Here is a 56,455-nt window from a genome sequence, read left to right as displayed (position 1 = left end):
AGCAGGTGGTGCAGCGGCTGGTCGACCCGATGCTCGGCGGCGTCTACGCCGGCCGGGCCGACGACCTGTCCCTGGTCACCACCATGCCGGCGCTGGCCCGCGCGGCGCGGGTGGAACACACCCTGGTCGGCGCGGTCCGGGCCGCGCAGGCCGCCGCGCCCCGCGCCCCCGGCGCACCGGTCTTCGGCACCCTGACCGGCGGGCTGGGCACCCTGGTCGAGGCGGCGGCCACGGCCAGCGGCGCGACGATCCGCCGCAACGCGGCGGTCCGTGAGCTGACCCCGGTCGGCGACGGCTGGCGGCTCACCGTCGGCCCGACCCGCGACCCGGAGTCGGTCGGGGCGGACGCGGTGCTGCTCACCGTGCCGGCCCGGCCCACCGCCCGGCTGCTCGCCGGGTTCGCAGCGGCGCAGGCGGCGACCGTCGGCGGGCTGGACTACGCCAGCGTCGCGCTGGTCACCCTGGCGCTGCCCGCGCCGGACCTGCCCCGGCTCTCCGGTTTCCTGGTGCCGGCGACCGAGGGGCTGCTGATCAAGGCGTCCACGTTCTTCACCACCAAGTGGGGCCACCTGGCCGCACCGGACGGGCTGGCCCTGGTCCGCGCCTCCGTCGGCCGGTACGGCGAGGAGACCTCGCTCCAGGTCACCGACGACGACCTGCTCGCCACCGTGCACCGGGAGCTGACCCGGGTGCTCGGGGTGGCGCTGCCCACGCCGGTCGCCGGTCACGTGCAGCGTTGGGGCGGCGCGCTGCCCCAGTACGCTCCCGGTCACACCGGGCGGGTGGCCGCCGTCCGGGCGGCGTTGCGCGCCGCGCACCCCACCCTGGCGGTGGCCGGCGCGGGTTTCGACGGGGTCGGCATCCCGGTCTGCGTCCGCTCCGGCGAGAACGCGGCCGAGGAGATCATCGAAGCACTGGAAGGATCGGGTCCATGACCGAGCAGAGCACCGAGCAGTCCAACGCGGCCCGGATCAGGGAACTCAACGCCACCGTGCGCTACACCATGTGGTCGGTGTACCGGGCCACCGGTGGGCTGCCGGCGCTGCGGGAGAACGTCACCGGCGAGGTGGAGTCGCTCTTCGAGGAGCTGGCCGGCAAGGACGTCGTGGTCCGGGGCATGTACGACGTGGCCGGGCTGCGCGCCGACGCGGACGTGATGATCTGGTGGCACTCGTCGTCCAGCGACGCCCTCCAGGACGCCTACCTGCGGTTGCGTCGGACCACCCTGGGGCGGGCGTTGACCCCGGTGTGGTCGCAGCTGGCGCTGCACCGGCCGGCGGAGTTCAACAAGAGCCACATCCCGGCCTTCCTCGCCGACGAGGAGCCCCGGCCGTACCTGTGCGTCTACCCGTTCGTCAGGTCCTACGAGTGGTACCTGCTGCCGGACGCCGAGCGGCGGGAGCTGCTGGCCGAACACGGGAAGATGGCGCGCGGCTACCCGGACGTGCGGGCCAACACGGTCGCCTCGTTCGCCCTCGGCGACTACGAGTGGATGCTCGCCTTCGAGGCCGACGAGCTGCACCGGATCGTCGACCTGATGCGGGACCTGCGGGCCTCCGGGGCCCGGCGGCACGTCCGCGAGGAGGTCCCGTTCTACACCGGCCGGCGTCGCTCGGTCGCCGACATCGTCAACTGCCTGGTCTGACCTCGACCCGCCCCGGCGGCGGGCCGGACCGTGCCCGACCACGGACGTGGTGGCCTCCGCGTGACGGGAGACCACCACGTCCGTGTGGTGTCCGGACCGGTCAGAGGGTCGCGGTGCAGACCGGGGTCGGGCTGGTGCCGCTGCCCGAGGCGAGGAAACCGAAGGTGGTCTTCCCGCCGGCGGCCAACGCGCCGTTGTAGTTGACGTTGCGGGCGGTCACCGTCGACCCGCTGCTGGTCAGCGTGGCGTTCCACGCCTGGCTGACCTGCTGGCCCCCGGAGTACGTCCAGTTCACCGTCCAGCCCTTGATCGCCGAGGCGCCGGCGGTCACGTCCACCTCACCCTGGAACCCGCCGCTCCAGGTGGAGGTCACCCGGTAGGTCGCGGTGCAGCCACCGGTCGCCGGCGGGGTGGTCGGCGGGGCCGTGGTGGGCGGGGCCGTGGTCGGCGGCGCGGTGGTGGGCGGCGCGGTGGTCGGCGGAGCCGTGGTGGGCGGCGCGGTGGTGGGCGGCGTGGTCGGGTTGGTGCCGCCACCGAAGTCCACGTCACTGCACAGGTAGTACGACTGGTCCAGGTGGCTGGCCTGCCACACGGTGTAGACGATGTGCCGGCCGGTACGACCCGGCGCGTTCACCGGGATCTGGATCGACACGCCACCGGTGTCCCTGTCCCACTGGGAGGCCGGGGTGTTGCCGATCTGGCCGGCGAGTTCCAGGTTGCCCCAGCCCAGCGGGGTGGTCAGCGAATTGAAGCCCTGCTTGGTGACGTACACCCGGATGTAGTCGGCCCCGTGGCTGGCCTGGTCGAAGAACTTCAGCCGGAAGCTGTTCGCCACCGACGTGGTCTTCCACGCGCCGACGGTGTCGAGGGCGTTGTAGCGGCCGTTCTGGGTGCGCCCGCCGCTGCAGAGCTGGCCGTCCGGGATGGCACCCTGGTGGTTGCCGGCGACACCCTCGCGGAACAGGCCGTTCCAGTTCCACATGGCCTGCGGGTCGGCCTGCCAGGCCTGCCAGCACATCGGGTCCTCGGTGGCCATTCTCGGGTTCTGGAACTCGGCACCCCAGCGCTCCCAGCAGCTGTAGGCGCGGAATCCCGGGTTCACCACCGCGCCGTGCGCGGACGCCGAGTTGGCCAGGGCGGTGGTGAGCAGCAGCGCGATGATCGCGCCGATGGTGAGCAGCGACCCCGCGAGCGCGGTGGGCCGTCTGCGTAGGACGGTGGACATGGAGCCTCCGAGGTGAAGGGGTCTGTCGATCGACGCCCGGACGGCCGGGAGTTGCCCCTCCCGTGCCTGCTGTGCGGCTCCCACTGCCCCCGCAGGCTTGCATAGGAAAGCGGTGTCCGTCAATCTTTCGGGCTGTCCGCCCCGCCGCGGCGCATCGGCAGGTGGGGGATGCCGTCCTCGACGTACTCCGGGCCGGTCACCGTGAAGCCGTGCCCGGCGTAGAAGCCGGCCAGGTGGGCCTGCGCCTCCAACACGCACGGCCGGTCGCCGACCAGTCGCAACGCCTCGGTCATCAGCCGGCCGGCGAGCCCGCCGCCCCGGGCCGCCGGGGCCACCACCACCCGGCCGATCCGCACCACCCCGCCCGGGTCGGCGAGCAGCCGCAGGTAGGCCAGCACGACGCCGTCGTGGGCCAGCCAGAGGTGCCGGGTGCCGGGTTCGACGTCCCGCCCGTCCAGCTCCGGGTACGGGCAGCGCTGCTCCACCACGAACACGTCGATGCGCAGCCGCAGCAGGTCGTGGAAGGTGCGCGTGTCCAGTTCGGTGAACGGGGCGACGTGGACGTCGAGAGTCTGCGGTGCCATCCCGCGATGGTAGGCGGCCCGCCGCGCCGCCCTGCGGGGCTGCCTCGTGGGTGGGTCGATCCGCCGTCGCGCTGCCGCCTGCTCTGCTGCCCTGGAGGCGTCGGGCCGGGGGCGGGTCAGACCGGGCGGGCGGGTCAGGCCGGGCGGGCGCCGACCGCGTCGCGGATCTCGGCACCCAGGGCCTCCACCGCGCGGGCGCAGTGCGCGCAGCAGAAGAACCGGCCGCCGACCTCCACCCCGTGCCCGATGATCTTCACCTGGCAGTGCTCGCAGATCGGCGCGAGCTTGTGCGCCGCGCACTCGAAGGAGTCGAAGGTGTGCACGTCACCGCTGACCGTACGCACCTCGAACGCCATCCAGTAGTCGTTGCCGCAGACCTCGCAGGTAGCCACCTGTCACACCCCTCCGAATCGGACATCTGCCCCCAGGGTGCGACAGGGTGCGGGTCGTGCAGGGCGAAATGCCCCGGATCGATCGGGTCGGACGGCGTTTCGCCCCGGCGTGTCGGGCGTTTGACCCGGTAGGACGCCCCGACCCCCGGAGGTTCACGTGATCAAGCGCAGCAGACTCTTCGGCACCCGGACCCGGGTCACCTTCTGCCTGCCCCGGGACACCCCGCCCGGCACGGTCAGCGTGGTCGGCTGCTTCAACGGCTGGCAGCCGGGCCGGCACGAGCTGGTGCCGCGCCGGGACGGCACGCGGACGGTGACCGTCCGGCTCGGCCCCGGCGTACACCGGTTCCGCTACCTCGCCACCGGGGGTGTCTGGCTCGACGACTCCGGCGCCGACCGGGTGGACGACGAGGGCAGCCTGCTCCTGCTCTGACCGGTCCCGGCCGGGCCGGCATCGGTTCAGCCCCGGCCCTCGGCCCGGCGTCGGCCGGGACCGGCCCTCGCTCCGCGTCGGTTCAGCCCGGCTTCGGCTCCAGCCGGATCGACACCGAGTTCACGCAGTGCCGGGTGTCCTTCGGGGTGAAGCCCTCACCGTGGAAGACGTGCCCGAGGTGGCTGTCGCAGCGGGCGCAGCGGATCTCGGTACGCACCATGCCGAGGCTGGTGTCCTGGATCTCCCGGACCCGGCCCGGGATGGCGTCGTCGAAGCTCGGCCAGCCGCAGTGCGAGTCGAACTTGGTGTCGCTGGAGAACAGTTCGAGCCCGCAGGCCCGGCAGTGGTAGACGCCGGGGGTCTTCGTGTCGACGTACTCGCCGGTGAAGGGGCGTTCGGTGCCGGCCTCGCGCAGCACCCGGAACTCCTCCGGGGTCAGCCGGACCCGCCACTCGTCCTCGGTGCGGGGCAGTTCGCTCTCGTCAAGACTCACCGGTCAACCGTACGTCGGATGTCGGGGGCATCGCATATGGTCGCGCCATGGCGGGCAGCGGGAAGACGGCGGCGACCGAGGTCGAGGTGGCCGGGCGCAGTGTCCGGCTGAGCAGCCCGGACCGGGTGATCTTCCCGGAGCGCGGGTTCACCAAGGCCGACGTCTTCCACTACTACGTCGCGGTGGGCGAGGGCATCATGCGCGCCCTGGCCGACCGGCCGACCACCCTGCAACGCTTCCCCGACGGCATCGCGGGGGAGGCGTTCTTCTCCAAGCGGGTGCCCACCCGGGGGGTGCCGCCGTGGGTGCGGACGGTCGGCATCACCTTCCCCAGCGGCCGGGGGGCCGACGAGCTGCGCCCCACCGACCTCGCCCACGTCGCCTGGGCCGCGCAGATGGGCACGGTGGTGTTCCACCCGTGGCCGGTCCGGGCCGCCGCCGTCGACCATCCCGACGAGCTGCGGGTGGATCTCGATCCGCAGCCCGGCACCGACTTCGCCGACGCGGCGACGGCCGCCGCCGAGCTGCGGGGCATCCTCACCGAGTTGGGCGTCACCGGCTGGCCGAAGACCTCCGGTGGCCGGGGCCTGCACGTCTACCTGCGCATCGTCCCGCGCTGGACGTTCACCGAGGTGCGCCGGGCCACCATCGCGCTGGCCCGGGAGCTGGAACGGCGTCGGCCCGACCTGGTCACCACCGCCTGGTGGAAGGAGGAGCGCGGGCAGCGGGTCTTCGTCGACTACAACCAGATGGCCCGGGACCGCACCATCGCCTGCGCGTACTCGCTGCGGGCCAACGCGCGGGCCACCGTCTCCACCCCGGTCACCTGGGACGAGCTGCCCGACGTCGATCCCGACGATTTCGACCTGCGGACGGTGCCGGCCAGGTTGGCCGAGCGGGGCGACCCGCACGCGGGCATCGACGACGACCCCGTCGACATCACGCCCCTGCTCGACTGGGCCGAGCGGGACGCCGGGCAGGGCCTGGGCGACCTGCCCTATCCACCGGACCATCCGAAGATGCCCGGCGAACCGAAACGGGTGCAGCCGAGCCGGGCGAAGCGCCCCGCCGACGACGCCACCGCCTGACGGCCGGCGACACCACCGGTGGAAATCGGAATTCCGGCGGCGGTGCCGGTACCCGGTGTCCGCCGGTAATCCGAAATCAGTTGCGCGGCATGCCACTCCCACGTGTGAAAATGGCTTTCCTCCGCACTCTTTCCGGTACTGATGATTGCGCTCGACTGGTCGTCACGCCTACGGTCGAATATGAAAGGTAGGATGCGCGGAAGTCGGCTGCACTCGTGTGACCAGGGATTATGCCCTCGCTGTGGAGTGTCCGGTCGGCTGCTGCCCGGCGGTGACAGTCGATTCGCCGGTCAGCGGCTCCGATTCATCCGACCGGACGCGGGCACCGGACAGGGGAATCACCATGGCGGCCACGACGAGAAGAACGCAGCGGATCGGTGGGGTGCCGGGCAGGCATTCCGTGATCCTCGAATACCTCAAGATCCTGCCGGCCGTGCTCACCGGGGTGGCCGCGGTCCTCGTCGCGCTCACCGGACTGCTGACCCTGCTCGTCAGATAGTTTCCGGCAGTCGGCCGGCAGGCCGTTCCGCATTCGGCTGCGGGGTCGCGTCCCCGGGCCGGCACCCGTCGCCCGGCGTGGAGGCGTCCGTACGGGTGGATGGCCGGGCGGTCCAGGCGAGGAAACGGTCGAACAGTTCCGCCGGGGACGGGGCCGGGTGCGGATTGAGTCGCACCAGGTCGGCGGTGGCCTCGAACAACTGGCTGGACATGTAGATCGACAGCGCCACCCGGTCCCGGCGGTACTCCCTGGTCAGGAGCAGGCGGGCGGGTTGGCACGGCCAGGGTGCGGCACACGTCCGGCAGCGCCACAGCGGACGCATCGGTGGATGCCCACCCACGGGCCGCCGCTGCCGATCATGAACAGGCGAAACGTTCTTTGGCATACCCGATACAGTGACCGGTATGTTGACCCGGGTCAAGAGTCCGGGGCAACTGTTTAGCGTCCGCCGTATGGAGCTGGTGGGTGCGCACGAGATCCGCGTGATGCTGGGCGGCATCAGCAAGCAGCGGGTCTACGTGATCACCAGTCACCGGAACTTCCCTGATCCGGTGGCCGACCTGATGCAGGGCAAGGTGTGGCGGAAGGCCGACGTCGAGGCGTGGATCCGCGAGCACCGGCCGGAGCTGACCACGGGCTGACTAGGCTCGGGCCGATGACCAGCCAGATCCGCCGGGCCGCCGCCCAGGACCTGCCCCGCGCCGCGCGTACGCTCGCCGTCGCCTTCCACGACTACCCGTGGACGCGGTGGTCGATCCCGGCCGACGACTACCCGCGTCGACTCGAGGAGCTGCAGGCCCTCTACCTGGGGCACGCCCTGGCGCACGGCCTCGTCCTCGTCGCTGACGACGCTCAGGCGGTGGCCGCGTTCCTGCCGGGCGACGCGCCCGCGCCGGGGGAGGACCTCCGGGCGCGGATCGCGGACCTGCACGGTGACCGGCTGGCGGCGCTCATGGCCGTCGAGTTGCCGGCGCGGCCACCCGGCGCGTGGGAACTCGCGACGTTGGGCGTCCACCCGGACCGGCGCGGCGTCGGTCTCGGCTCCGCCGTCGCCGCCGCGGGGGTGACCCTCGTCGAGGAGTCCGGCGACCCGGGCGGCATCGCGCTGGAAACCTCCGACGAGCGCAACGTCCGCCTCTACGAACGCCTCGGCTTCACGGTCACGGCGCGGACCACGATCGAGGGTGGCCCGCTGGTCTGCTCCATGTACCGGCCGGCCCGGCGGACGTCGGTCCCGGGCTGACCCTGGCCGGGCCGCAAGACTGCCCGGTCGGGCCTGGACGCCGACCCCATGATCGACGCCGGGCCGGCGCGCGCTGCGATCGCCGGCGTGATCGACTCAATGTCGCTGATGTTGCGGTATGTAAGCCGCTGTGACCGCGCAACATCGGCCCACTTGAGTCGATCTCGGGTTCCGTGGCTGCTGTGACCGCGCACTATCGGCCTACTTGAGTCGATCTTGGGCTCGGTGACCGCTGTGGCCGCGTGACGTCGGCCCAGTTGAGTCGATCTTGGGGTCAGTGGCCGGTGTGTCCGCGCAACGTCGGCCCAACTGCGTCGATCTTGGGGTCAGCGTCCGGTGGCGATCGCCTCGACCGCCTCCTTGGCGGTGCGCAGGTCCGTCCCGGTCGCCTCCCGGTACGCCTTGATCGCCCGGATCTTGTCGCCCCGGGCCAGGTGCTCCCGCACCCCGGGCAGGGCCGGGCCCCGGTCCACGACGCCCAGGTGCTCCATGATCAGCCGCTGGCGGCGCTCGATCTCCACCAGCCGGAACGACACGTCGTCGCGGCGGTTGCGCAGCGGGAACTGCATCACCAGCGCCAGCACGAGGGCGAGAGTCGACAGCATCAGCGCGGTTTCCATGCCGCCGATCACACCAGATCCACGCCTGCGGGCCAACCGGCGGGGCCGGGTAACGATCAAGTAACGGGTGCGAACCTTTCCCGCCGGGTCACCGCTCTTGCTCTCCGTCGGCCCGACCCCGGGCCCCGGGGAGGCAACGGATGAAGCTGGTGTGGAGGCGGGCCCGCGAGGCGCGGGGACTGCTGCTCGCGGCGGTCGCCGCCGCAGTGGTCGCGACCGCACTGGTCACCGGGCTGGCCGACTACAACCGGCGGGCCGTCGACGCCGGGCAGCGCGCCCTGATCACCGCCGCGCCCGTCGAGGAACGCAGCCTGCTGGTCAGCGGCTCCGGTGGCCGCGACCGCACCGAGTACGCCATCCGCGACCGGGCCGTCCGGGACGGCTTCGCCACCGCCCTCGAAGGCACCCCGATCCGGGTCTCCGCCGCCCGCTACGGCACCGGACGGGAACTCACCGGCACCCTCGCCCCGGGCATCCGGACCGGAAAGGAACCGGTCTTCGCCACCCTCGCCACCCTGGACGACCTGGCCGGGCACGCCGACCTCGTCGACGGCGACTGGCCGACCGCCGGGGCCGGCCCGCTCCAGGCCACCCTGCCCGAGAAGGTCGCCGGCGCGCTGGGCCTGCGCACCGGCGACCGGGTGCCGATGCGCGACCGCAGCGCCGACCGGCGTACCGAGGTGGTGCTCGCCGGCACGTGGCGGCCCCGCGACCCGGCCGACCCGTACTGGCGGCTCGCCCCCGGACTGGGCACCGACGCGGACGGCGACGCCACGCACGGGCCGTTCGTGCTCGACCCGGCCGACTTCGCGGCCGCCTTCCCCGGCCCGGTCTCCGCCGCCTGGGTGGTCGCCCCCGACCTGACCGCCGTCGGGGCGGACCGGCTGCCCGCGCTGCGCCGGGCCGTCGCCACCGCTGCGACCGGGGTGCCCGAGACGGCCGGACTCGGCTCGTCTGCCCAGGCGGTGACCACCCTCGACCGGCTCATCGACCGGATCAGCCGGGCCGACCTGGCCGGCCGCTCGGCCCTGGCCACCCCGCTGCTGCTGATCGTGGTCCTCGGCGGGTACGCGCTGGTGCTGATCGCCGCCCTGCTGCACGAGGACCGGCGTGCGCAGACCGCCCTGCTGCGGGCCCGGGGCGCGGCCCGCCGGCAACTCGCCGGCCTGGCCGCCCGGGAGGCGACCCTGGTGGTCGTACCCGCCGCCCTGCTCGGGCCCCTGCTCGCCGGTGGGGCGCTGCGCCGGGTCGCCGCCGACGGGCCGGTCGACCTCGGCGGTGCCGTCGGCGGCGGCCGGTGGGTCTGGGCGGCGGCCCTGGCCACCGCCCTCGGCTGCCTCGCCGCGATGGTCGCCCCCACCCTGCGCGGGGCGGGCACCTACGTGGCCGACCTGGCCGCCCGGTCCCGCCCCGACCGGGTCACCACCGTCAGCCGGGCCGGACTCGACCTGGCCCTGGTCGCCTTCGCCGCCCTCGCCTGGGTGCAGCTGCGCCGCTACTCCTCACCGCTGGCCGGGGCCGGCAACGACCTCGGCGTCGACCCGCTGCTGGTGGCCGCCCCGACCCTGGGGGTGCTGGCCGGGGCGGTGGTGGCGTTGCGGCTGCTCCCGCCGGCCACCCGGTTCGCCGAACGGTTCGTCGACAGGCGGCCGTGGACCGCGACCATCTTCGGGATGTGGCAGGCCGGCCGGCGGCCACACGCCGGGCCGGTGCTGCTGCTCGCCCTCGCCGTCGGCGGCAGCACCCTGGCCTGGTCGCTGGTCGCCACCGGGGAACGGTCCCAGGTCGACCAGGCCGACCACCGTATCGGCGCGGACCTGCGGCTGGTCGAACGCACCGGCGTCGCCCCCGTCGACCGGGCCGCCGCGCTCGCCGCGCTGCCCGGCGTCGACCGGGCGCTGCCGGCCTGGCGTGACGACATCCGGGTCGGCCGGGACGACCGGCAGGCCACCGTGCTCGGCCTGGACACCGCCCAGGCCGCCGAGGTGGCGAAGCTCAGCGACCGGCTCGCCGACCGGTCCGCGCGGGAACTGTTCGCGCGGTTGACCGCCGCCCGGGGACCGGCCCTCGGGCTGCCGCTGCCGGCCGACGCCCGCAGCCTCACCGGCACCGTGCTCACCCCCGTCGACCAGGCCGTCGCCCCGCACCGGATCACCGTTTCGGTGCTGCTCACCCGCGCCGACGGGCTCGCCTACCGGCTGCGCGTGGCGAGCACCGGCAGCGACGGGCGGGCCACCGCGTTCCGGGTCGACCTGCCCGCCGTCGCGGGACTGCGGCTGGCCGGGTTCGAGGCCGACGGCGGGGACGTCGCCGGCACCGCGTACGCGCTGAAGGTGCGGGACCTGCGCACCGTCGGCCCGGACGCCCGGTCCACCACGCTCCCGCTCACCGGCCGGTGGCGGGTGGCCGCCGCCGAGTCCGCCAAGAGCAGCACCGCCACCGCCGACGAGGCCGGACTGACCGCCACCCACCCCGTCGGGTTCCTCGACGGCGGCCGGTACGCCTACCAGCCGGCGTCCCGCTTCGCGGTGGTGCCGGACGGCCCGGAAACCGCCGTGCCGGCCGTGATGACCCCGGCCGTGCGGGCCGCGCTCAACGTCCGGCCCGGGGAGACCGTGCAGCTGACCCTGTCCGGGGTCTCCCTGCCGGTGCGCCTGGTCGGGGAGGTGACCGCGCTGCCCGCCACCGCCGGGGACGGGGTGCTGATCGACCTGCCCGCCGCCACCGACTGGCTGATCCGCAACTCGGGCACCGTCCGGGCGGTACCCGAGTGGTGGCTGCGGACCGACCCCGCCGCCCACGCCGAGGCGACCCGGGCCGCCGCCGCGCTGCCCGGCACGACCCTGCTGGACCGCCGGCAGGCCGCCGCCGTGGCCGCCGACGACCCGTACTGGCAGGGGGCCAGGACCGGGTTGTTGGCCGCCGCCCTCGGCTCGGTGCTGCTCGCCCTGGTCGGTCTGGTGGTCGACGTGTGGGCCACCGCCCGGCACCGGATCGGTGAGTTCTCGGTGCTGCACACCCTCGGCGCGTCCCCTCGGCTGCTGGCCCGCGCGCTGCTCGCCGAGCAGACCTTCCTGGCCGGGATCGGCGTCGGCGTCGGCCTGCTGCTCGGCGCGGTCGTCGGGGCCACCATGGCACCCCTGGTGATCCTCACCCCGGCCGCCGGGCGACCCGTGCCAGCCCCGGCGTTCGCCCTGGCCTGGACCCCGATCGGGTGGACCGTGGCGGGGCTGCTGCTGGCCGCGCTGGCCGGCAGCGCGGCGATGGCCGCCGGGCTGCGGCAGCGGGTCGCCGCCGCCCGGCTGCACACCGGGGGAGACCGGTGAGAACCACGACGACCGGACCGCTGCACCACGGGGAGGACCAGCGATGAACATCGGCGTCGTGATCCGTCGGGTACGCGCCCACAGCGGCCAGTTCCTGCTGCTGGCCGCGTTGACCCTGGTGATCGCCCTGCTGGTCGCCGGGGTGCCGAGGGTGGCCAACCGGCTGGCCGACCAGGGGCTGCGGGAACACCTCGCCGCCGAGCCCGGTGCCCGCCGCGACCTGACCTACACCACCCGTCCCACGGTCGGCGCGCCACCGGCCAGCGGCCGGGCCGCCGACCTCGACACGTTCCAGCAGCGGATGCCCGCCGACGTGCGCGCCGCCGTGGCGCACCGCTGGTACGCCGCGCAGACCCCCGGTGACCTGGTCACCGGCCCCGACCTGGCCCGGGGCAACTACCTGGTGCAGTTGGGCCTGCGGGCCACCCCCGGCATCGAGACGACCGGCACCCTGGTCGAGGGGCGCTGGCCGGCCGTCCCACCCGACGACGACGCCCCGGTGCAGGTCGCCCTCGCCGCCGACGTCGCCGGCCGGTTCGGGCTGCGCGTCGGCAGCCGGCTCCGGCTCGCCGCCCCCGACCCGCAGCACCCGTCCACCCCGCTGACCGTGGTCGGGACGTTCCGCCCCGTCGACCCCGCCGACGGAAGCTGGGACACCCTGCCGTCGGTGCTCCAGGTCGGCGAGCCGGAGGGCGACGGGCAACCGTTCATCCTGGTCGGGGCGGTCGCCGTCGCCGCCCTGGACCGGCTGGCCGGGCAGGGGCGACCGATCTCCTTCACCTGGCGCTACCGGCTCGGCGCCGACGGCATCGACGTGCGGCGCATCGACCAACTCGTCGACGGGGTGCAACGGCTGGTCCGCGCCAGCACCGCCACCGACACCGAGCTGACCCAGGGCGTCGACGTGCCGCTGCGCGAATTCAGCCAAGCGGTCACCTCGGCGCGTACCCTGCTCGCCGTCATCGCCGCCGGGGTGCTGGCGACGCTGGCCGGGCTGGTCGTGCTGGCCGCCGCGCTGGCCGTACGCCGCCGCCGCGCCGAGTTCGTGCTGATCCGCGCCCGGGGCGGCGGGGCCACCACCGGACTGCGGCGCAGCCTCGCCGAGTCGCTGCTGGTCGTCCCGCCCGCCGCCGGGCTCGGCTGGCTGCTCGGTGGCCTGCTGCCCGGTGCGCCCGGCGGCACCGGGCCGCTCGCCGTCGGCGCGACAGTCCTGGTCACCCTGGCGCTGCCGGTGGCGACGCTGGCCGTACCGTCCGGGGTGGTCGGGCGGCGGGACCTGGGCCGGCTGCGGCCGTCCGCCCGCCGGGCCACCACCGAGGCGGCGCTGGTGCTGCTGGCCGGGCTGGCGGTGGTGCTGCTGCGGCGGCGCGGCCTCACCCCCGGCTCGGTGGACCCGCTGCTGGTGTCGGTGCCGGCGCTGGTCGCGGTCGCCGCGTCGGTGCTGGCGCTGCGGCTGTACCCGTGGCCGGTGCGGCTGGCCGGCCGGCTCGCCGCGCGTACCCGGGGAAGTGTCGCCTTCCTGGGCACGGCCCGCGCCGGCCGGGCGGCGGCGGCCACCCCACTGGTCGTGGTGGTGCTCGCGGTCGCCACCGCCGCGTTCTGCGCGGTGGTCGCCACCGGCATCGAGGACACCCGCGACGACGTCGCCACCCGCGCGGTGCCGGCGGACGCGCTGATCCGGGGCGACCGGCTCGCCCCCGACACCGGGCCGGCGCTGGAGCGGCTGCCCGGGGTGCGGGCCGCCACCGGACTGGTCGACGAGTCGGCGCAGCGGCTGGCCACCGACGCCGCCGGCACCGACGCCCGGCTGCGTGACACCAGCGTGCTGCTGGTCGACGGTCCCGGCCTGGCCCGCACGGCGCGGGCCGCCGGCCGGGACGTCCCGGTGCCCGGCCCGCTACGCGACGCCCGGCCGGGCGACGGCCCGCTGCCGGCGGTGGTCTCCCCGGCGGTCGCCGCCGACCTCGCCGACGCCGGCCTGCGGTCCGCCTTCGTCACCGTGCAGGGCCAGCGGTACGAGTTCACCCCCGCCGACACCGTCGCCGACTTCCCGCTGGCCCGGCCGAACACCAGCCGGTACGTGGTGCTGCCCTGGCAGGCGCTGCCCCGGCGGGACGGTCCGCCGGTGCCCACCGGGTTCCTGGTGGCCGGCGACCGGCTCGACGCCGGGGCGCTGCGTCAGGCCGGGGACGAGGGTCAACAGCGCTACCAGACCGGCGGCGCGGTGACCGGCCGGGAACGGCCCCGGGGCGTGGCGGTGCAGACCTGGTCACAGACCCGGCTGCGGCTGGGTGGCGGGGGCGCCAACGGGCTGCTGGCGTTCGGGTTCACCGCCGGTGCGGTGGCCGGTGGGGTGCTGGCGCTGCTCGCGGTCGCCTTCACCGTGCTGGCCGGGGCCCGCGCCCGGGGGGAGGTGCTGTCCCGGCTGCGCACCCTCGGGCTGTCCCGCCGGCAGTGGCGGGGGCTGCTGCTGGTGGAGCTGGCCCCGCTGGTCGGGGTGGCGGTGCTGACCGGCGCACTGGTCGGGGTGCTGCTGCCGCTGCTGCTCACCCCGCTGCTCGGTCTCGCCGCGTTCACCAACGGCACGCCGGTGCGGGTGGGGTTCGCCCCCGGTCCGGTCGCCGCCACGGTCGGGCTCGGCGCGGTCGCGCTGGGCTTCGCCCTGGCGGTGGAGGCCCTGAACAACCGTCGGATGCGCCTCGGCGAGGTGCTCCGGCTCGGAGAGGAGAGCTGAGATGACCACGACCGCCCCGAACCCCGTCGTCCCGGACCTGGCCGACCTGCAACGCCGGGCGGCGCAGCGGGCGGCCGAACGGGCCGGCGGGCAGGACCGGCTGCGCGGGCACATCGTCTGCGACGGGCTGGTCCGGATCTTCAAGACCGAGGGGGTCGAGGTGGTCGCCCTCCAGGGACTCGACCTGGTGATCGACCGGGGTGAGCTGGTGGCGATCGTCGGGGCCTCCGGCTCGGGCAAGTCGACCCTGCTCAACATCCTCTCCGGGCTGGACACCCCGACCGCCGGCATCGCCCGGGTCGCCGAGTACGACCTGCTGTCGATGTCGGCCCGCCGCCGGCTGGCCTACCGGCGACGCACCGTCGGGTTCGTCTGGCAGCAGACCGGCCGGAACCTGCTGCCGTACCTGACCGCGCGGGAGAACGTGGAACTGCCGATGCGGCTGGCCCGGCGCGGCGGTGGCGCACGGGCCCGCCGGCGGCGCGCCGACGAACTGCTGGACCTGGTCGGGGTGGGGTACTGCGCGGACCGGCGGCCCGGCCAGCTCAGCGGCGGCGAACAGCAGCGCTGCGCGGTCGCGGTGGCGGTCGCCAACGACCCGGAGGTGTTGTTCGCCGACGAGCCGACCGGGGAACTGGACGAGGCGACCGGCGCGGAGGTCTTCGCGGCGCTGCGCACCATCAACGCCGAACTGGGGGTGACCGTGGTGGTGGTCACCCACGACCACGCCGTCGCCGACCAGGTCCGCCGCACCGTCGCGATCCGCGACGGCCGGACCGCCTCCGAGGTACGCCGCACCGCCCGGATCGGCGTCGACGGCAGCACCGAACTGGTCAGCGAGGAGTACGCGGTGCTGGACCGGACCGGCCGGATGCAGCTACCGACGCCGTTCGTGGAGGCGCTGGCCCTGCGCGACCGGGTCCGCCTCGACCTCGCCCCGGACCACGTGCAGGTCCGCCCCGGTGACCGGACGCCGCAACCGAACGGGAGTGACGCATGAGCGAGCAGGTTTCCGTCCCGGCCGTCGACCCGGTCACCGACGAGGTGGTCCGGGTCGAGCAGGTGAGCCGGACGTTCGGCCGGGGACGGCACGCCGTGCACGCCGTCCGGGAGGTCTCCTTCACCGCCGCCCGGGGCGAACTGGTGGCGGTGCGGGGGCGTTCCGGGGCCGGCAAGACCACCCTGCTCAACCTGGTCGGCGGGCTGGACCGGCCGGACGCCGGCCGGGTGCGGGTGGCCGGGCACGACGTCACCGCCGCCGGTGAGGCCGAGCTGCTGCGGCTGCGCCGGGGCACCGTCGGTTTCGTGTTCCAGACCTTCGGGCTGGTGCCGATCCTGTCGGCGGCGGAGAACGTCGGGGTGCCACTACGGCTGGCCCGGGTCCCGGCGGCGGAGCGCGAGGAACGGGTGGCGGTGCTGCTGGAACTGGTGGGTCTGGGCGACCACGCCCGACAGCGCCCGTACGAGCTGTCCGGCGGTCAGCAGCAGCGGGTCGCGGTGGCCCGCGCCCTGGCCAACGAACCCGACCTGCTGATCGCCGACGAGCCGACCGGCCAGCTCGACTCCGAGACCGGCCGGGCGATCATGGACCTGCTCCGCGCGGTGGTGCACGCCCGGGGGATGACCGCACTGGTCGCCACCCACGACCCGGCGCTGATCGAGGTGGCCGACCGGACGCTGACCCTGCGCGACGGCCGCCTGGCCGACGACTGACCCCGTCAGAGGGGGAGTTTCATGCCCTCGTGGCTGGCGACGAAGCCGAGGCGTCGGTAGAACCGGTGCGCGTCGGTGCGGGACTTGTCGGTGGTGAGCTGCACCAGCCCGCAGCCGCGCCGCCGGGCCTGGTCGATCGCCCAGGTCATCATCGCCTCACCCACCCCCTGCCCGCGCAGGTCGGCGCGGACCCGGACCGCCTCGACCAGCGCCCGTTGCGCGCCGTGCCGGCCCAGCCCCGGGATGTAGGTGAGCTGGAAGCAGCCGACGACCTCCCCGTCGCGTTCGGCCACCACCTGCTGGTTGCGCGGGTCGGCGGTGATGTCGGCGAAGGCCCGCTCGTACGCCTCGTCCACCGTGGCGTGCTCGCGCGTACGGCCGAGCACGTCGTCGGCGAGCAGGGTCAGGATGGCGGGCAGGTCGGCCCGGACCGCCTCGCGCAGGGTCACCTCGGTCACGCCGGGCAGCCTGCCACAGCGACCCTGGTCGATCGACGGGCGGAGGTGGCGGACGGGGTGCAGCATGGTGCGACATGGAGCCGTTGCTGCTGCCGTTCCGGTGGGTCTACCGGGGCCTGGTGTACTTCGCCAACTCGCCCCGGACGCTGATCACGTCGTACCTGCTGATGATCGTGGTGGCCGGGGTGATCTACGGGCAGGTGGAGCACCGCAGCGCCGCCGATGCCGTCTGGTGGGCGGTGGTCACCGCCTCCACCGTCGGGTACGGCGACATCTCGCCGACCACCTGGCCGGGGCGGGCCCTCGCCGCGTTGCTGATCTCCACCATGGTGCTGCTGGTCATCCCCCTGATCACCGCACACTTCGCCAGTCGGCTCATCGTCGACGACGACGCGTTCGAGCACGTCGAGCAGGAGGAGTTGAAGAACGACGTGCGGCGGATGCGGGCGCTGCTGGAGGAACTGGCCGCCCGGCAGGGCATCGCACTGCCGGAACTGCCACCGCCGCCGGCCCCACCGGACCACGCCACCCTCGTCCGGCAACGCCTGCGCGGACGCCGCAACCGCCGCTGACCCGTCGCCCGCTGTCTGGCCCGTCGCCGGTCAGCGGGCGGGGCAGCGCAGCCCCTCCCGGGGCACGGTGAGCGAGATCAGGTAGGCGTCCACCGCCTCGGTGATGCAGGAGGTCTGCGGGTAGGCGGTGTGCCCCTCGCCCTCCCAGGTGAGCACCCGCCCGACCCCCAGCATGTCGGCCAGCCGGGCGGTCTGCTCGTACGGGGTGGCCGGGTCACCTGTGGTGCCCACCACCACGATCGGCGGCGCGCCGTCGGCCCGGCCGGTCGGGTACGGGTCCCGCCCGCCCGGCCACTCGACACAACCGAACATGCCCACCGCCAGGGCCGGCCCGAACAGCGGATACTTCTGCCGCCACTCGGACTGCAACCGGCGGATCTGGTCGACGCTGGGCTTCTCGGTCTCGTCGGCGCAGTTCACCGCCAGGTTGGCGTCGAAGAGGTTGGAGTAGTGCCCGTCCTCGCCCCGCCCGGCGTACGAGTCGGCGAGCTTGAACACGTCGGTCGGGTCACCCTCGTCGAGGCGGTCGATCGCGCGGGCCAGCTCCTCCCAGCCCGACTCCGTGTACAGCGAGGAGATCACCGCGTAGAAGACCCACCCGGAGGTGGCCTCCCGCCCGTCGGCGCCGCGTACCGGGGAGACCTTCGCCTTGTCGATCGCCGAGGTCACCGCGCCCCGGGCGTCCGGGGCGAGCGGGCAGCGGCCGGCGTTCGCCGCGCACCACCTGTCGAAGTTGTCGAAGGCCCGCTCGAAGCCCCGGGCCTGGCTCTCCGAACCGGCCACCAACTGTTGCCGGGGGTCGACCGCGCCGTCGAGCACCAGCGCCCGGACCCGCTGCGGGTAGAGCTGCGCGTAGGTCGCGCCGAGCAGGGTGCCGTAGGAGTAGCCGAGGTAGGTGAGCTTGTCGTCGCCGACGGCGGCCCGGACCGCGTCCATGTCCCGGGCGGCCTGCTCGGTGCCGTAGAGCGGGAGCTGGTCGCCGTACCGGTCGCCGCAGCCCCGGCCGATCCGCCGGTTGAGCGCCTGGTAGGCGTCGAACGACTGCTGGCTGCGCGGATCGGGGTCGTAGCCGAAGCTGGCGTCGAGGTCGGCGTCGGAGATGCACTTCACCGGGCTGGACCGGGACACCCCGCGCGGGTCGAAACCGACGATGTCGAACCGGTCGGTCACCGCCGTGGGCAGCCCCCCGAACGACGGCCCGAACGACAGGTAGACGGCGGTGTCCACGCCGGACCCGCCCGGCCCGCCCGGGTTGATCACCAGGGAGCCGATCCGGTCCCGCTGCTTGGAGGAGCGGACCCGCAACAGCGCGATCTCGAAGGTCTCGCCGCTGCCCGGCCCGGCGGTCGCCCCCGTGCCGGTGCCCCAGTTGCGTGGCACGGCGATCCGGGCGCACTCGTAGCGCATGCCCGGCGCACCCCGGCCGACCAGATCCTGGGCGACCTCCGGGCAGGCCCGCCAGGTGGGCCCGGCACCGGTCACCGCCGCCGACGAGTCCTCGGTACGCGGGGCGAACGCCGGCATCGTGCACCCGGTGACGAGCAGCGCGCCCGCGACGAACCCGGCCAGGGCGAGCCGGAACCGGCGGTTGCGGCGGGCGGTGCTGGTCACCGGCGAACCTCCATGATCGGGTAGCAGTCAGGCTACGCCGGGGTGTCGACGGACGGCGGCACGGTCGCCGCCGGATCACCCCGGAGCACCTGGTCGACGTCGAAGCGCACCGGACGGTCGAGCTGGTCGTACCGGCAGGACCGGGGATCGCGGTCCGGCCGCCAGCGGACGAACCGGGCGGTGTGCCGGAACCGGTCGCCCTCCATCGCGTCGTAGCCGACCTCCATCACCAGCTCGGGCCGCAGCGGCACCCAGTCGAGGTTCTTGCCGCCCGTCCACCGGCTGACCCCGCCCGGGATGCGCTGGCCGCGCTCGTGGTCGCCGTGCACCCACGGGTGCTCGCCGTCGCCCTCCCGGTAGGGGGCCAGCTCGTCGAGCAGCTCCTGCCGGCGGGCCATGGTGAACGAGGCGCTCACCCCGACGTGGTGCAGCACCCCGGCGTCGTCGTAGAGGCCGAGCAGCAGGGAGCCGACCACCGGGCCCGACTTGTGCCAGCGGAACCCGGCCACCACCACGTCGGCCGTCCGGGCGTGCTTGACCTTGGCCATCAGCCGCTTGCCCGGCTGGTAGGGCAGGTCGGCCGGCTTGACGATCAACCCGTCCAGCCCGGCGCCCTCGAACACCTCGAACCAGCGCCGGGCGGTCTCCGGGTCGGTGGTGACCTGGGTGACGTGCACCGGCGGCCGGACCCCGGCCAGCGCCTGCACCAGGCGCTCCCGCCGGGCCGGGTAGGGCTGGTCGACCAGCAGCTCGTCGTCGAGGGCGAGCAGGTCGAAGGCGACGAAGTCGGCCGGGGTCGTCTCGGCGAGCAGGGCCACCCGGGAGGCGGCCGGATGGATCCGCTGGGCGAGCTGTTCGAAGTCGAGCCGGGGCTGACCGCCCGGACCGTCGCGCCGGATCACGATCAGCTCGCCGTCGACCGCGCACCGGGCGGGCAACTGCGCCCGGACCTGCGCCACCACCTCGGGAAAATAGCGGGTCATCGACTTGCCGCCCCGGCTGGCCAGCTCGACCTCGTCGCCGTCGCGGAAGACGATGCAGCGGAAGCCGTCCCACTTGGGCTCGTAGGTCAGGCCGGGATCGGTGGGCAGGCGGGCCACGCTCTTGGCCAGCATCGGCTCGACCGGGGGGTTGATCGGCAGGTCCACGGCGACAGTCAACCAGACACCACCGACAGTGGTGAGGCGGATCACGGTCGGTGCCGGTCCGGCGTGTCCCCGCCCGTACCGTCCGTCCCCGCGGATACGGATCGGGTCGGCCCCGCTCGGAGCTAGCCTCGCCGGGTGGAGTGGCGGTGTGGTTGCTGTGGGCGCTGGCGGGTCACCGTCGAGCTGGTCCGGGGCCGGCACCGCTACCGGCTGGTGCACCGCTACCCGGACCGGTTCGGCGGCGGCAAGAACGTGCTCGGCGAGGTGGGCACCGTCGCCGAGCTGACCGCTCTGCTCCGCCGGCACACCCCGCTCGACCTGGCCGACCTGCGCGAGACCGGCTGAGCCGCGAGACCGACCGAGCCGCTAGAACGACCGAGCCGCGAGACCGGCTGAGGCCGCGTCCGGCCCCTGCCTCCGGCCGGAGGCGGGTCGCGGCGGGGTGCCGTGCACCGTCGGGAGGGCGACCGGAGGGTGGCCCGGTCACGATCGCTGCGGCACGCTCGTCGGGAACCGGGCGGCACGCGGGTGCCGGCGGTGGAGCCACGGAGGCGGCATGCGGTTCGAGACGGCGACCGGGATCGACGCGGACATCGACACGGTCTGGGCGGTGCAGACCGACATCGAACGCTGGCCGGAGTGGACCGCCTCGGTCCGGACCGCCCGCCGGGGCGAGGCCGGGCCGCTGGTGCTCGGGTCAACCGCCCGGCTGGAACAGCCCCGGCTCCGCCCGACGTCCTGGCGGGTCACCGAGATCGACCCGCCCCGCTGCTTCGTCTGGGAATCCACCGCCCCGGGGGTACGCAGCCGGGGCGAGCACCGGATCGTCCCGCTGCCCGACGGTCGGGTCCGGGTGGAGCTGGCCCTGGAACTCACCGGTCCGCTCGCCGGGCCCGTCGGTTGGCTGGGCGGCCGGCTGGTGCGCCGCTACCTGCGGCTGGAGGCCGACGGGCTCCGGCGGCGCTGCGAAGCCGGCTGAGCCCCTGCCGGGGCACGTGCGACCCGCCGGCGTCCCTCTCCAGCACCCCGCGGGACAGCACCGGCCGACCGCCACCCGCCGCGCCCGCACCGCCGGTCGGGTCGCCGGTCGACGGCACCGGCCCTAGGCTGACAGTGACCCTGGGAGGCGCGGTGACCGAGTTGACGTACCCCGAGGTGGGGGCGACCCGGGACGGGGCGTTGCCGGCGGGCTACCACCACCTGCGGCACCGGTCCGCGCTGCCGCCCGGCAGCTTCCCGGCCGCGGCCGAGGCCGTGCTGAGCTGGCGGCTGCACCGGGCGGCCGGGGTGCGGATGCGCACCGACGCGGTACGGGCCGCGCCCGGCGTCCGGGTCACCCCGGGACTCGGGGTGGGTCCGCTGCGGGTGTGGGGGCCGTGCGAGGTGGTGTGGGTGGTCGACGGCGACCGGGAGGCCGGCTTCGGCTACGGCACCCTGCCCGGCCATCCGGAACGCGGGGAGGAGGCGTTCCTGGTGCGCCGCGACGCCGACGGCGAGGTCAGTTTCGAGGTCACCGCGTTCAGCCGGCCGGACCGCTGGTTCATGACCGCCGCCGGGCCCGCCGGTCGCGCCGTCCAGCACGGGTACGCCCGCTGGCTGGCCCACACCCTGCGCCGCCTCGTCCGCTGACCGCCCCACCCGCGCCGGACTCGTGGCCAGCGCGACGGGGCCGAAACAGCGGCATCCGCCCGCTCAGATACCGCTGCCTCGGCGACATAGCCCCACAGCCCTGCCCCCGGGCGGGTCAGAAGCGGGCGAAGGAGCGGACCGGCATCCGGGGGCCGAACCGGGGCGCCTGGATGCCGGCGGCGGCCAGCAGCAGGCAGACCCGCCCCCGGTGGCCGCGGAACGGGGCGAGCAGGTCGAGCATCCGGGCGTCGTCGCCGCGCGCCTCGCCGGCCAGCGCCCATGCCACCGTGTTCGGCACGTGGTAGTCGCCGACGCTGACCGCGTCCGGATCGCCGTAGGCGACCCGGACCACCTCGGCGGCGGTCCACGGGCCGATGCCGGGGACCGCGGTGAGCCGCCGGGTCGCCTCGGCGCTGTCGACGCAGCGTTCCAGCCGGTCGGCCAGGGCGGCGGCCCGGCGCAGCGTCTCGGCCCGGCGCTGTTCGACGCCGAACGGGTGGAACACCCAGTACGGGGCCGCCGCCACCCTCGCCGGGTCGGGCGGCAGCAGCAGCGGCTGGAACGGCCCCGGCGCGGGCTCGGCGAAGTGCCGCACGGTCGCCGCGTACGCCCGGTAAGCCTCCGTGCCGGTGACCTTCTGTTCGAAGACGGCGCGCAGCACCCGGGGGAAGACCTGCCCGGTGGCGGGCATCCGCAGCCCCCGGTACCGGGCGGCCAGCTCGGCCACCAGCGGGTGGGCGGCGGCCAGCTCGGCGAACCCGGTCAGGTCGTCACGCAGGCCGGCGACGGCGTCGGCCCGGTCGACCACCCAGTCGGCGCCCGGCCCGTGCCCCTCGGCCAGCAGCCCGCCCGCCTCCGGGCGCAGGGCCAGGGTGGCCGGACCGGCCGGGGTGCGGGTGGCCCACCAGAAGGTGCCGGCGACGATCCGCGCACACGGGTCGTACGGGCTGAAGGTGAGGGCCCGGACCGACGCGGTGAGCCGGTAGTCGGCCGGCGGTCGCAGCACCCGGCGTGCCGCCGGCTCGTCCCAGGTCACCCCGCCACTGTGCCATGGTCCCGGGGGACGGACCGCCCCGCCCCGTACCGCCGGGGCGGGTGACCGGGGCGGAAACGGACGACACCGCCGACGCCCTGCGCGTCGGCGGTGTCTCCATCCCGGAGCGGACCGGCCGCCCGAGCGGCCGTGGGTGCGGGGTTGGGGGGACCTTCGGTGGCGCGCGCCCGCTGGCGTGTGGCGCGTCCACCGCCCTGGTCCGTTCCGGGGGTCAGGTGGGGGAGGGTCCGGCCGGTGGGGTACCGCGACGCCGGCCCGACCAGGGGCCGGCGTCGCGGCCCGGACCGTCCGACGTTGCCGGTACGTCGACGGTCCTGATCCGTGACGGTGGCCGGTCGCGCCCTCCCCGGCTGCGACCGGCCACCGGGTTCCGGCTGGCGCAGGATCAGTAGGTGTAGTCTCCGCCGCTGCTCGATCCGCCCGAGTCGCCGGCCGCCGGCGGGGCGACCGCCTTCGGGGTGCCGGTCGGCAGGCAGGTCAGGTTCTTCTTGCCGTTCGGGTCGACCACGAACCAGGTGCCACCGACGCCCTGGCCCTTCCACTGGCCCGGCTTCTTGTCACCGATGTAGCGGTAGACCGGCCAGCCGCCGATGGTGATCTGCCGGGTGCCGTCCTGACGGGTGACGGTGCCGACCTTGTCGTCGGAGACGCCCTGCAACTGCGGGTTGCCGTCGGTCAGCGCGGGCGGCCAGACCTGCGCGCACTTGTCGACGCAGTTCGACGACGGCGGGTCGTCGGAGTCCTTGTCGAAGCGGTAGAGGATGAAGCCCTCCTGGTCCACCACGACCTGGCCCATCCGGGCGATCTTCTTGCCGACGAGTTCGTCGGTCAGTTGGACGTTGGCCGGCGGCGGCGCCTGGTCGGCGGCGGGGGCGCCGGAGGCACCGGGGGAGGCCGAGGTGTCCGGCTCGACCGACGCGGTGGGTTCGGCCGCGGCGACGGCGACCGGCTCGGCGACGCTGGAGTTCGCCCCGTCGTAGCCTGCGGGCGCGCAGGCCGTAAGTGCGACCACCGCGCTCGCGACGATGACGGTCGTCCGCTTGATCTTTGCCACGTGCCCTCCTCATTCTTGGCGGTTCACCGAGTAGTACGGAGCGTCCACTGTCAAGGTTGAACGATCGACAGTGGGCCATTTCACACGGCAGTCGTTGAACCGTTCCGGCCGGCCGTACGTGTGCGCCAGCAGAGGCACCCCTGCGCCCGGAAAGCCGAAACGGCGTCGGCCCGCAGTGGGCCGACGCCGTTTCCGACGGAAGGTGTCTCAGGGCACGACGGTGACCAGCGGGCTCGCCACGCCGTTGGCGTCCACCGACTGCACCTGCAATTTCGCGATCTCACCGCGCGGCGCCGAGGTGGACGCCTCCAACTGGAGATCCTGCGGGTTGGCGGTGGTGCCGTAACCCGTTCCCGGCACCGCCCAGGTGGAGATCACCTCGGTGGTGTCGTTCTTGCGGACCACCACCAGCCGGCAGGTGCGCGGGCCGGGCAACCGGGTCAGGTTGAACCCGATCCAGGTGCCGTACTCCTTGCTGTCCAGCCACATCGTGGTCTTCACGCCGGTGCTGCCGTCGGTGGCGTCGAACTGGTCGCCCTCGATCTCGGTGCCGCCCACCGCCGGCCCCGACCGGGTCGGCTGCGGGCTCGCCGGCCCGTCCACCGGGGTGGACCGGCTCGGCTCGGCGACCACCGGGCCGTCGCCGCCGACCGTACCGCCGAAGGTGGCGACCCCGATGCCGCTGAGCGCGCCGACCGCCACCACCGCGGCGGCCATCGTCAGCACCTGCCGGAACCGCGCCTTGCGCCGGTGGGTCCGGACCGCGACCAGGGTACGGTCCAGCAGCCGCGGATCCGTGGCGGTCTGCTCCATCGCCATCATCGTCTCGCCGTCGATGTCGGAGAGCAGCCCCACCACCGGGACCATCGTCTCCAACTCGGCGGCGCAGGCCCAGCAGGTGGCGAGGTGTTCCTCGAACCGTTCCGTGTCCTGCACGTCCAGGACGCCGAGCGCGTACGCGGCGACGTCCATGTGGTCTGCCCGGCTCATTCCGTCACCCCCCTCTCCTGTAGGGCCGTGCGCAGCGCGCGCAGCGCGTAGTAGACCCGCGACTTGGCGGTGCCCAGCGGCAGGCCCAACTCCTCGGCCGCCTCCGGCACCGTCCGCCCGCGGAAGTACGTCGCCACCAGGATCTCCCGGTGCGACTGGCTCAGCGTACGCAGCGCGTCCGCCACCGTCATGGTGCGCAGCACCCGGTCGGTGCTGTCCGCCTCGGCGAACGCCGTCAGGTCCCGGTCGTACGTCTCGGGCGGGCGGGCCTGCTCGCTGCGGTGCTCGTCGATGGCGATCCGCCGGGCCACCGTGACCAGCCAGGGCCGCAGCGAACCCTGCCCCTGCACGCCCAGCCGGTGCGCGTTGCGCCAGGCCCGCAGCAGCGTCTCCTGCACGATGTCCTCGGCGCGTTGCCGGTCACCACCGGTCAACCGCATCACGAACATCAGCAGCGGGCCGGCGTGCTCGGCGTAGAGCAACCGGACCAGCTGGTCGGAGTGGCTCGCCTCGGGCGTCGTCGCCGGGGCCTGGTGCCGCCCGGGCGTCGATCGGGGGGTCACCGGGCCATTCTGGCGATCGGTGGGACCGGCGTCGACCCCCCGGCTGGACCTCGACGCACGCGACTGCGGTTGGGCCCGGGCGAACATCCACCCTGGCCTGGCCAGTTCACCGTGCAAGCCGGCCGCGACCGCACTCATCCAGACCTCCTGCTGTCCACCGACATCAGCGGGCCCACGGGGAGGGCGCCGACCGTTGATACGGACCGCTCTTCCCAGCGGATCAACGGCGGACCGAAAAAATTCCGGGCGGTGGCGGCAGCGAGTCGGTGGCGTCCGCGTCGGTGACCACGGCGGCACCGGCGACGAACCGGTCCAGCTCGGCCCCGGCCAGCACCCGCCCCGGGAACCAGTCCCCGGCCGCGCGCCGGGTCAGCTCCGGCACCGGCGGTTCGACCCGCCCGGCCACCAGCACCAGGTTGCCGTGCCGCCGCCCGCGCAGCACGGCCGCGTCACCGACCAGGGCGGCCCGGGGCAGCACCTGGCGGACCGTGGCCACCTGGGCACGGGTGTGCCGCAACGGCGGCCCGTCGGCCAGGTTGGCCAGGTACCAGCCGGCCGGCGCGAGCACCCGGGCCACCTGTGCGGCGTACTCCGCGCTGGTCAGGTGGGCCGGGGTGCGCGCACCGGCGAAGACGTCGGCGACCACCACGTCGTACGACGCGTCGCGGCTGGACTCCAGGGTGGCGCGGGCGTCGGCGACGCGTACCTTCAGCCTCGGGTCGGCCGGCCAGGGCAGCTCCCGCCGGACCAGTTCCACAAGTGCGCCGTCCACCTCGGCCACCCGCTGCGTCGACCCGGGGCGGGTCGCCTGGACGTACCGGGGCAGGGTCAGCGCGCCGCCGCCCAGGTGCAGCACCCGCAGTGGCGCACCCGGCGCGGCGATCAGGTCCAGTGCCGCGCCGAGCCGCCTGACGTACTCGAACTCCAGGTGGGTCGGGTCGGCCAGGTCCACATGCGACTGTGGCGCGTCGTCGAGCAGCAGCGTCCACGAGCGCGGCCGGTCCGGGTCCGGCACCAGCTCCGCCCGGCCGGTGGCCACGTCCACCACGATCCGGTCGTCACCCCGACGGCGGCCCATCAGCGGATCCCGCCGCTACGGCTGGCCATGGTCAGTGCCCGGTGCAGCAGCCGCGCGTCGCCCAGCATCCCGCGCAGCCGCCGCTCCAACCCGGCGATCGGCACCAGGTTCTGCGGCGCGCGCGGGTCCTTGTACGGCGAGGACGCGAACCGGGGCAGGGTGACCAGCGACAGGTCGGCCAGCGCGATCGCGTCCTGCGGTTCGAGGTCCGGTGAGCACTCCAACCGGACGATCCCGGCCCAGGGCGCACCCACCGCCACCGGCAGCCGCAGGTACCACGACCAGCCGCCCCAGGCGGTGCCCAGCCGGAACACCGGGGACCGCTGGCCGGAGCCCAGCCCGGTGACCACTGCGGTGAGCCGGGCGTCGAGATACTGGCTGTGCTGCGTCTTGATGTAGCCCAGGGTGCGCGGCAACTGCCGGCGGGCCCGCAGCGGACCGTCCACCACCAGCAGGTCCCCGTCGGTGCGGGCCGCGTCGGACACGGCCACCTCCAACGCGGTCAGCGGGGCCTGGACCGCCGCCGGCAGCTTGCTCAGCTCACCGCTGCCGCCGACCCGGTGCACCGGGTAACGCACCTGCCCGCAGGTCACCTCCTGCGCCGACGGGCTCGCCGTGAACAGCCCCCGCCCCACCCGCGCGCCGGCCAGCTCCGCCGCGCCGCGCTCCAGGTCGCAACGGACCACCCCGGCCGCGTACGAGGCGGCGATCCCCGGGTACGACGCACCGTCCTCCTCGGCCGTCCACACGCTGGCGTCGATCCGACGTACCCCGTCGACGAGCAGCACCACGTGCGGGGCGGCCACTCCGGCCCGGGGGCCGATCGCCCGCCAGTCCACCGCCGGCAGCTCCACGTCGGTGTCGACCTGGGTGCTGCTCGGCGCGACCGGCCCGCCCGGGGTCGCCTCGAACGACGCCCCGTAGGACGGGTCCCAGGCGTCCACGAACAGCTGCGGCCCGGTCACGTCACCGCCCCACGAACCGACGCCCCACTCACGGTGCCCGCCTTTCGTTCGCGACTGCGGGGCTCCGCTGCGCTGCGCTCCCCGCGCTCACCGGCCGGTCCGTTCGACGTGGGCCGTGCGGGCGTCCTTGCGGACCTCGAAGCGCACCGGGATGCGCTCGGCCAGCGCCGGCACGTGGGTGACCACGCCGACCATCCGGTCGCCCCGGGCGGCCAGGCTCTCCAGGGTCGCGGCGACGATGTCCAGGGTGGCCGCGTCGAGGGTGCCGAACCCCTCGTCCAACACGATCGACTCCAGGCTGGCCGCCGTGGTGGACATCCCGGCGAGCTGCTCGGACAGCGCCAGCGCCAGCGCCAGCGACGCCTGGAACGTCTCCCCGCCGGACAGCGTCCGCACCCCCCGGCGCAGCCCCGCGTCGTGGTGGTCGACCACGAAGAACTCGCCCTTGTCGTGGACCAGGTCGTACTGCCCCTGGGACAGCTCCCGCAGGATCCGGGAGGCCCCGTCGACCAGCAGGTCCAGCGCCTCGGCCAGCAGCCACCGTTCGAAGTTGTTGGCCCGCAGGTGCCCGGCCAGCGCCCGCGCCGTACGCGCCTGCCGCTCGTGCTCGGCGCGCTGCTCCCGCAGCTCGACGGCCTGCGCCCGGCGCTCGGTGATCCGCCGCAGGTCGGCCCCGGCTCGCTCGGCGGCCACCGCCACCGCCTGCGCCGGATCGTCGGCGGGGGGCAGCCCGGCGGCGGCGAGCAGGCCACCGATGCGTTCCTCCACCGCCTCGGCGGCCGACCGCGCCTCGGTCACCGCGGCGACCAGCCCGTCCCGGTCGGCCCGGCGCTGTCGGGCCTGCGCGCCGGCCCACTGCACCAGGGTCGCCCAGGCGGCGGCCACGTCGTCCCGGTCGGTGGCCGGCGGGCCGAACCGGGCCAGCCCGTCGCGGGTGGTGTCGAAGTCCCGCCAGGCGGCCCGCAGCCGCTCCTCGGCGGTGTCCGCCGCGCCCCGGGCCCGGCGGGCGGCGTCCCGGCCGGTGCGCACCGCCACCGCCGCCCCGTCCAGCGCCTGCCGCAGCCGGGCGTGCTCGGCGAGCTGGTCGCGCAGCGCCGCCGGGGTGGCCGCCCCGGCGAGCTGCCCGGCCAGCTCGGTCAGCCGGCCGTGCAGCTGGTCGTGCTGGGCCCGCAGCCGCACCAGCGTCCGCTCCTGCTCCCGGGCCGCCGCGTCCCGCTCGTCGACCAGGGCCAGCGCGGCCTTGCTGGCCGCCCGCGCCGCCTTGCCCGCTGCGGTGGCCGCGGCCACCGCCGAACCGGCCGGCACCGCCGGCACCCGGGGCACCTGCTGCTCGCAGACCGGGCAGGTCGCGCCGTCCACCAGGTGCGCCCGCAACGCGACCGCCTGGTCGACGGTCTTGGCCTCCTCGTGCGCCCGGAACGCCGCCTCCAGCTCGGCCTCGGCCCGCGCCGCCGCCTCCCGGGCCGCGCCGAGCGCCGTCGCCGCCGCGTCGTGCCTGGCCTGCGCCGCCTCCAGCGCCGCCCGGACCGTGTCCGCCTCGCCGGTCAGCCGTTCCGCGTCGGCATGCGCCCGCAGCAGCAGCCGCAGGGCGCTCTCGTCGCCCGCGCCGGCCAGCTCGCCGCGCAGCTTCTCCTCCTGCTCCTCGGCCAGCGCCACGGTGCGGGTCGCCGCGTCGACCGCTTCCCGCGCCGTGCTCACCGCGCGGGCCACCTCGGTCACCCCGGCCGGGGCGCGCACCCCGGTCAGCCCGGCCAGGTCGGCGTCGAGCGCGGCCAGCGCCGCCGTGGCCTCGCGCGCCGCCGTCCGGGCCAGCTCCCGCTCCGGTACGGCCGCCGCGACCGCCGCCGCCAGCTCCCGTACCCGGTCGACCCGGTCGGACGCGGCGGCCAGCGTCTCGTCGTCGACGTCGGTCAGCCCGGCGAGCATCCGGGCGACCGTCTCCAGCTTCGCCTCGGCCTGCCCGGCCCGTTCGGTGGCGCGCTTCTGCACGTTCTCGTAGACGCCGAGGCCGAGTAGGTTGACCAGGATCTGCTGCCGGGTGGCCGGCTTGGCGTGCAGGAAGTCGGCGAACTGCCCCTGCGGCAGCACCACGCAGGAGGTGAACTGCTCGTACGGCAGCCCGACCGCGTCCAGCACGGCCGGTTCCATCTCGGCCGGGGTGCCGGCCAGCACCTCGCCCAGGTCCTCCGGGCTGAGCCCGGTGTCGAGCTTGGTCACGTCGAACCCGGGGGGCATCAGTTGCAGCCCGGCGTTGGCGGTCTTGACCGCGCCCCGGCCGTCCCGGCGGACCACTCGGGTCGCCACGTACCTGTCGCCGGCCGACTCGAAGACCAGCCGGACCCGGGCCTCCACCGCCGACGGGGCGAGCGCGTTGGCCAGCCCTCGCGCCCCACCCCAGCGGGGCACCGCGCCGTAGAGGACGAAGCAGATCGCGTCCAGCACCGTCGACTTGCCCGAGCCGGTCGGCCCGACCAGGGCGAAGAAGTCGGCGTCGGTGAAGTCGACCGTCGTCTCGTCGCGGAAGACGGTGAAGCCGGCCAGGTCCAGCCGCATCGGTCGCATCAGCGCTCCACCTCCTCCAGCAGCTCGTCGAAGAGGTCTCGGACCCCGTCGTCCTCGTGGCCCCGGCTGCCCAGGTAGTCGGCGAACAGCTCCCGGGGTGAGCGGCCGGCCCGCTGGGCGACCCGGGTGCCGCTGCCCGGGGTGGGCAGCAGCTCCGGGTCGATGCGGATCTCCAGCGCGCGGGGGAACAGCTCCTGCACCTCCTCCCGCAGCCCGGCCCGGGGCTGTTCCCGGACGAACACCCGCAGCCAGCCCTCCGGTGGGTCCGCCGCAGCCAACTGGGCGAGGGTGCCGCGGACCGTGCGCAGCGGCACCGCCGCCGCCACCGGCACCTCCCGGATCCGGGCGGCCGAGGTGGCGCCCACCTCGACCAGCGTCACCGAGCAGACGTTCTCCTGCTCGCCGAAGTCGACCGCGATGGGGCTGCCGCTGTAGCGGATCGGGCACGGCCCGATCACCCGCTGGGACCGGTGCAGGTGCCCCAGCGCCACGTAGTGCGCGGTGCCGGGGAAGACCGACGCGGGCACGGCGTACCCGAGGACGGTGTGCGCGTCGCGCTCGCCGCCGCCGGTGCTCGCCCCGACCACGGTGAGGTGGGCGGTGACCAGGTGCACCCGGTCCGGCTCGGTGAACCCCTCGGTCAGCTTGGCCAGCACCCGGCCGAGGTGGTCGGCGTACGTCTGGGTGGCCTCGGCGGCGGTCAGCTCGTACATCTCCACCGCGCGGACGGCGTACCGCTGGGACAGGAACGGCAGCGCGGCGAGCTGCCAGCGTTCGCCCGTGGCGGTGACCCCGTCGACGACGTGCTCGGCGGGATTCTCCCGGACCCCGCCGCGCAGGGTGATGCCGGCCGCCTCGGCCCAGGGGCGCAGCGCGTCGAGGGCGTTGCCGTTGTCGTGGTTGCCGCCGATCGCCACCACGTCGGCCCCGGTCCGCCGCAGCGCGGTCAACGCCCGGGTGACCAGCCGGGTCGCCTCCGGGCTGGGGGCGGCCGTGTCGTAGAGGTCACCGGCGACGATGACCAGGTCGGGGCGTTCGGCGTGGGCGATCTCGATGACCCCGGCGAGCACCTGCTTGTGCTCCTCGGCCCGGGACTGCCCCTTGAGCACCTTGCCGACGTGCCAGTCGGAGGTGTGCAGGATCTTCATGGCGGCCGGCCCCCTAGAACGGAATGTCGTCGTCGACGCCGCCCGAGCCGACCACGGCGAACGGGTCGATCGAGCCGGTGATCGAGCGCAGCGTCTCCGACGGGGCCCGGCCGGCCTCGGACACCCGGGTCGCCCACGCGGGGAAGGGGAACTCCAGGCACAGCGGGACCGGGATGTCGGGCTGGTTGACGAACATGGTGCCCGGCTTGGCCAGCAGGGCGCGTTGCCGCTGGGCCGGCGGGAGGAAGCCGTACTCGGGGCGGGACGCCTCGGCCGGGTCGAGCCGGCCGACCACCCGGATCGCCGAGTTGGTGACGATCCGCCGTTCGACCTCGCTGGCCGTCTGCTGCGCGCCGACCAGGATCACCCCGAGCGAGCGGCCCCGCTCGGCGATGTCGAGCAGCACCTCCTTGATGGGGGAGGAGCCCTCGCGGGGGGCGTACTTGTTCAGCTCGTCGAGGACGACGAAGAGCAGCGGCTTGGCGGTGCCGGCCTTCTCCTTGCGTTCGAACTCGCCGCGCAGCGTCACGCCGACCACGAAACGCTGTGCGCGGTCCGGCAGGTTGTGCAGGTCGACGACGGTGACCTGGGCGCTCTCGGCGGTGTTGATGGAGTGCGGGCGGCGGGTGGCCAGGTCGCCGCGGATCAGCCGGCCGAGGTCCTTCTTGCTGCCGATCAGCCGGCGGGCGAACGCGTTGACCGTGCCCAGGCCGACCGCGCTGCCCGCCCAGTCGCCCCGGGTCTCGTCGTCGTTGAGCTGCTCGACGACGTGGTCGACCAGGTCGGCGTAGGAGCCGAGGCGCACCCCGTCGACGCTGACCCCACCGTCGGCGGGTTGGGCGTAGCGGGCCAGGTGGGCGGTGACCGAGTGCACCACCATCGTGTACTGCTGGCGTTCGTCGTCGGCGTCGGCGAAGACGTACGGCAGGAGGCGGTCGGCGCAGAACTCGCTCAGCGTCCAGTAGAAGGCGTCGACGCCGGTGAGCCGGCTGCTCACGTCGGGGGTGCCGGAGGCGTCGCCGACCCGGGGCGGGGCGTAGACCCGCACGTCGGGGAACGCGCCGGCGGCCAGCCCCAGCTTCGCGTACGCGGCCCGGGTGGTGTCGTCGAGGCGGGCGTTCGGGTGGTCGAGGAAGAGCAGGTCCTCGCCCTTGACGTTGAAGATCAGCGCCTTGGCGTTGACCGCGTCGCCGCCGAGCACCCCGGAGCGGAACACCGAGTAGAGCAGGAAGGTGGCGAAGCTGGTCTTGGTGGCGACCCCGGAGATGCCGGAGATCGACACGTGCGCGCCCCGGCTGCCGTCGAGGAAGTCGGCGTTGAGGTAGACCGGGACGCCGTCGCGGCCCATCCCCATCGGGATGCGCCGTTCCATCCGGTCGAAGTGCAGCGCGCGGGCGCGGGCGTCGCCCTCGGCCCGGTGCACGGTGGCACCCGGCGCGGGCGGCACGTACAGCTCGGGGTCGACCCGGGTGGTGGTGATCTCGGCGGCCTCCTGCACCTGGGCGGGGAGGGTGCCGTCGGCGATGGCGAAGACGTCCGACTCGAACTGGGCGCCCTCGTGCCGCGCGCGGACCTGGGTGACCACCCCGGCGATGGTGACCGGCTCCCGGTCGGGCAGGTCGCGTCGGGTGACCACGACGTCGTCGAGCTGGAGGTAGCTGCCGGGCGAGACGGCCGTCCAGAACTGCAACGGGGTGGCGTCGGCGGTGCCGAGCACCCGGCCGACGGGCTCGCCGGGGCTGTCGATCCGGCCGTCGGTCCGGTCGTCGGTCATCCGCGGGCTCCGGTCAGCTGGTCGTCTCGGTCAGGGCGCACGCCCTGCATCCTGCCCGAGGAGTGCGACAGGTTGCCACGCGACGCGGCGGACGCCACCGGCGGGCCGTCGTCGACGTCCGGCCGACCGCCGTCGTCGCCGCCGATTCGGTGACCGCAAGGGACGGTGTGATCACCATCGGTCGACTTTTTCCCGCGCGGCGGTGGTGTTTGCGCAGGTGGCGGACTCGGCGGGAATCCGGAGAAAAAAATCCCCGCGCAGGGCGTGACAGAAACCGACCGGTTGGGCTCAGAATAGCCACAGCCGACATCGAGGATCTTCTTCCTTCGGTGCCGGTCGTCACGTCCGTAACCTGCGGACACGTGACCGGCCCACGGTGAATGACCGGCGGGCCGCCGTCAGTCGGCACCCCCCCGACTGTCCCTGTGGAGGCAGAACCCCCATGCGCCGAACCCCCCTGCTGAGCGGCCTCGCCACGGCCGCTCTCCTGGCCACCGCCGTCACGGTGCCCACCGCGGCCACCGCCGCGCCCGCCGGCCCCTCCGCCGACCCGTTCACCCGCGCGGTCGCCCAGCTCAAGGCCCACTCCGGTGCCGGCCTCGCCGCCGACGGGCAGACGTTCACCCCGCGCAACGTGGTGACCGACGCCGACGGCACCGAGCACGTCCGGCTCAACCGCTACTCCGACGGCCTGCCCGTCCTCGGCGGCGAGGTGGTCGTCCACCTCGGCAAGGGCGACTCCTGGCGCGGCGCCACCCACGGCCTCGCCGCCGCCCCGCAGCGCTCCCCGCAGGCCAAGCTCAGCGAGGCCGCCGCCGGCAAGATCGCCTTCGCCGCGTCGACCGCCACCGGCCGCTCGGTCGCGGGCGCGCAGCTGGTCTTCGACGCCGGTGCGACCGCGACCGCCCTCGCCTACGAGGTGGTGGTGGCCGGCACCCACGCCGACGGCACCCCGAGCGAGCTGCACGTGCTGGTGGACGCCACCACCGGCGCGGTCCGCGACTCGTGGGAGGGCGTGCAGCGGGAGGGCACCGGCAACACCTTCCACTCCGGCACGGTCTCGGTCGGCAGCACCCAGTCCGGCAGCACCTACCAGCTCACCGATGCGGCCCGGGGCAACCACCGCACCTACGACCTCAACGGCCGGACCATCGGCACCGGCACCCTGGTCGCCAGCACCAACAACGTGTTCGGCGACGGCACCCTGAGCAACCGGCAGACCGCCGCCGCCGACGCCGCCTTCGGCGCGCAGAAGACCTGGGACTACTACAAGAGCGCGCACGGCCGCAACGGCATCCGCAACGACGGTGTCGGCGCGTACAGCCGGGTGCACTACAGCAGCAACTACGCCAACGCCTTCTGGCAGGACTCCTGCTTCTGCATGACCTACGGCGACGGCGGCTCCGGCTGGTACCCGCTGACCTCGCTGGACGTGGCCGGGCACGAGATGACCCACGGCGTCACCAGCAACACCGCCGGGCTGCGGTACAGCGGCGAGTCGGGCGGCCTCAACGAGGCCACCAGCGACATCTTCGGCACCCTGGTCGAGTTCTACGCGGCCAGCGCCAAGGACCCGGGCGACTACCTGATCGGGGAGAAGCTGCGCAGCACCGGCGCCCCGCTGCGCTACATGGACAAGCCCTCCAAGGACGGCAAGTCGGCGGACTGCTGGAGCAGCTCGGTGGGCGGCCTGGACGTGCACTACTCCTCGGGTGTGGCGAACCACTTCTTCTACCTGCTCGCGGTGGGTAGCGGCACCTCGTCGTACGGCACCAGCACGACCTGCAACGGCACCACGGTCGCCGGCATCGGCAACACCAAGGCCGGGGCGATCTGGTACCGGGCGCTGACCCGCTACATGACCTCCACCACCAACTACAAGGGCGCCCGGACGGCGACCCTGTCGGCCGCGACCGACCTGTACGGCGCGACCAGCACCGAGTACAAGGCGGTCGCCGCCGCCTGGGCGGGCGTGAGCGTCAGCTGACCCCGGTCGGCGTCGACCCGCCGACCCTGGACGTCCCAACGCGCGGGGCGTGGGCACACCGACCTGGTGGCCCACGCCCCGCGCCGCGTCCGGGGGAGGCGACCGTTCAGCCGGCGGGCGCGGCCCCGGCGGGGCCGACGTCGGGCGCGTCGCGGGCGTACCGCAGCATGAGTACGCCGTCGGCGGCGGCCAGCGTGTGCCGCAGCGGCAGCGGGCGGGGCGGGCTGGCCGGGCCGGCCGTGATCCGTCCCGGGCCGGCCCCGGCCAACAGGGGGGCGACGGTGACGCAGAGTTCGTCGACGAGGTCGGCGGCGGTGAGCGCGCCGAACAGGTGCGGGCCGCCCTCGCAGAGCAGTTGCCCCAGCCCCCGCTCGCGCAGCGCGGCCAGGCCGGCGGCGAGGTCGACGTCGTCCCGGCCGACCCGGACCAGGTCGACGGCGTCGCCGAGGCCCGGCGGCGCGACGGCCGTCCCGGTGGTCATCACCACCGGGCGCACCGGCGCGTCGGCGAACGCGGCCTGGGTCGGGTCGAGCCGCAGCGACCGGGACACCACCACCAGCGTCGGGTACTCGGCCAGGCCGTGTGCGCGCCGCCAGGCCCGGCGTTCCGCGCTCAGCCGCACCGCCCGGTAGCCCTCGTGACGCAGCGTGCCGGCGGCCACCAGCAGCCCGTCGCAGAGCATCCGGAGCAGGCCGAAGACCCGCTTGTCCGGCTCGCCGGACAGGCCGGCGGAATAGCCGTCCAGGGTGACCGCGCCGTCCGCGCTGGACACGAAGTTGACCCGCAGCCGGGGGGTGTCGGCGCGGGCGTAGAGCGCGGTCAGCGCGGCGTCGTCCAGCGGGCCGTCGGCGGGGGTGGGCCAGATCCGCCGGATCGGGATTCCGACGCTCATTCGCCGGCCGGACCGGTGACCGGAGGGGTGGGTGCGGGGGTACGGTGCTGACAGTCGCACCACTTCCGGCCGGGGCAGTCGTCGTGCCGCCGCTGTCGGCACGCTCGGCAGATCATGCCGGCAGCCTATGCGGTGGGTGGAGGGGGCAACATGTCACGTCAGATCTTCCAGCTGAAGGTGTCCCTCACCGGGGTGCGTCCGTCGGTCTGGCGGCGGGTACTGGTGCCCGGCGGCTACACCCTCGACCGGCTGCACCGGGTGGTGCAGCACGCGATGGGCTGGCGGGACTGCCACCTGCACGCGTTCGAGATCGACGGGGTGCAGTACGGCGAGCCCGACCCGGACGCCGAGCCGGCGGTGCGCGACGAACTGGACACCCGGCTGGACGCGGTGGCCGGCAAGGGCAGCCGGTTCGGCTACGTCTACGACTTCGGCGACTGGTGGGAGCACGAGCTGGTGGTGGAGGACGTCCTCGCCGCCGACCCGGACGAGCGTTACCCGAGCTGCCCGCAGGGGGCACGGGCCTGCCCGCCGGAGGGGGTCGGCGGCCCGGCCGGGCAGCTCCTGCTGCTGACGGCGCTGGCCGATCCGCACCATCCGGAGCATGTCACGATGCGGGACTGGGCGGGCCCCGGGCACGACCCGACGGCGTTCGACGCCGGGCGGGCGACCACCCTGCTGCGCCGCTTCTGTTGAGCTGCGTCCCCGCCGGGTCATCACATCAGGCGGGGTAAACGCGATAGCTGGTAACGATCTGGGAACGCTCCCAACGGTCTATTGACACCCCCGACACCTCCCGGCAATCTCATGGGAGCGTTCCCAAGGGCGTGGCGCGGATCACCCGCGACCATCCCAGACCGATCGGCGATCACCGCCGGACCGGCCGGGACGTGCGACAGCACCCCCCACCACACACCACCCAGCCTCACCATCGAAAAGGGGTCAGGATGAGCGTCACCACGCGGCGTAACCGGTTCGCGGTCGCCGCCCTGGCCGCAGTAACCGCCATCGGCGGTCTCGCGGCCTGCGGCAAGGACGACGAGCCGAAGGAGGCCGGCGGCAAGCCCAGCAAGCTGGTCGTCGACACCTTCGGTGAGTTCGGATACGACGAGATCGTCAAGCAGTACGAGAAGGACACCGGCATCAAGGTCGAGCTGCGCAAGACCGCGCAGCTCAACGAGTACCGGCCGAAGGTGGTCCGGGCGCTGGCCACCGGCAAGGGCGCGGCGGACGTGACCGCGCTCGAAGAGGGCATCCTCAACGAGTTCAAGACCAACCCCGCGAACTGGGCCGACCTGACCCCGCTGATCGCCGACCACAGCAAGGAATACCTGCCGTGGAAGTGGGAGCTGGGCAAGGCGGCGGACGGCCGGCTGATCGGCCTGCCGACCGACGTCGGCAGCCTCGGCGTCTGCTACCGCAAGGACCTGTTCGCCGCGGCCGGGCTGCCGACCGAGCGGGACCAGGTGGCGGCGCTCTGGCCGGACTGGAACGCCTTCATCGAGACCGGCAAGAAGTACCGCGCGGCCACCAACAAGGGCCTGATCGACTCGGCCACCACCGCCGCCAGCGCGGTCATGGTGCAGCAGGGCGGTGACCTGTTCTACGACAAGGAGGACAACGTCATCGCCGACAAGAGCGCCGCGGTGAAGACCGCGTGGGACACCGCGGTCGCGATGTCCGACGCGAAGATCTCCGCGAAGAGCGCCACCTGGTCGCCCGAGTGGTCGGCCGGCTTCAAGCAGGGCACCTTCGCGGCCACCTTCTGCCCGTCGTGGATGCTCGGTATCGTCGCCGACAACTCCGGCCCGGAGAACAAGGGCAAGTGGGACCTGGCGCCGGTTCCCGGCGGCGCGGGCAACTGGGGCGGCTCCTGGCTCGCCGTGCCGGCCCAGAGCAAGTACCCCAAGGAGGCGGCCAAGCTCGCCGAGTACCTGACCAACGCGAAGAGCCAGGTCGAGGCGTTCAAGCTCAAGGGCCCGCTGCCGACCAACCTCGAGGCGCTGAAGAACCCGGAGTTCACCGGCTACACCAACGAGTACTTCAGCGGCGCGCCGACCGGCAAGATCTTCGGTGAGAGCGTCGAGAAGATCCAGCCGCTGCACCTCGGCCCGAAGCACCAGGCGATCAAGGAGAACGCGTTCGAGCCGGCCCTGCGCTCGTACGAGAACGGGCAGTCCCCCAAGGACAAGGCCTGGGAGCAGTTCCTCAAGGACGCCAAGACCCAGGGCGCCTTCTGATCACTGCACCACCACCGGCGGTGGCGTCCGGGCATGTCCCGGGCGCCACCAATGGCGTCCCGTTCCACGTACCGCCCGCCTCACCGGCCCCGCCGGAGCCGGGAAAGGACCCCGCATGAGCCTCTCGGCCACGACGGCGCCGCCGTCGCCCAGCGCCCCACCCCCCACACCTCCCCGGCGGCGCAGCCGGGCGATCACCCTGAACCGCCTCGACCTGAAGCTCTCGCCCTACCTCTACATCGCGCCGTTCTTCGTGGTCTTCGGCATCTTCGGGTTCTACCCGATGCTGCGTACCGCGTGGATGTCGCTGCACGACTGGGACCTCATCGGCGACCACAGCTTCATCGGGTTCGACAACTACACCCGGCTGTTCACCGACGAGTACTTCTGGAACGCCACGATCAACACGTTCGGCATCTTCATCCTGTCGACGATCCCGCAGTTGCTCCTGGCGCTGTTCCTGGCCACCATGCTCAACCGCACCTTCCTGCGGGCCCGGACGCTGTTCCGGATGGCCATCTTCATGCCCAACGTGGTGTCCGTCGCCGCGGTGGCGATCGTGTTCGGGATGCTCTTCCAGCGCGACTTCGGTCTGATCAACTGGATGCTCAGCCTGTTCGGCGTCGACGCGGTCGACTGGGACGCCCAGAAGTGGAGTTCCTGGACGGCCATCGCCTCCATGGTCAACTGGCGGTGGACCGGCTACAACACGCTGATCCTGCTGGCCGGCATGCAGGCCATCCCGAAGGACCTCTACGAGGCCGCCGCGATCGACGGCGCGAACCAGTGGAAGCAGTTCTGGCGGATCACCCTGCCGATGCTGACCCCCACCTTCGTCTTCGTGGTCACCCTGTCCACCATCGGTGGGCTCCAGCTCTTCACCGAGCCGCTGGTCTTCGGCAACGGCAACATCATCGGTGGCGACCAGCGCGAGTTCCAGACGCTGGCGATGTACATGTACGAACTCGGTATCGAGAACCTCAGCTCCGCCGGCTACGGCGCCGCGGTGGCCTGGGCCATGTTCGTCATGATCGCCCTGGTCTCGCTGGTGAACTTCCTGCTCGTCCGCCGTTCGGTGAAGTGAGGACCGCGCCGTGAACAAGGCATCCCAGCGCCTCTGGCGCACCAGTCCGCTGCTCTACATCGCGCTCGTCGTCGCGGTGCTCTTCTCGGTCTACCCGTTCTACTACATGGTGGTCATCGCCACCCGTAGCCTCGACCAGATCAACGACGTGCCGCCGCCGTTCACCCCGGCCGGCGAGTTCGGCGCGAACTTCGGCCGGGTGCTCGACAACCCGGCGGCGAACTTCCTCACCGGCCTGCTCAACTCGGTGATCGTCTCCGCGGTGGTGACCGTCTCCGTGGTGATCACCGGGTCGCTGGCCGGCTTCGCCTTCGCCAAGCTGCGGTTCCGGGGCCGCAACGCCCTGCTGCTGACGATCATCGTGACCATGATGATCCCGACCCAGCTCGGCCTGATCCCGCTCTGGGGCATGATCCAGGACCTCGGCTGGTACGACACCCTCTACGCGGTGACCGTGCCCTTCCTGGTCAGCGCCTTCGGCGTGTTCATGATGCGGCAGTACGCCATCCAGGCCATCTCCGACGAGCTGATCGAGGCGGGTCGGGTCGACGGCGCCAGCACCTTCCGGATCTTCTGGAACATCGTGCTGCCGGCGCTGCGCCCCGCCGCGGCCGTGCTCGGCCTGCTCACCTTCATGGAGACCTGGAACTCCTACCTCTGGCCGTACGCCGTGCTCACCCCCGAGAACCCGACCCTGCAGGTGTCGCTGGCGTTCCTGTCGTACGCCTACTACACCGACTACTCGCAGGTGTTCGCCGCGACCGCCATCGGCACCGTGCCGCTGGTGATCGTGTTCATCGTGTTCGGCCGCCAGATCATCGGCGGCATCATGGAAGGCGCCGTCAAGTCGTGAGCAACCCGACCCACCCGCCCGCCGTCGGCGTACTCGACCAGGGGCCGGAACTGACCTTCCCGCCCGGCTTCCTGTGGGGCGCGGCGACCGCCGCGTACCAGATCGAGGGGGCCGCCGCCGAGGGCGGCCGGACCCCGTCGATCTGGGACACGTTCAGTCACACCGAGGGGCGGGTGGTCTCCGGGCACACCGGGGACGTGGCCTGCGACCACTACCACCGGATGCCCGACGACGTCCGGTTGATGGCCGAGCTGGGCCTCAAGTCGTACCGGTTCTCGGTCTCCTGGCCGCGGGTGCAGCCCGGCGGCACCGGCGGCGTCAACCAGGAGGGCCTGGACTTCTACCGGCGGCTGGTCGACGAGCTGCTGGCCAACGGCATCGAGCCGTGGCTCACCCTCTACCACTGGGACCTGCCCCAGCCGCTCGAGGACGCGGGCGGCTGGCCGGTCCGGGACACCGCCGGTCGGTTCGCCGACTACGCGTCCCTGGTCGCGGACGCCGTCGGGGACCGGGTGAAGTACTGGACCACGCTCAACGAGCCGTGGTGCTCGGCGTTCCTCGGCTACGGCTCCGGGGCGCACGCCCCCGGGCGTTCCGACGGGGCGGACTCGGTCCGGGCCGGGCACCACCTCATGCTCGGTCACGGGCTCGCCGTGCAGGCCCTGCGGGCGAAGCTGCCGCAGGCCCAGCTCGGTGTCACGGTCAACCTCTACCCGGTGACCCCGGCCAGCGACGACCCGGGCGACGTCGACGCCGCCCGCCGGATCGACGGGTTGGCCAACCGGTTCTTCCTCGACCCGCTGCTGCGCGGGTCGTACCCGGCGGACCTGACCGCCGACCTGGCCGAGGTGACCGATTTCGGACACGTCCGCGACGGTGACCTGGAGATCATCTCCACTCCGCTGGACCTGGTCGGGATCAACTACTACAGCCGGCACGTGGTGGCCGCGCCGGTCGCCGGTGAGGAGCCGGACAAGTACTGGCGGGCGCCGTCCTGCTGGCCGGGCAGCGAGGACGTCCGGTTCGTCACCCGGGGTGTCCCGGTCACCGACATGGACTGGGAGATCGACGCCCCAGGCCTGGTGGAGACGCTGCGGCGGGTCCACGAGGAGTACACTGACCTGCCGCTCTACGTAACCGAGAACGGCTCGGCGTTCGTCGACACCGTGCAGGACGGTCGGGTCGACGACGTCGACCGGTTGGCCTACTTCGACGCCCACCTGCGGGCCTCGCACGAGGCGATCGCGGCCGGGGTGCCCCTGCGGGGGTACTTCGCCTGGTCGCTGATGGATAATTTCGAGTGGGCCTGGGGTTACACCAAGCGCTTCGGGATGATCTGGATCGACTACGACACCCAGGCCCGTATCCCCAAGTCCAGCGCCAGGTGGTACGCCGAGGTGATCCGACGCAACGGTCTGGCCGCACAATAGGCAGAGGCCAGCCAGCATTCCGGACGGCCCCGCCGCGCCGCCCGCCCCCGGGGGCGGACGGCGGGGACCGTCCGACGTCGGAGGAGCAGACGATGACAACGCAACGCACCCGGTCACTCGGGCGCCCGACCCTCGACGCGGTCGCCGCCCGCGCGGGTGTCGGGCGGGGCACGGTCTCCCGGGTGGTCAACGGCTCACCCCAGGTCAGCCCGGAGGCCCGGGCCGCCGTCCAACAGGCCATCGCCGAACTGGGGTACGTCCCGAACCGGGCGGCACGGGCGCTGGTCACCCAGCGGACCGACTCGGTGGCCCTGGTGGTCTCCGAGTCGGGGGAGCGGGTCTTCACCGAGCCGTTCTTCGCCGGCATCGTCCGGGGCGTCAGCTCCGGCCTGCTGGAGACCCCGCTGCAACTCTGGCTCGCCATGGTGCAGTCCCCGATCGAACGGGAACGGGTCGAGAACCACCTGACCAACCAGCACGTCGACGGGGTCCTGCTGCTGTCGCTGCACGACTCCGACCCGCTGCCCACCCTGCTGGAGGAGCGCGACCTGCCCACCGTGCTCGGCGGCCGGCCGGCCCGGATGCTGCGCCCCGGGGCGCGGCCGTCGTGGTTCGTCGACGTCGACAACGTCGGCGGCGCCCGCAACGCGGTGCAGCACCTGGCCCGGCAGGGCCGCCGCCGGATCGCCACCATCGCCGGCCCGCAGGACATGGGCGCCGGCCTGGCCCGCCTGGTCGGCTACCGGGAGGCGGTGGAGTCCACCGTCGGGATGCTCGACCCCCGCATGATCGCCTACGGGGACTTCAGCGAGGGCAGCGGCGCGGCGTGCATGCGCCGGCTGCTGGAGGCCTGCCCCGAGTTGGACGCGGTCTTCGTCGCCTCCGACCTGATGGCGTTCGGCGCGCTGCGGACGCTGCGCGAGTCGGGCCGGCGGGTGCCCGAGGACGTGGCGATCATCGGGTTCGACGACTCGCCCGTCGCCCAGCAGGCCGACCCGCCGTTGACCACGGTCTTCCAGCCGGTGGAGGAGATGGGCCGGCAGATGGCCCGGCTGCTGGTGGCCCGCATCCGGGGCGACGAGATCCCCACCCCGCACATCCTGCTGGACACCGAACTCATCCAGCGTGCCTCCACCTGAAACGCTTCGACACCTCCGACCTCCACCTCCGGGCCGCCGTCGGGTGGCCCGACGCGCCGGTGGCCCCGGCTCAGGGCCAACGGCCCAGGCTCAGGACCAGCGGCGCAGTTCCCGCCTGGCCAGGGACGCGCGGTGCACCTCGTCCGGGCCGTCGGCGAGCCGCAGGGTGCGGGCCTGGGCCCAGAGCCCGGCGAGCGGGGTGTCCTGACTGACCCCGGCACCGCCGTACCCCTGGATCGCCTTGTCGATCACCCACTCGGCCATCGCCGGGGTAGCGATCTTGATGGCCTGGATCTCGGTGTGCGCGCCCTTGTTGCCGACGGTGTCCATCAGCCAGGCGGTCTTGAGCACCAGCAGCCGGGCCTGCTCGATCCGTACCCGGGACTCGGCGATCCACTCCCGGACCACGCCCTGCTCGGCGAGCGGCCGACCGAACGCGATCCGCTCGTTGGCCCGCCGGCAGAGCAGCTCCAGGGCCCGCTCGGCCATCCCGACCAGGCGCATGCAGTGGTGGATGCGGCCCGGCCCGAGCCGGGCCTGGGCGACCGCGAACCCGCCCCCCTCGGCGCCGACCAGGTTCTCCACCGGCACCCGGACGTCAACGAAGTCGATCTCGGCGTGCCCGCCGTGCGGGGCGTCGGTGTAGCCGAAGACCGTCATGCCCCGCCGGACGTGCACCCCCGGGGTGTCCCGGGGCACCAGCACCATGCTCTGCTGGCGGTGCCGGTCGGCGTCCGGGTCGGTCTTGCCCATCACGATGAACAGCCCGCACCGGGGGTCCATCGCCCCGGACGACCACCACTTGCGCCCGTTGACCACGTAGTGGTCGCCGTCGCGGACGATCCGGGTGGCGATGTTGGTGGCGTCGGAGGAGGCCACCTCGGGCTCGGTCATGCAGAACGCCGAGCGGATCTCGCCGGCCAGCAGCGGGGTGAGCCACCTGTCGCGCTGGGCCCCGGTGCCGAACTCGGCGAGCAGTTCCATGTTGCCGGTGTCCGGGGCGGCGCAGTTGACCGCCTCGGGGGCCAGGTGCGGGCTGCGCCCGGTCAGCTCGGCGAGCGGGGCGTACTGGAGGTTGGTCAGCCCGGCGCCGTAGCGCGGATCGGGCAGGAAGAGGTTCCACAGGCCGCGCCGTCGCGCCTCGACCTTCAGCTCGTCGAGCACCGGGGACCGCGACCACGGGTCACCCGCCGCAACGACCTGCGCGGCGTGCACCGCCTCGGCCGGCAGGACGCACTCGTCCAGGAACGCGCCGAGCCGCTCCCGCAGCTCGACGGTACGGGCGTCGTAGTCGAAGTCCATCAGTTCCCCCTGACCGCGCGCAGACCGTGTTCCACCAGGGGCGTCACCATGTCGCCGATCCGGTCGAACCCACCGCCGAGGGTCTGCCCCAGGGTGTGCCGGTAGTGGATGCCCTCGCAGATCACCGCGAGCTTGAAACAGCCGAGGGCCAGGTGCCAGTGCAGCGGCCCCACGTCGACGCCGCTGCGGTCGGCGTACCGGGCGATCAGCTCGCCGCCGGTGGGGAAGCCGGCGCGCGGGCCGAGCCCGTCGGCGACCGGGTTGCCCTCGGCGAGGTCGCTGTCGCCGAGCACGTCCCAGTACGTCAGCAGCAGCCCGAGGTCGGCCAGCGGGTCGCCCAGGGTGGCCATCTCCCAGTCCAGCACCGCCCGGACCGACACCGGGTCGACCGTGGTGAGCAGGTTGTCCAGCCGGTAGTCGCCGTGCACGATCCGGCCGGCGTTCGCCCCCTCGGGCACCGAGGCGGCCAGCGCGTCGCGCAGCTCGTCCACCCCGGGCAGCTCACGGCTGCGGGACCGGTCGAGCTGGCCGGCCCAGCGTCGTACCTGCCGGCCGAGGTAGCCCTCCGGACGGCCGAAGTCGGCCAGCCCCACCTCGGCCGGGTCGACGGTGTGCAGCGCGGCGAGGGTGTCCATCATCGCCCAGGCCAGGTCGCGGCGTTGCCCGGCGGTGAGCGGGTCGGTCTGGGCCCGGGTGCGCAGCACCTCGCCCGGCACCCGGCTCATCAGGTAGAAGGGTGCCCCGATCACCGCCGGGTCGACGCACAGCAGCACCGCCTCGGGCACCGGCACGGCGGTCGGCGCGAGCGCGGCGATCACTAGGTGTTCGCGGGCCATGTCGTGCGCGGTGGCCAGCACGTGCCCCAGCGGCGGACGGCGCAGCACCAGCTCGCGCCCGCCGCAGTGCAGCAGGTAGGTCAGGTTGGACTTGCCGCCGGTGATCAGGCTGGCCCGCAACGGCCCGTCGGCCAGCTCCGGCCGGTGCGCGGCCAGCCACCCGGCCAACCGGTCGAGATCGAGCCCGCGCGGGGTCGGGTCGCCGGGGGAGCCGCCGTCGTGGGACACGTCGACGGCCGGCTCGGTCATCCGCATAGTTGATGGCAGGTCAGCCGGGTTGTCAAGGTCAGCGATTTTCCGCCCGGGACATGCCACGGCAACAGGGGCGAAATGGTCAACCGGCAGGCTGGGGACCAGCCTGCCGGCCGTGTGCGGTCGGCCCGCCGAGCGGAGGGACAGACATGTTGCTGAGAGTTCGGGTGACCCTGCCGGACCGACCCGGGACACTCGGCCAGGTGGCCCGCACGCTCGGCGTCTCCGGGGCGGACATCGTCCAGGTCGTGGTGCTGGAACGGCTCGGCGGCCGGGCGGTGGACGACTTCACCGTGGTCTGGCCCGGCGCCGCCCGGGTCGAGGGGCTGCTCGCGGGGCTGGCCGCCATCCCCGGGGTGCGCGTCGACGGGGTGTGGCGGGCGATCGGCGCGCCGACCACCACCGGTCAGGACGCCGAACTGCTCGCCCAGGTGGCGGCGAACCCCACCGACGGGGTGGCCACCCTGGTCGACGCGGTGCCGGGGCTGCTCGCGGCGGACTGGGCGGTGGCGGCCGTCGTACCGGTGGACTGGGCCTCGCGGGCCGGCGCGGGGACGGCGACCGTCGGGCACGCCAGCTGGCGCGCGCCCGAGCCGCCCCGGCTGCCCGAGGTGACCCCGCTGCGGGCCCGCACGTTGACCATGGCCGACGGCACGCACTACGCGATCGCGCCGTTCGGTCGGGCCGGGCTGGTGCTGGTGGTCGCCCGGGACCACACCGAGCCGCTGACCGCCGCCGGGTTCCACGCCACCGAGGTGGACCGGCTCGCCCAGTTGGTCCGGGCCAGCGCGGTGATCCTCGGCGACCGGCTCGACCTGGTCGGCCCGCAGTCGGTGACCACCGTCACCTGACCTGGGCGGACGGTTGCCGGTGCGACACCGCCGGGCAACGCCACGGCAACAGGCCGCGGGCAGGCTTCGTGCTGGGGAAGGGAGTGGACATGGCGCTGTGGCGGGTTCGCGCGACCGTGGACGACCGGCCGGGATACCTGTCGGTCCTCACCGCGAGTCTCGCGTTGCGGGGGGTCAACATCCTCACCGTGCAGGTGCACACCACCGAGGTCGGCGCGGTGGACGACTTCCTCGTCGACGCGCCGGACACCCTCGACGAGGCGGATCTGATCGCCGCCGTCGAGCGGGGCCGGGGCCGGGACTGCTGGGTCGCCCGCAGCGAGGCGCGGGGCCTGGCCGACCAGCCGACCCGGGTGCTCGGGCTGGCCACCCGGCTGGTCGGTGACCCGGAACTGGCGGGTGAGGTGCTCCGGGCCACGCTCGGCGCGGACGAGGTGACCTGGCGGCCGACGGCTGCCGGCGGGCACGACGCGGTGGGCACCACGACCATGCTGTTGACCGACCCGGCCGGCGGCTCGTACGAACTGCGCCGGCAGGCGCCCAGCTTCACCCCGGCCGAGTACGCGCGGGCGCAGGCGCTCGTCGAGTTGGCGGCGGCGGTGGCCCGGCGGGAGGCCGACCGGGTGGTCCTGGTGCTGCCCGACGGGGCCGAGCTGACCGTCCGGCCGGCGACCGCCGACGACCTGGCGGCCGTGGTCGACCTGCACGAGCGCTGCTCGGCGTCCAGTCGGCAGCGGCGCTACCTGAGCGGTGCGGCGCTGCCCTCGCCGGCCCGGCTGCGCCGGCTGCTGGAACCGGCCCGGGGGCTGACCCTGGTCGCCACGACGACCGGCTCCGACGGGGCGGCGGAGTCGGTCGTCGCGCTGGCCAACCTGCTCGCCGAGGGCGACGAGGCGGAGGCGGCGCTGCTGGTCCGGGACGACTGGCAGCGGCGTGGGCTGGGCACCGCGCTGCTGCGCCGGCTGCTCGCCCACGCCGAGCGGGCCGGGTTCGCGGCGCTGGTCCTGCACACCCAGGCGGACAACACGCCGATGGTGCGTACGGTGGCCCGGCTGGGCCGGTCCGCGCCGATCGAGCGGGACGGCAGCCTGCTCACCGTGACCGTCGCGTTGGCCGCGCCGGTGGGCGGCGGCCCGGTCGCCGACGGGGCCGGTCGGTCCGGTGCGGCCGTGATCGGTCCCCGGCGGACGAGCGCGACCGGCGGGGTGTGCTGACGACCGGGCACCGCCGATCGAGACAACCCGTGTGGCACCGGGCGGGGGCTTCCTTCCGGTGTGTGGCCGAACTCCGATGCGGAGGACGGTGTACAGGCAGGGCCCCCGGTGCGGGGGCCCTGCCCATGTCCGGGGCCGGTTTCGGGCAGCACCCCGCGCCTGCTCCGGCGGGGTGGCCCGGGGCCGCCGCCTCCCGGACCGGTGGTGGGTGCGCGGCCGGTGGGGTGGCGGTCAGCCGAAGTGGACGCCGGCCCGGCGGTTCCCGGAGACGCAGAACCGGTTGCCCTCGGTGTCGGCGAGGACGACGTACGGCAGTTGGCCGGGCTCCGGCTCGGTGGGGTAGTGCGGCCAGTCGACCCGTTCGGCGCCGAGCCCGCACAGCCGGTCGATCTCGTCGTCGAGGTCCCGGTCGCCCGCGTGCAGGTCGAGGTGGATGCGGGGGAGGTCCGGTACCGGGCTGACGCTGACGTCCATCGCCAGCGGCACCCCGGTGACGCCGGCCGGCGGTTCCAGCACGATCCACCCGTCTCCCGGGTAGCGGGGTGGCCGGCGGACGTACCCGAGCGCTCCGGCCCAGAACGGGCCGGCGCGCCGGTCGTCGGTCACGCCCAGTGACACCTGTTCGATCATCGACATCGATCCAGGCTAGTCCGGCCGGAGCGGTGTCGCCCGGAGAGCTTCTTCCGGTGTCGTCGGGGTTGGCCCCTTCACAAACCGATGACCGAACGATTACATTGGCGCACATCCATGGGAGCGCTCCCGCGACTCCTTCGGTCCTCTCACCACCACCCGCCTCCGGCGACGCCCACCACCCGCGACGCCCCCGTCCCCGCGTCCGGTGGGCGTCGCCGGAGGCACCACCGACAGGAGTTCCGCATGCAGCACCCGAACCGGCCCGGCCGGTCGGGCGCGGGCCGGGCCCGGCTCCGCCGCCTGCTCGCCGCCGGTGCCGCCCTGGCCAGCGGTCTGACTCTCGCCATCGGCGCGCTCCCGCTCACCGCCGGCGCCGCCCCCACCGTCGCCGGACGCGCCGAGGCCGCCGGCACCGGCATGTTCAACTACCCCGAGGCGTTGCAGAAGTCGCTGCTGTTCTACGAGGCGCAGCAGTCAGGCAAGAAGCCGTCCTGGAACCGGGTCTCCTGGCGCGGCGACTCCGCGCTCACCGACGGCGCGGACGTCGGCGTGGACCTCACCGGCGGCTGGTACGACGCCGGTGACCACGTGAAGTTCGGCTTCCCGATGGCGTTCAGCGCCACCATGCTTGCCTGGGGTGCGGTGGAGTACCGCGACGGGTACGTCGCCGCCGGGCAGCTCACCCCGCTGCTGAACAACCTGCGCTTCGTCAACGACTACTTCATTAAGGCGCACCCCTCGGCCAACGTGCTCTACGGGCAGGTCGGCAAGGGCGACGACGACCACAAGTGGTGGGGTCCGGCCGAGGTGCTGCCGATGGCGCGGCCCGCGTACAAGATCGATGCCAGCTGTGGCGGCGCGGACCTGGCGGGGGAGACGGCGGCGGCGATGGCCGCGTCGTCGATGGTGTTCCGGCCCACCGACGCCGCCTACGCCGACAAGCTGCTCACCCACGCCAAGCAGCTCTACACGTTCGCCGACACGGTGCGCAAGAGCTACCACGAGTGCATCACCGACGCGACGAGCTTCTACAAGTCGTGGAGCGGCTACCAGGACGAGTTGGTCTGGGGCGCGATCTGGCTGCACCGGGCCACCGGCGACGCCAGCTACCTGGCCAAGGCCGAGAGCGAGTACGACAAGCTCGGCACCGAGCCGCAGTCCACCACCCGGTCCTACAAGTGGACGATCGCCTGGGACAACAAGCAGTTCGGGGCGTACGTGCTGCTGGCCAACCTGACCGGCAAGCAGAAGTACGTCGACGACGCCAACCGGTGGCTCGACTACTGGACGGTCGGCGTCAACGGTCAGAAGGTGCCCTACTCGCCGGGCGGGATGGCCGTCCTCGACTCCTGGGGCGCGCTGCGGTACGCCGCCAACACCAGCTTCGCGGCACTGGTCTACAGCGACAAGACCACCGACGCCACCCGCAAGGCCCGGTTCCACGACTTCGCCGTCCGGCAGATCAACTACGCCCTCGGCGACAACCCGCGCAACTCCAGCTACGTGATCGGGTTCGGCAAGAACGCGCCGAAGAACCCGCACCACCGCACCGCACACGGCTCCTGGTGGGACAGCCAGACGGTGCCGGTGGAGACCCGGCACGTGCTCTACGGCGCGCTGGTCGGCGGCCCGTCGGCGGCCAACGACGCCTACACCGACAGCCGGTCGGACTACGTGATGAACGAGGTCGCCACCGACTACAACGCCGGTTTCACCTCCGCCCTGGCCCGGCTCTCCCAGGAGTACGGCGGCACCCCGCTCGCCAATTTCCCCACCCCGGAGACCCCGGACATCGCCGAGCTGACCGTGGAGACCACGGTGATGCAGGCCGAGCCCCGGGCCACCGGGCTCAAGGCGATCATCTACAACAAGTCGGCGTTCCCGGCGCGGGCGCTGACCAACGGGAAGTTCCGCTACTACTTCCGCCCCGAGGGCAGCACCGCCGTGCAGGTCACCCCCGGCTACACCCAGGGTTGCCCGTCGCCGTCCACCGCGAAGCAGCTTTCCGGGGACATCTGGTACGTCGAGGTGGACTGCACCGGCCAGACGATCGCCCCGGCCGGGCAGTCACAGCACCGGATGGAGGTGCAGTTCAAGATCGGCGTACCGGAGGGCGGCACCTGGGACCCGACCAACGACCCGTCGTACCAGGCCACCGCCGGCCCGAACCCGAAGGTGCCGCTGTACGCCGGGACCACCCGGGTCTGGGGTGACGAGCCGACCTCGACGCCGACGGACACCACCCCGCCCACCGTCCCCGGCACCCCGGTCGCCTCGGCCATCACCTCCACCGGCATGACGCTGACCTGGCCCGCCTCCACCGACACCGGTGGCAGCGGCCTGGCCGGCTACGACGTCGCCATGGAGCCGGTCGGCAGCGACGTGCGCTCCACCTTCCGCACCACCACCAACAGCCTGACCCTGACCAACCTCTCGCCGGCCAGCAACTACCGGTTCTCGGTCCTGGCCCGCGACGGCGCCGGCAACAGCTCGTTGTGGTCGTCGCCGCTCGCCGTGGCCACCCCGGCGGGCACCGGTTCGGACACCAGCGGGCCGACCCCGCCCGGCACCCCGACCGCGTCGAACATCGGCGCGACCGGGCTCACCCTGAGCTGGACGCCGTCCACCGACAACGTCGGGGTCACCGGTTACCGGGTCTACAAGACGTCCTGGCCGGCCCATCTCGTCGTCGCCACGAGCACCGGCACCACCGCCCAGGTGACCGGGCTGACGCCGGACACCTCGTACGGGCTCTACGTGGTGGCGGTGGACGCGGCCGGCAACCCGTCCACCCCGTCGCCGACGGTCACCGTGCGGACCACCGGGTCGGTGACCCCGCCGCCGACCACGCCTCCGCCGACCACGCCGCCCCCGACCGACCCCGCGTCGTCGTGCAAGGTCGGTTACACCACCAGCGACTGGACCAACGGCTTCACCGCCAGCATCACCGTCACCAACACCGGCACGGCCGCGCTCAACGGCTGGACGCTCGCCTTCAGCTTCCCCAGCACGGGGCAGAAGGTCGGCCAGGGCTGGTCGGCGACGTTCGCCCAGACCGGTACGGCGGTGACCGCGACCAGCATGACCTACAACGGGGCGCTGGCCCCCGGCGCGTCCACCAGCATCGGGTTCAACGGCACCCACACCGGCAGCAACCCGAAGCCGACGAGCTTCACCCTCAACGGGGCGACCTGCACGGTCTCCTGAGCGTCGACGTGACGTGGCCGGCACCGCACCCGCGGTGACCGGCCACGTCGCGTCGGGTCGCACCGGGCCAAAAATGTTCCGAAACTTTTCCGAAACACCTTTGTTCCGGCCGGTGCAAGATGGAAACATCGACGGCACTAGATTTAACAACCGCACACGTCCGGCCGTCCCGCCCCGACGGCCCGGGTGTTGGCCAGCAAGGAGACCACGATGGCAACGAGTCCATCCGTCCAACACGGCGGCAGCCGGCGACGGCGATCGCCCGCCGTCCGGGCGCTGCTCGCCGGCGCGGTCGGCGTCGTGACGGTGGCAGCCGCCGCGGTGATGATGCCGTCGGCGAACGCCGCCGCGAGCACGCTGGGCGCGGCCGCCGCGCAGTCGGGCCGGTACTTCGGCACGGCGATCGCGGCCGGCCGGCTCGGCGACTCGACGTACAGCACGATCGCCGGCCGCGAGTTCAACATGATCACCGCCGAGAACGAGATGAAGCCGGAGGCGACGCAGCCCCAGCGGGGCCAGTTCAACTTCAGCTCCGGTGACCAGATCTACAACTGGGCGACCCAGCGTGGCCTGAAGGTCCGTGGGCACACCCTGGCCTGGCACGCGCAGCAGCCGCCGTGGATGCAGAGCCTCAGCGGCAGCACCCTGCGGCAGGCGATGATCGACCACATCAACGGCGTGATGGGCCACTACAAGGGCAAGCTCGCCGCATGGGACGTGGTCAACGAGGCGTTCAACGAGGACGGCAGCCGCCGGTCGTCGAACCTCCAGAGCACCGGCAACGACTGGATCGAGGTGGCGTTCCGCACCGCGCGGGCCGCCGACCCGTCGGTCAAGCTCTGCTACAACGACTACAACATCGAGAACTGGTCGTACGGCAAGACGCAGGGCGTCTACCGCATGATCCAGGACTTCAAGTCCCGGGGCGTGCCGATCGACTGCGTCGGCCTGCAGACCCACTTCACCGGGGGCAGCTCGCTGCCGAGCAACTTCCAGACCACGCTGTCCAGCTTCGCCGCCCTCGGGGTGGACGTGGCGCTGACCGAGGTCGACGTCACGAACTCCTCGACCACCCAGTACGCCGGGCTGACCCAGGCGTGCCTGAACGTGCCGCGCTGCATCGGCATCACCGTGTGGGGCGTGCGCGACAGCGACTCCTGGCGCTCCAACGAGAGCCCGCTGCTCTTCGACAGCAGCGGCAACAAGAAGGCCGCGTACAACTCGGTCCTCAACGCGCTCAACGCGGCCCCCCCGACCTCCGGGCCGACCACGGGCCCGCCGACCACGACCCCGCCCACCACGACCCCGCCGCCGAGCGGCGGCGCCGGCCGGATCGTCGGCGTGCAGTCGAACCGCTGCATCGACGTGCCGAACGCCACCCAGACCAACGGCACCCGGGTGCAGCTCTACGACTGCAACAGCCAGTCGAACCAGCAGTGGACGTACACCAGCAGCAAGCAGTTGCGGGTCTACGGCACCAAGTGCCTGGACGCCAACGGCGCGGCCACCGCCAACGGCACCGGGATCATCATCTGGGACTGCAACAGCGGGGCCAACCAGCAGTGGAACATCAACGCCAACGGCACCATCAGCGGCGTGCAGTCCGGCCGCTGCCTGGACGTCTGGGGCACCGGCAACGGCCAGCAGGTCCAGTTGTACGACTGCCACGGCCAGACCAACCAGCAGTGGCGCACCGACTTCGCCGGTAGCACCACGCCGCCGACCACGACGCCGCCCACCACGACCCCGCCGCCTACCACGCCCCCGGCGGGCGGCTGCGCCCTCCCGTCGACCTACCGGTGGTCGTCGACCGGCGCGCTGACCAGCCCGAAGAACGGCTGGGTCTCGCTGAAGGACTTCACCAACGTCGTCTACAACGGCAAGCACCTGGTCTACGGCTCGTACGTCAACAGCAGCGGCCAGTACAGCTCGATGAACTTCGGCACGTTCACCAACTGGTCCGACATGGCCTCGGCCAGCCAGAACGGCATGAGCCAGGGCACCGTCGCGCCCACCCTGCTGTACTTCGCCCCGAAGAACATCTGGGTGCTGGCGTACCAGTGGGGGCCGACCTCGTTCAGCTACAAGACGTCGAGCGACCCGACCAACGCCAACGGCTGGTCCTCGGCGCAGACGCTGTCCACCGCCACCCTCCCGGACGCCCCGTACGGTGTGATCGACCAGACCCTCATCGGTGACGACCAGAACATGTACCTGTTCTTCGCCGGGGACAACGGCAAGATCTACCGGTCGAGCATGCCGCTGGGGAACTTCCCGGGCAGCTTCGGTTCGAGCTACACGACGGTCATGACCGACTCGACGAACAACCTGTTCGAGGGTGTCGAGGTCTACAAGGTGGCGGGCCAGAACCAGTACCTGATGCTCGTCGAGGCGATCGGGAGCCAGGGGCAGCGCTACTTCCGCTCGTTCACCTCCAGCAGCCTGGGCGGCTCGTGGACCCCGCAGGCCACCAGCGAGAGCAACCCCTTCGCCGGCAAGGCCAACAGCGGCGCCACGTGGACCAACGACATCAGCCACGGTGACCTGGTCCGCACCAACCCGGACCAGACCAAGACCGTCGACGCCTGCAACCTGCAGTTGCTCTACCAGGGCAAGGACCCGAACGCGAACACCGACTACAACCTGCTGCCGTGGCGGCCGGGTGTCCTCACCCTCCAGCGCTAGGCGCACCTTCGCCCGCTGAACCACCGGGGCGTGTCCGGCACCTGAGGGTGCCGGGCACGCCCCGCCCGGTTTCAGTCGGCCAGTTCCTCCGCGAGCAGGTCCATCAGCAGCGCGTCGTGCCAGCGCCCGTCCGCGCCCCGCTCGTACCGCCGCATGACGCCCACCGGGCGGAACCCCACCTTCGCGTACGCCCGGATCGCGGCCGTGTTCGCCGCCGCCGGGTCGATGGTGAACCGATGGTGGCCGTACTCGTCGACCAGGTGCCGGACCAGGGTGCGGACCGCGTCCCCGCCCAGCCCGTTGCCGCGTGCCGCCGGGTCGAGGAAGACGTCCAGGCTGGCGTGGCGGTAGTCCGGGTCGGTTTCGGCGTACCACTGGATCGCCCCGACCAGCCGGCCCGCGTGCTCGATCACGTAGACCGTCAGCGCGTCGTCGGCCAGGTCGGCCCGTGCCGACGCGGCCAGGTCGTCGCCGCCACGCCACCAACGGTGCACCTCGGGGGTGGCCCGGATCGCGGCCAGGGCGGGCACGTCCGCCTCCGTCACCGGTCGCAGCGTCACCGCCCGCCCGCGCAGCACGCGTCAGCCCCGCCGCTCGCCGTGCTCGACGCAGACCGCCGCCCAGCCGACCGGCAGCACCTGCACCTTCATCCGCCGTCGGCAGTGCCCGCAGTAGCGCGGGGGCTCCAGCACCCGGGCCGCCGCGCAACCCGGGTGCGGGCCCGCCGTGGCGTCCGCGCCACAGCGGTCGCACCAGGTCGCGGCCGATGTCAGTACGGCGGACCGGGTCGTACGGTCCTCGTCGGTCGGGTCACCCGCGTCGGTCATCATCACCTCACAGGGTGGCGGAGAGCGCCTTGACCGGCATCTTCAGCTCGTCGAGCAGCTTCAGGTCGTCGGTCGCCGGCCGACCCAGCGTGGTCAGGTAGTTACCGACGATCACCGCGTTGATCCCGCCGAGCAGGCCGTCGCGGGTACCCAGGTCACCGAGGGTGATCTCCCGGCCGCCCGCGTACCGCAGGATGGTGCGCGGCATGGCCAGCCGGAACGCGGCGATGGCCCGCAGCGCGTCCTTGCCCTCCACCACCGGCCGGTCGCCCAGCGGCGTGCCCGGACGCGGGTTGAGGAAGTTCAGCGGCACCTCGTGCGGGTCCAGCTCGGCGAGCTGCGCGGCGAACTCGGCGCGCTGCTCCACGGTCTCGCCGAGGCCGAGGATGCCACCGCAGCAGACCTCCATGCCCGATTCGCGGACCATCCGCAGGGTCTCCCAGCGCTCCTCCCACGAGTGCGTGGTGACCACGTTCGGGAAGTACGAGCGGCAGGTCTCCAGGTTGTGGTTGTAGCGGTGCACACCCATCTCGACCAGGTCGTCGACCTGCTCCTGGCTGAGCATGCCCAGCGACGCGGCGACCTGGATGTCGACCTCCGCGCGGATCGCGGCGACCCCCTCGCGCATCTGCTTCATCAGCCGGTCGTCGGGGCCGCGCACGGCGGCCACGATGCAGAACTCGCTCGCCCCGGTCGCCGCCGTCTGCTTCGCCGCCTCCACCAGCGACGGGATGTCCAGCCACACCGACCGGACCGGCGAGGTGAACAGGCCGGACTGCGAGCAGAAGTGGCAGTCCTCCGGGCAGCCGCCGGTCTTCAGCGAGACGATCCCCTCGACCTCGACCTCCGGACCGCACCAGCGCATCCGCACCTCGTGGGCGAGCTGGAGGGCGGCGGTGAGGTGCTCGTCGGGCAGGGTCAGCACCGCGAGGACACCGGCCTGGTCGAGGCCGACGCCGTCGCCCAGCACCTGGGTCCGGGCCTGGTCGAGGATCTCTGGCATGGCTCGTACCCTACAAGGCCGGTGCGGGCCGGGAAACGCCCGAGCCGCCGGCCCCGGGCCACCCCTCCGGCCCCGCTGGCCGCCCCGCCCGCGCGGCGTGGCGGCGGCCCCGCCGCCACGCCGGTGCCGGCCCGGCGGATGGTAATTTCGCCCGGCGGCGGCAGCGCCGCCCATCCGTCAGGCGGCACGAGCCGGGCGGGACGGGTGCAGTGGCGGACGGAGGCGATGACCGGTGGCGGACTGGCTGGCGGCCCTGGACCGCCGGGCCGCGCTGCGGGCGAAGGCGGGGCTCACCCGCACCCTGCGCCCCCGCGCCGTCGGCGACCGGGTGACCGACCTGGCCGGCAACGACTACCTGGGCCTGGCCACCCACCCCGAGGTGGTCGCCGCCGCCGGCCGGGCGCTGGCCGGGTACGGGTTGGGCGCCACCGGCTCCCGGCTGGTGCGCGGGTCCACCGACGTCCACCACGCGCTGGAGGACGAGCTGGCCGACTGGCTCGGCGTCGAACGGGCGCTGGTGTTCTCCTCCGGTTACCTGGCCAACCTGGCGGCCGTCCGGGGCCTGGTCTCACCGCGTACCCTGCTCGTCTCCGACGCCCACAACCACGCCTCGCTGATCGACGGCTGCCGGATCTCCGGCGCGGAGACGGTGGTCACCCCGCACGCCGACGTCGACGCCGTGGCCGCCGCGCTCGCCGCCGCGCCGGGCCGCCCGGCGGTGGTGGTCACCGAGTCCGTCTTCTCCGTCGACGGCGACCTCGCTCCGCTGGCCGCGCTACACGCCGTGGCCCGGCGGCACGGCGCGTTGCTGCTGGTCGACGACGCGCACGCGCTTGGCGTCACCGGCCCGGCCGGGGCCGGCGCGGTGGCCGCCGCCGGGCTCGCCGGTGCGCCGGACGTGGTGGTCACCGCGACCCTGTCCAAGGCGCTCGGTGGTGCCGGTGGGGTGGTCGCCGGTCCGGCTGGGTTCGTCAGGCACCTGGTGGAGACCGGGCGCACCTTCATCTTCGACACCGCGCCGCCGCCCGCGGTCGCCGCCGGGGTACGCGCCGCCGTGGCGCTGGCCCGGACCGCCGACGACCTGCGTGCCGAGCTGGCCGACCGGGCCCGGCACGCGGTACGTCGTCTCCGCGCGGCCGGGCTGACCGTGTCCGCCCCCGACGGCGCGGTGGTCTCGGTGACCGCCCCCGGACCGGAGGCCGCCACCGCCTGGGCGGCCGACTGCCGGGACCGGGGGGTCGCCGTCGGCTGCTTCCGCCCGCCGTCCACCCCGGACCACCGCTCCCGGTTGCGGCTGACCCTCTCGGCCGGGGTCACCCGAGCGGACTTCGAACACGCCCTGGAGGCCATAGTGGAGTGCGCCCCGTGAGCGCGAGGAGTGAGCCGGGTTTGCGAGCCCCGGAGTCGCGAGCCGAGGTG

Annotated in this window: 51 protein-coding genes and 1 pseudogene (1 of these 52 cut by a window edge); 27 read left to right on the top strand and 25 right to left on the bottom strand. The window is 73.7% G+C overall.

The annotated features are described in order from the left end of the window. Together hemG and hemQ are read left to right on the top strand one after the other, a co-directional pair. Positions 1–935 carry the 3' portion of a protoporphyrinogen oxidase gene (gene hemG / locus B5D80_RS20300; RefSeq protein WP_088645486.1) on the top strand. Its footprint begins 478 nt before the window's first position, so 935 of the gene's 1,413 nt are visible here — the last part of the coding sequence; the start codon falls outside the window, past its left edge; its stop codon occupies positions 933–935. Continuing rightward, a complete protein-coding gene (gene hemQ, locus B5D80_RS20295) occupies positions 932–1,645 on the top strand; it encodes a hydrogen peroxide-dependent heme synthase (RefSeq protein ID WP_088645485.1) in 714 nt (237 codons plus the stop codon). Before hemG ends, hemQ begins: the two co-directional genes overlap by 4 nt. Positions 1,646–1,745: 100 nt before the next feature. Here hemQ and B5D80_RS20290 read toward each other — a convergent pair whose 3' ends face one another. From B5D80_RS20290 to B5D80_RS20280, 3 genes are all read right to left on the bottom strand, one after another. After that, positions 1,746–2,870, bottom strand: a complete 1,125-nt coding sequence (locus B5D80_RS20290; RefSeq protein WP_088645484.1) for a lytic polysaccharide monooxygenase auxiliary activity family 9 protein — start codon at positions 2,868–2,870, stop codon at positions 1,746–1,748. A 119-nt stretch (positions 2,871–2,989) separates the two neighbouring features. Then, complete coding sequence (locus B5D80_RS20285) at positions 2,990–3,454, bottom strand: GNAT family N-acetyltransferase (RefSeq protein WP_088645483.1); 465 nt, start codon at positions 3,452–3,454, stop codon at positions 2,990–2,992. A 134-nt stretch (positions 3,455–3,588) separates the two neighbouring features. Continuing rightward, positions 3,589–3,846 (bottom strand): Prokaryotic metallothionein, encoded by a 258-nt coding sequence (locus B5D80_RS20280; RefSeq protein ID WP_088645482.1) that lies wholly within the window; start codon positions 3,844–3,846, stop codon positions 3,589–3,591. Between the two features lie 157 nt (positions 3,847–4,003). Between B5D80_RS20280 and B5D80_RS20275 the strand changes: the two genes are divergently transcribed. After that, positions 4,004–4,279, top strand: coding sequence for an isoamylase early set domain-containing protein (locus B5D80_RS20275; protein WP_088645481.1), 276 nt, complete (start codon positions 4,004–4,006; stop codon positions 4,277–4,279). 82 nt (positions 4,280–4,361) lie between these two features. Here B5D80_RS20275 and msrB read toward each other — a convergent pair whose 3' ends face one another. Continuing rightward, positions 4,362–4,772 carry a peptide-methionine (R)-S-oxide reductase MsrB gene (msrB, locus tag B5D80_RS20270; RefSeq protein WP_088645480.1) on the bottom strand — a complete coding sequence of 137 codons (411 nt, stop codon included), beginning with the start codon at positions 4,770–4,772 and terminating at the stop codon, positions 4,362–4,364. Between the two features lie 47 nt (positions 4,773–4,819). Here msrB and ligD point away from each other — a divergent pair, with 47 nt between their 5' ends. Next, positions 4,820–5,860 (top strand): non-homologous end-joining DNA ligase, encoded by a 1,041-nt coding sequence (gene ligD, locus B5D80_RS20265; RefSeq protein ID WP_088645479.1) that lies wholly within the window; start codon positions 4,820–4,822, stop codon positions 5,858–5,860. Positions 5,861–6,203: 343 nt separating this feature from the next. Then, entirely contained in the window at positions 6,204–6,359 is a 156-nt protein-coding gene (locus B5D80_RS33430; protein ID WP_158224222.1) for a hypothetical protein, read from the top strand. Positions 6,360–6,450: 91 nt separating this feature from the next. On the opposite strand, the pseudogene B5D80_RS20260 reads toward B5D80_RS33430, so the two are convergent. Beyond that, positions 6,451–6,744: pseudogene (locus tag B5D80_RS20260) on the bottom strand (hypothetical protein); the annotation flags it as partial. A gap of 67 nt (positions 6,745–6,811) precedes the next feature. Between B5D80_RS20260 and B5D80_RS20255 the strand changes: the two are divergent. Further along, positions 6,812–7,000, top strand: coding sequence for a hypothetical protein (locus B5D80_RS20255; RefSeq protein WP_088645478.1), 189 nt, complete (start codon positions 6,812–6,814; stop codon positions 6,998–7,000). Positions 7,001–7,014: 14 nt separating this feature from the next. Further along, entirely contained in the window at positions 7,015–7,602 is a 588-nt protein-coding gene (locus B5D80_RS20250; RefSeq protein WP_088645477.1) for a GNAT family N-acetyltransferase, read from the top strand. A 326-nt stretch (positions 7,603–7,928) separates the two neighbouring features. Here B5D80_RS20250 and B5D80_RS20245 read toward each other — a convergent pair whose 3' ends face one another. Further along, the gene (locus B5D80_RS20245) at positions 7,929–8,222 is read right to left on the bottom strand and encodes a hypothetical protein (RefSeq protein ID WP_144081721.1); all 294 of its coding nucleotides are present in this window, start codon (positions 8,220–8,222) and stop codon (positions 7,929–7,931) included. Between the two features lie 140 nt (positions 8,223–8,362). Here B5D80_RS20245 and B5D80_RS20240 point away from each other — a divergent pair, with 140 nt between their 5' ends. The 4 genes from B5D80_RS20240 to B5D80_RS20225 are packed head-to-tail and all read left to right on the top strand — an operon-like array spanning position 8,363 to position 15,995. Further along, positions 8,363–11,548: an FtsX-like permease family protein gene (locus B5D80_RS20240; protein WP_088645475.1), complete on the top strand. Its 3,186-nt coding sequence runs from the start codon at positions 8,363–8,365 to the stop codon at positions 11,546–11,548. A gap of 43 nt (positions 11,549–11,591) precedes the next feature. After that, positions 11,592–14,282: an FtsX-like permease family protein gene (locus B5D80_RS20235; RefSeq protein WP_088645474.1), complete on the top strand. Its 2,691-nt coding sequence runs from the start codon at positions 11,592–11,594 to the stop codon at positions 14,280–14,282. 1 nt (position 14,283) lies between these two features. After that, positions 14,284–15,282 (top strand): ABC transporter ATP-binding protein, encoded by a 999-nt coding sequence (locus B5D80_RS20230; RefSeq protein ID WP_088645473.1) that lies wholly within the window; start codon positions 14,284–14,286, stop codon positions 15,280–15,282. Continuing rightward, the gene (locus B5D80_RS20225; RefSeq protein WP_088645472.1) at positions 15,279–15,995 is read left to right on the top strand and encodes an ABC transporter ATP-binding protein; all 717 of its coding nucleotides are present in this window, start codon (positions 15,279–15,281) and stop codon (positions 15,993–15,995) included. The genes B5D80_RS20230 and B5D80_RS20225 overlap by 4 nt, the downstream gene beginning before the upstream one ends. 5 nt (positions 15,996–16,000) lie before the next feature. On the opposite strand, the gene B5D80_RS20220 is transcribed toward B5D80_RS20225, so the two are convergent. Next, on the bottom strand, positions 16,001–16,453 hold the full coding sequence (locus tag B5D80_RS20220) for a GNAT family N-acetyltransferase (protein ID WP_088645501.1): 453 nt from the start codon (positions 16,451–16,453) through the stop codon (positions 16,001–16,003). 74 nt (positions 16,454–16,527) lie between these two features. Between B5D80_RS20220 and B5D80_RS34850 the strand changes: the two genes are divergently transcribed. After that, positions 16,528–17,025 (top strand): potassium channel family protein, encoded by a 498-nt coding sequence (locus B5D80_RS34850; RefSeq protein ID WP_088645471.1) that lies wholly within the window; start codon positions 16,528–16,530, stop codon positions 17,023–17,025. 30 nt (positions 17,026–17,055) lie between these two features. Here B5D80_RS34850 and B5D80_RS20210 read toward each other — a convergent pair whose 3' ends face one another. Beyond that, positions 17,056–18,636, bottom strand: a complete 1,581-nt coding sequence (locus B5D80_RS20210) for an alpha/beta hydrolase (protein WP_425437220.1) — start codon at positions 18,634–18,636, stop codon at positions 17,056–17,058. Between the two features lie 32 nt (positions 18,637–18,668). Continuing rightward, positions 18,669–19,784 (bottom strand): ATP-dependent DNA ligase, encoded by a 1,116-nt coding sequence (locus B5D80_RS20205; RefSeq protein WP_088645470.1) that lies wholly within the window; start codon positions 19,782–19,784, stop codon positions 18,669–18,671. A gap of 135 nt (positions 19,785–19,919) precedes the next feature. Here B5D80_RS20205 and B5D80_RS20200 point away from each other — a divergent pair, with 135 nt between their 5' ends. The 3 genes from B5D80_RS20200 to B5D80_RS20190 all read left to right on the top strand — a co-directional run bounded on the left by B5D80_RS20200 (position 19,920) and on the right by B5D80_RS20190 (position 21,413). Further along, positions 19,920–20,129 carry a hypothetical protein gene (locus B5D80_RS20200; protein WP_088645469.1) on the top strand — a complete coding sequence of 70 codons (210 nt, stop codon included), beginning with the start codon at positions 19,920–19,922 and terminating at the stop codon, positions 20,127–20,129. Positions 20,130–20,340: 211 nt separating this feature from the next. Next, entirely contained in the window at positions 20,341–20,763 is a 423-nt protein-coding gene (locus tag B5D80_RS20195; RefSeq protein ID WP_088645468.1) for an SRPBCC family protein, read from the top strand. A 152-nt stretch (positions 20,764–20,915) separates the two neighbouring features. After that, positions 20,916–21,413 (top strand): DUF1990 domain-containing protein, encoded by a 498-nt coding sequence (locus B5D80_RS20190; protein WP_245854808.1) that lies wholly within the window; start codon positions 20,916–20,918, stop codon positions 21,411–21,413. A gap of 115 nt (positions 21,414–21,528) precedes the next feature. Here the strand turns inward: B5D80_RS20190 and B5D80_RS20185 are convergent, their stop codons facing one another. The 9 genes from B5D80_RS20185 to B5D80_RS20140 form a co-directional block, all read right to left on the bottom strand. Beyond that, positions 21,529–22,449 carry a DNA-3-methyladenine glycosylase family protein gene (locus B5D80_RS20185; protein ID WP_088645467.1) on the bottom strand — a complete coding sequence of 307 codons (921 nt, stop codon included), beginning with the start codon at positions 22,447–22,449 and terminating at the stop codon, positions 21,529–21,531. A gap of 403 nt (positions 22,450–22,852) precedes the next feature. Continuing rightward, the gene (locus B5D80_RS20175; RefSeq protein WP_088645465.1) at positions 22,853–23,521 is read right to left on the bottom strand and encodes a COG4315 family predicted lipoprotein; all 669 of its coding nucleotides are present in this window, start codon (positions 23,519–23,521) and stop codon (positions 22,853–22,855) included. A gap of 207 nt (positions 23,522–23,728) precedes the next feature. After that, on the bottom strand, positions 23,729–24,511 hold the full coding sequence (locus B5D80_RS20170) for an anti-sigma factor family protein (protein WP_088645464.1): 783 nt from the start codon (positions 24,509–24,511) through the stop codon (positions 23,729–23,731). Next, complete coding sequence (locus B5D80_RS20165; protein ID WP_088645463.1) at positions 24,508–25,212, bottom strand: sigma-70 family RNA polymerase sigma factor; 705 nt, start codon at positions 25,210–25,212, stop codon at positions 24,508–24,510. Before B5D80_RS20165 ends, B5D80_RS20170 begins: the two co-directional genes overlap by 4 nt. An 82-nt stretch (positions 25,213–25,294) precedes the next feature. Continuing rightward, positions 25,295–26,152, bottom strand: coding sequence for a spermidine synthase (locus tag B5D80_RS20160; protein WP_088645462.1), 858 nt, complete (start codon positions 26,150–26,152; stop codon positions 25,295–25,297). Further along, a complete protein-coding gene (locus tag B5D80_RS20155; RefSeq protein WP_088645461.1) occupies positions 26,152–27,117 on the bottom strand; it encodes a hypothetical protein in 966 nt (321 codons plus the stop codon). The genes B5D80_RS20160 and B5D80_RS20155 overlap by 1 nt, the downstream gene beginning before the upstream one ends. Before the next feature lie 87 nt (positions 27,118–27,204). After that, positions 27,205–29,679 (bottom strand): AAA family ATPase, encoded by a 2,475-nt coding sequence (locus tag B5D80_RS20150; protein ID WP_088645460.1) that lies wholly within the window; start codon positions 29,677–29,679, stop codon positions 27,205–27,207. Beyond that, entirely contained in the window at positions 29,679–30,827 is a 1,149-nt protein-coding gene (locus tag B5D80_RS20145; protein WP_088645459.1) for an exonuclease SbcCD subunit D, read from the bottom strand. The genes B5D80_RS20150 and B5D80_RS20145 overlap by 1 nt, the downstream gene beginning before the upstream one ends. A gap of 13 nt (positions 30,828–30,840) precedes the next feature. Then, the gene (locus B5D80_RS20140) at positions 30,841–32,601 is read right to left on the bottom strand and encodes an ATP-binding protein (protein ID WP_088645458.1); all 1,761 of its coding nucleotides are present in this window, start codon (positions 32,599–32,601) and stop codon (positions 30,841–30,843) included. Between the two features lie 442 nt (positions 32,602–33,043). On the opposite strand from B5D80_RS20140, the gene B5D80_RS20135 reads away from it, so the two are divergent. Further along, positions 33,044–34,588: a M4 family metallopeptidase gene (locus tag B5D80_RS20135; RefSeq protein ID WP_088645457.1), complete on the top strand. Its 1,545-nt coding sequence runs from the start codon at positions 33,044–33,046 to the stop codon at positions 34,586–34,588. Positions 34,589–34,694: 106 nt separating this feature from the next. Here B5D80_RS20135 and B5D80_RS20130 read toward each other — a convergent pair whose 3' ends face one another. Beyond that, on the bottom strand, positions 34,695–35,480 hold the full coding sequence (locus B5D80_RS20130) for a pyrimidine reductase family protein (protein ID WP_088645456.1): 786 nt from the start codon (positions 35,478–35,480) through the stop codon (positions 34,695–34,697). A 150-nt stretch (positions 35,481–35,630) separates the two neighbouring features. Here B5D80_RS20130 and B5D80_RS20125 point away from each other — a divergent pair, with 150 nt between their 5' ends. The 6 genes from B5D80_RS20125 (at position 35,631) to B5D80_RS20100 (ending at position 42,226) form a co-directional block, all read left to right on the top strand. Further along, entirely contained in the window at positions 35,631–36,176 is a 546-nt protein-coding gene (locus tag B5D80_RS20125) for a plasmid pRiA4b ORF-3 family protein (protein WP_088645455.1), read from the top strand. Positions 36,177–36,427: 251 nt separating this feature from the next. Next, complete coding sequence (locus B5D80_RS20120; RefSeq protein WP_088645454.1) at positions 36,428–37,720, top strand: ABC transporter substrate-binding protein; 1,293 nt, start codon at positions 36,428–36,430, stop codon at positions 37,718–37,720. A 115-nt stretch (positions 37,721–37,835) separates the two neighbouring features. Beyond that, complete coding sequence (locus B5D80_RS20115) at positions 37,836–38,804, top strand: carbohydrate ABC transporter permease (RefSeq protein WP_088645453.1); 969 nt, start codon at positions 37,836–37,838, stop codon at positions 38,802–38,804. 10 nt (positions 38,805–38,814) lie between these two features. Beyond that, on the top strand, positions 38,815–39,657 hold the full coding sequence (locus tag B5D80_RS20110; protein WP_088645452.1) for a carbohydrate ABC transporter permease: 843 nt from the start codon (positions 38,815–38,817) through the stop codon (positions 39,655–39,657). Continuing rightward, a complete protein-coding gene (locus B5D80_RS20105) occupies positions 39,654–41,087 on the top strand; it encodes a GH1 family beta-glucosidase (RefSeq protein ID WP_088645451.1) in 1,434 nt (477 codons plus the stop codon). Before B5D80_RS20110 ends, B5D80_RS20105 begins: the two co-directional genes overlap by 4 nt. A gap of 92 nt (positions 41,088–41,179) precedes the next feature. Then, positions 41,180–42,226 (top strand): LacI family DNA-binding transcriptional regulator, encoded by a 1,047-nt coding sequence (locus B5D80_RS20100; protein WP_088645450.1) that lies wholly within the window; start codon positions 41,180–41,182, stop codon positions 42,224–42,226. Between the two features lie 90 nt (positions 42,227–42,316). Here the strand turns inward: B5D80_RS20100 and B5D80_RS20095 are convergent, their stop codons facing one another. After that, the gene (locus B5D80_RS20095) at positions 42,317–43,528 is read right to left on the bottom strand and encodes an acyl-CoA dehydrogenase family protein (RefSeq protein WP_088645449.1); all 1,212 of its coding nucleotides are present in this window, start codon (positions 43,526–43,528) and stop codon (positions 42,317–42,319) included. Continuing rightward, complete coding sequence (locus B5D80_RS20090) at positions 43,528–44,613, bottom strand: phosphotransferase family protein (protein ID WP_088645448.1); 1,086 nt, start codon at positions 44,611–44,613, stop codon at positions 43,528–43,530. The genes B5D80_RS20095 and B5D80_RS20090 overlap by 1 nt, the downstream gene beginning before the upstream one ends. Before the next feature lie 152 nt (positions 44,614–44,765). Between B5D80_RS20090 and B5D80_RS20085 the strand changes: the two genes are divergently transcribed. Continuing rightward, positions 44,766–45,467 carry an ACT domain-containing protein gene (locus B5D80_RS20085; protein ID WP_088645447.1) on the top strand — a complete coding sequence of 234 codons (702 nt, stop codon included), beginning with the start codon at positions 44,766–44,768 and terminating at the stop codon, positions 45,465–45,467. An 89-nt stretch (positions 45,468–45,556) separates the two neighbouring features. Beyond that, a complete protein-coding gene (locus B5D80_RS20080; RefSeq protein WP_088645446.1) occupies positions 45,557–46,681 on the top strand; it encodes a GNAT family N-acetyltransferase in 1,125 nt (374 codons plus the stop codon). 231 nt (positions 46,682–46,912) lie between these two features. On the opposite strand, the gene B5D80_RS20075 is transcribed toward B5D80_RS20080, so the two are convergent. After that, on the bottom strand, positions 46,913–47,317 hold the full coding sequence (locus B5D80_RS20075; RefSeq protein ID WP_088645445.1) for a VOC family protein: 405 nt from the start codon (positions 47,315–47,317) through the stop codon (positions 46,913–46,915). Between the two features lie 240 nt (positions 47,318–47,557). Here B5D80_RS20075 and B5D80_RS20070 point away from each other — a divergent pair, with 240 nt between their 5' ends. Continuing rightward, positions 47,558–50,521, top strand: a complete 2,964-nt coding sequence (locus tag B5D80_RS20070) for a glycoside hydrolase family 9 protein (RefSeq protein ID WP_088645444.1) — start codon at positions 47,558–47,560, stop codon at positions 50,519–50,521. 210 nt (positions 50,522–50,731) lie between these two features. Continuing rightward, positions 50,732–53,206, top strand: coding sequence for a non-reducing end alpha-L-arabinofuranosidase family hydrolase (locus B5D80_RS20065; protein ID WP_088645498.1), 2,475 nt, complete (start codon positions 50,732–50,734; stop codon positions 53,204–53,206). 71 nt (positions 53,207–53,277) lie between these two features. On the opposite strand, the gene B5D80_RS20060 is transcribed toward B5D80_RS20065, so the two are convergent. Genes B5D80_RS20060 through bioB form a run of 3 tightly spaced genes read right to left on the bottom strand, consistent with a single transcriptional unit; the run spans position 53,278 to position 55,036 of the window. Beyond that, on the bottom strand, positions 53,278–53,784 hold the full coding sequence (locus B5D80_RS20060; protein ID WP_088645443.1) for a GNAT family N-acetyltransferase: 507 nt from the start codon (positions 53,782–53,784) through the stop codon (positions 53,278–53,280). A 3-nt stretch (positions 53,785–53,787) separates the two neighbouring features. After that, positions 53,788–54,033 (bottom strand): biotin synthase auxiliary protein BsaP, encoded by a 246-nt coding sequence (bsaP, locus tag B5D80_RS20055; RefSeq protein ID WP_245854806.1) that lies wholly within the window; start codon positions 54,031–54,033, stop codon positions 53,788–53,790. A gap of 7 nt (positions 54,034–54,040) precedes the next feature. Continuing rightward, complete coding sequence (gene bioB / locus B5D80_RS20050) at positions 54,041–55,036, bottom strand: biotin synthase BioB (RefSeq protein ID WP_088645442.1); 996 nt, start codon at positions 55,034–55,036, stop codon at positions 54,041–54,043. 232 nt (positions 55,037–55,268) lie between these two features. On the opposite strand from bioB, the gene B5D80_RS20045 reads away from it, so the two are divergent. Beyond that, on the top strand, positions 55,269–56,405 hold the full coding sequence (locus B5D80_RS20045; RefSeq protein WP_088645441.1) for an 8-amino-7-oxononanoate synthase: 1,137 nt from the start codon (positions 55,269–55,271) through the stop codon (positions 56,403–56,405). Positions 56,406–56,455: the final 50 nt, after the last annotated feature.

The organism is Micromonospora wenchangensis (genome assembly GCF_002210435.1).
GTDB lineage: Bacteria > Actinomycetota > Actinomycetes > Mycobacteriales > Micromonosporaceae > Micromonospora > Micromonospora wenchangensis.
This window is presented reverse-complemented; position numbering and strand designations above follow the sequence as displayed.

What these genes read in the sequence shown, in the direction of transcription:
- hemQ (WP_088645485.1), top strand. Translation starts at nt 932, where the DNA reads ATGACCGAGCAGAGCACCGAGCAGTCCAACGCGGCCCGGATCAGGGAA.
- B5D80_RS20290 (WP_088645484.1), bottom strand. Translation starts at nt 2,870, where the DNA reads ATGTCCACCGTCCTACGCAGACGGCCCACCGCGCTCGCGGGGTCGCTG.
- B5D80_RS20285 (WP_088645483.1), bottom strand. Translation starts at nt 3,454, where the DNA reads ATGGCACCGCAGACTCTCGACGTCCACGTCGCCCCGTTCACCGAACTG.
- ligD (WP_088645479.1), top strand. Translation starts at nt 4,820, where the DNA reads ATGGCGGGCAGCGGGAAGACGGCGGCGACCGAGGTCGAGGTGGCCGGG.
- B5D80_RS33430 (WP_158224222.1), top strand. Translation starts at nt 6,204, where the DNA reads ATGGCGGCCACGACGAGAAGAACGCAGCGGATCGGTGGGGTGCCGGGC.
- B5D80_RS20255 (WP_088645478.1), top strand. Translation starts at nt 6,812, where the DNA reads ATGGAGCTGGTGGGTGCGCACGAGATCCGCGTGATGCTGGGCGGCATC.
- B5D80_RS20250 (WP_088645477.1), top strand. Translation starts at nt 7,015, where the DNA reads ATGACCAGCCAGATCCGCCGGGCCGCCGCCCAGGACCTGCCCCGCGCC.
- B5D80_RS20245 (WP_144081721.1), bottom strand. Translation starts at nt 8,222, where the DNA reads ATGGAAACCGCGCTGATGCTGTCGACTCTCGCCCTCGTGCTGGCGCTG.
- B5D80_RS20240 (WP_088645475.1), top strand. Translation starts at nt 8,363, where the DNA reads ATGAAGCTGGTGTGGAGGCGGGCCCGCGAGGCGCGGGGACTGCTGCTC.
- B5D80_RS20235 (WP_088645474.1), top strand. Translation starts at nt 11,592, where the DNA reads ATGAACATCGGCGTCGTGATCCGTCGGGTACGCGCCCACAGCGGCCAG.
- B5D80_RS20230 (WP_088645473.1), top strand. Translation starts at nt 14,284, where the DNA reads ATGACCACGACCGCCCCGAACCCCGTCGTCCCGGACCTGGCCGACCTG.
- B5D80_RS20225 (WP_088645472.1), top strand. Translation starts at nt 15,279, where the DNA reads ATGAGCGAGCAGGTTTCCGTCCCGGCCGTCGACCCGGTCACCGACGAG.
- B5D80_RS34850 (WP_088645471.1), top strand. Translation starts at nt 16,528, where the DNA reads ATGGAGCCGTTGCTGCTGCCGTTCCGGTGGGTCTACCGGGGCCTGGTG.
- B5D80_RS20195 (WP_088645468.1), top strand. Translation starts at nt 20,341, where the DNA reads ATGCGGTTCGAGACGGCGACCGGGATCGACGCGGACATCGACACGGTC.
- B5D80_RS20170 (WP_088645464.1), bottom strand. Translation starts at nt 24,511, where the DNA reads ATGAGCCGGGCAGACCACATGGACGTCGCCGCGTACGCGCTCGGCGTC.
- B5D80_RS20165 (WP_088645463.1), bottom strand. Translation starts at nt 25,212, where the DNA reads ATGAGTGCGGTCGCGGCCGGCTTGCACGGTGAACTGGCCAGGCCAGGG.
- B5D80_RS20160 (WP_088645462.1), bottom strand. Translation starts at nt 26,152, where the DNA reads ATGGGCCGCCGTCGGGGTGACGACCGGATCGTGGTGGACGTGGCCACC.
- B5D80_RS20150 (WP_088645460.1), bottom strand. Translation starts at nt 29,679, where the DNA reads ATGCGACCGATGCGGCTGGACCTGGCCGGCTTCACCGTCTTCCGCGAC.
- B5D80_RS20145 (WP_088645459.1), bottom strand. Translation starts at nt 30,827, where the DNA reads ATGAAGATCCTGCACACCTCCGACTGGCACGTCGGCAAGGTGCTCAAG.
- B5D80_RS20140 (WP_088645458.1), bottom strand. Translation starts at nt 32,601, where the DNA reads ATGACCGACGACCGGACCGACGGCCGGATCGACAGCCCCGGCGAGCCC.
- B5D80_RS20135 (WP_088645457.1), top strand. Translation starts at nt 33,044, where the DNA reads ATGCGCCGAACCCCCCTGCTGAGCGGCCTCGCCACGGCCGCTCTCCTG.
- B5D80_RS20130 (WP_088645456.1), bottom strand. Translation starts at nt 35,480, where the DNA reads ATGAGCGTCGGAATCCCGATCCGGCGGATCTGGCCCACCCCCGCCGAC.
- B5D80_RS20125 (WP_088645455.1), top strand. Translation starts at nt 35,631, where the DNA reads ATGTCACGTCAGATCTTCCAGCTGAAGGTGTCCCTCACCGGGGTGCGT.
- B5D80_RS20120 (WP_088645454.1), top strand. Translation starts at nt 36,428, where the DNA reads ATGAGCGTCACCACGCGGCGTAACCGGTTCGCGGTCGCCGCCCTGGCC.
- B5D80_RS20115 (WP_088645453.1), top strand. Translation starts at nt 37,836, where the DNA reads ATGAGCCTCTCGGCCACGACGGCGCCGCCGTCGCCCAGCGCCCCACCC.
- B5D80_RS20100 (WP_088645450.1), top strand. Translation starts at nt 41,180, where the DNA reads ATGACAACGCAACGCACCCGGTCACTCGGGCGCCCGACCCTCGACGCG.
- B5D80_RS20095 (WP_088645449.1), bottom strand. Translation starts at nt 43,528, where the DNA reads ATGGACTTCGACTACGACGCCCGTACCGTCGAGCTGCGGGAGCGGCTC.
- B5D80_RS20090 (WP_088645448.1), bottom strand. Translation starts at nt 44,613, where the DNA reads ATGACCGAGCCGGCCGTCGACGTGTCCCACGACGGCGGCTCCCCCGGC.
- B5D80_RS20085 (WP_088645447.1), top strand. Translation starts at nt 44,766, where the DNA reads ATGTTGCTGAGAGTTCGGGTGACCCTGCCGGACCGACCCGGGACACTC.
- B5D80_RS20080 (WP_088645446.1), top strand. Translation starts at nt 45,557, where the DNA reads ATGGCGCTGTGGCGGGTTCGCGCGACCGTGGACGACCGGCCGGGATAC.
- B5D80_RS20075 (WP_088645445.1), bottom strand. Translation starts at nt 47,317, where the DNA reads ATGTCGATGATCGAACAGGTGTCACTGGGCGTGACCGACGACCGGCGC.
- B5D80_RS20070 (WP_088645444.1), top strand. Translation starts at nt 47,558, where the DNA reads ATGCAGCACCCGAACCGGCCCGGCCGGTCGGGCGCGGGCCGGGCCCGG.
- B5D80_RS20065 (WP_088645498.1), top strand. Translation starts at nt 50,732, where the DNA reads ATGGCAACGAGTCCATCCGTCCAACACGGCGGCAGCCGGCGACGGCGA.
- bsaP (WP_245854806.1), bottom strand. Translation starts at nt 54,033, where the DNA reads ATGACCGACGCGGGTGACCCGACCGACGAGGACCGTACGACCCGGTCC.
- bioB (WP_088645442.1), bottom strand. Translation starts at nt 55,036, where the DNA reads ATGCCAGAGATCCTCGACCAGGCCCGGACCCAGGTGCTGGGCGACGGC.